The organism is Planococcus koreensis (genome assembly GCF_004761975.1).
Lineage (GTDB): Bacteria > Bacillota > Bacilli > Bacillales_A > Planococcaceae > Planococcus > Planococcus koreensis.
The window spans coordinates 1-40,736 of the sequence record NZ_RQII01000008.1 but is presented as its reverse complement, the minus strand read 5'-3'; the positions used below and the strand labels follow the sequence as shown (position 1 = coordinate 40,736).

At 47.8% G+C, this 40,736-nt stretch carries 40 protein-coding genes and 1 other annotated feature; of the genes, 12 read left to right on the top strand and 28 right to left on the bottom strand.

The window, feature by feature from the left end; genetic code table 11:
- The first annotated feature begins 245 nt into the window (after positions 1-245).
- On the top strand, positions 246-872 hold the full coding sequence (locus EGV91_RS01410) for a hypothetical protein (protein ID WP_135500392.1): 627 nt from the start codon (positions 246-248) through the stop codon (positions 870-872).
- A gap of 50 nt (positions 873-922) precedes the next feature.
- Here EGV91_RS01410 and acsA read toward each other — a convergent pair whose 3' ends face one another.
- Complete coding sequence (gene acsA, locus EGV91_RS01405; protein WP_135500391.1) at positions 923-2,641, bottom strand: acetate--CoA ligase; 1,719 nt, start codon at positions 2,639-2,641, stop codon at positions 923-925.
- A gap of 168 nt (positions 2,642-2,809) precedes the next feature.
- On the opposite strand from acsA, the gene EGV91_RS01400 reads away from it, so the two are divergent.
- The 3 genes from EGV91_RS01400 to EGV91_RS01390 are packed head-to-tail and all read left to right on the top strand — an operon-like array spanning position 2,810 to position 5,257.
- On the top strand, positions 2,810-3,442 hold the full coding sequence (locus tag EGV91_RS01400; RefSeq protein ID WP_135500390.1) for a GNAT family N-acetyltransferase: 633 nt from the start codon (positions 2,810-2,812) through the stop codon (positions 3,440-3,442).
- 22 nt (positions 3,443-3,464) lie between these two features.
- Complete coding sequence (locus EGV91_RS01395) at positions 3,465-4,109, top strand: acetoin utilization AcuB family protein (RefSeq protein ID WP_135500389.1); 645 nt, start codon at positions 3,465-3,467, stop codon at positions 4,107-4,109.
- Entirely contained in the window at positions 4,079-5,257 is a 1,179-nt protein-coding gene (locus EGV91_RS01390) for an acetoin utilization protein AcuC (protein WP_277751527.1), read from the top strand. Before EGV91_RS01395 ends, EGV91_RS01390 begins: the two co-directional genes overlap by 31 nt.
- Before the next feature lie 35 nt (positions 5,258-5,292).
- On the opposite strand, the gene ccpA is transcribed toward EGV91_RS01390, so the two are convergent.
- The 13 genes from ccpA to EGV91_RS01325 form a co-directional block, all read right to left on the bottom strand.
- The gene (gene ccpA / locus EGV91_RS01385; RefSeq protein WP_135500388.1) at positions 5,293-6,291 is read right to left on the bottom strand and encodes a catabolite control protein A; all 999 of its coding nucleotides are present in this window, start codon (positions 6,289-6,291) and stop codon (positions 5,293-5,295) included.
- A gap of 347 nt (positions 6,292-6,638) precedes the next feature.
- Positions 6,639-7,724 (bottom strand): bifunctional 3-deoxy-7-phosphoheptulonate synthase/chorismate mutase, encoded by a 1,086-nt coding sequence (locus EGV91_RS01380; protein WP_135500387.1) that lies wholly within the window; start codon positions 7,722-7,724, stop codon positions 6,639-6,641.
- 166 nt (positions 7,725-7,890) lie between these two features.
- Positions 7,891-8,220 (bottom strand): bacillithiol system redox-active protein YtxJ, encoded by a 330-nt coding sequence (gene ytxJ, locus EGV91_RS01375; protein ID WP_135500386.1) that lies wholly within the window; start codon positions 8,218-8,220, stop codon positions 7,891-7,893.
- A 16-nt stretch (positions 8,221-8,236) separates the two neighbouring features.
- Complete coding sequence (locus EGV91_RS01370) at positions 8,237-9,067, bottom strand: YtxH domain-containing protein (protein WP_135500385.1); 831 nt, start codon at positions 9,065-9,067, stop codon at positions 8,237-8,239.
- A gap of 26 nt (positions 9,068-9,093) precedes the next feature.
- Positions 9,094-9,588 (bottom strand): DUF948 domain-containing protein, encoded by a 495-nt coding sequence (locus EGV91_RS01365; RefSeq protein WP_135500384.1) that lies wholly within the window; start codon positions 9,586-9,588, stop codon positions 9,094-9,096.
- Positions 9,589-9,812: 224 nt separating this feature from the next.
- Positions 9,813-11,126: a UDP-N-acetylmuramate--L-alanine ligase gene (murC, locus tag EGV91_RS01360; protein WP_135500383.1), complete on the bottom strand. Its 1,314-nt coding sequence runs from the start codon at positions 11,124-11,126 to the stop codon at positions 9,813-9,815.
- 155 nt (positions 11,127-11,281) lie between these two features.
- Positions 11,282-14,110 (bottom strand): DNA translocase FtsK, encoded by a 2,829-nt coding sequence (locus EGV91_RS01355; RefSeq protein WP_135500382.1) that lies wholly within the window; start codon positions 14,108-14,110, stop codon positions 11,282-11,284.
- Between the two features lie 6 nt (positions 14,111-14,116).
- Positions 14,117-14,725 (bottom strand): YtpR family tRNA-binding protein, encoded by a 609-nt coding sequence (gene ytpR, locus EGV91_RS01350; RefSeq protein WP_135500381.1) that lies wholly within the window; start codon positions 14,723-14,725, stop codon positions 14,117-14,119.
- The gene (locus tag EGV91_RS01345; RefSeq protein WP_135500394.1) at positions 14,722-15,537 is read right to left on the bottom strand and encodes a DUF1444 family protein; all 816 of its coding nucleotides are present in this window, start codon (positions 15,535-15,537) and stop codon (positions 14,722-14,724) included. Before EGV91_RS01345 ends, ytpR begins: the two co-directional genes overlap by 4 nt.
- 70 nt (positions 15,538-15,607) lie before the next feature.
- Positions 15,608-15,925 carry a thioredoxin family protein gene (locus EGV91_RS01340; protein WP_135500380.1) on the bottom strand — a complete coding sequence of 106 codons (318 nt, stop codon included), beginning with the start codon at positions 15,923-15,925 and terminating at the stop codon, positions 15,608-15,610.
- A gap of 4 nt (positions 15,926-15,929) precedes the next feature.
- Entirely contained in the window at positions 15,930-16,451 is a 522-nt protein-coding gene (locus EGV91_RS01335; protein WP_135500379.1) for a hypothetical protein, read from the bottom strand.
- A gap of 60 nt (positions 16,452-16,511) precedes the next feature.
- The gene (locus EGV91_RS01330; protein ID WP_135500378.1) at positions 16,512-17,033 is read right to left on the bottom strand and encodes a DUF84 family protein; all 522 of its coding nucleotides are present in this window, start codon (positions 17,031-17,033) and stop codon (positions 16,512-16,514) included.
- Between the two features lie 41 nt (positions 17,034-17,074).
- Complete coding sequence (locus EGV91_RS01325; RefSeq protein WP_135500377.1) at positions 17,075-18,148, bottom strand: M42 family metallopeptidase; 1,074 nt, start codon at positions 18,146-18,148, stop codon at positions 17,075-17,077.
- A gap of 457 nt (positions 18,149-18,605) precedes the next feature.
- Here EGV91_RS01325 and EGV91_RS01320 point away from each other — a divergent pair, with 457 nt between their 5' ends.
- A complete protein-coding gene (locus tag EGV91_RS01320) occupies positions 18,606-18,920 on the top strand; it encodes a PepSY domain-containing protein (protein WP_135500376.1) in 315 nt (104 codons plus the stop codon).
- 75 nt (positions 18,921-18,995) lie between these two features.
- Here EGV91_RS01320 and EGV91_RS01315 read toward each other — a convergent pair whose 3' ends face one another.
- From EGV91_RS01315 to pepV, 6 genes are all read right to left on the bottom strand, one after another.
- The gene (locus EGV91_RS01315) at positions 18,996-19,850 is read right to left on the bottom strand and encodes a YtnP family quorum-quenching lactonase (RefSeq protein WP_135500375.1); all 855 of its coding nucleotides are present in this window, start codon (positions 19,848-19,850) and stop codon (positions 18,996-18,998) included.
- 12 nt (positions 19,851-19,862) lie between these two features.
- Positions 19,863-20,519 carry a tRNA (guanosine(46)-N7)-methyltransferase TrmB gene (gene trmB, locus EGV91_RS01310; protein ID WP_135500374.1) on the bottom strand — a complete coding sequence of 219 codons (657 nt, stop codon included), beginning with the start codon at positions 20,517-20,519 and terminating at the stop codon, positions 19,863-19,865.
- Positions 20,516-21,448 (bottom strand): diacylglycerol/lipid kinase family protein, encoded by a 933-nt coding sequence (locus EGV91_RS01305; protein WP_135500373.1) that lies wholly within the window; start codon positions 21,446-21,448, stop codon positions 20,516-20,518. The genes trmB and EGV91_RS01305 overlap by 4 nt, the downstream gene beginning before the upstream one ends.
- 18 nt (positions 21,449-21,466) lie before the next feature.
- The gene (gene thpR / locus EGV91_RS01300; RefSeq protein WP_135500372.1) at positions 21,467-22,012 is read right to left on the bottom strand and encodes an RNA 2',3'-cyclic phosphodiesterase; all 546 of its coding nucleotides are present in this window, start codon (positions 22,010-22,012) and stop codon (positions 21,467-21,469) included.
- A 72-nt stretch (positions 22,013-22,084) separates the two neighbouring features.
- A complete protein-coding gene (gene dat, locus EGV91_RS01295; RefSeq protein WP_135500371.1) occupies positions 22,085-22,933 on the bottom strand; it encodes a D-amino-acid transaminase in 849 nt (282 codons plus the stop codon).
- A 17-nt stretch (positions 22,934-22,950) separates the two neighbouring features.
- Entirely contained in the window at positions 22,951-24,324 is a 1,374-nt protein-coding gene (gene pepV, locus EGV91_RS01290) for a dipeptidase PepV (RefSeq protein ID WP_135500370.1), read from the bottom strand.
- A 330-nt stretch (positions 24,325-24,654) separates the two neighbouring features.
- Between pepV and EGV91_RS01285 the strand changes: the two genes are divergently transcribed.
- On the top strand, positions 24,655-24,876 hold the full coding sequence (locus EGV91_RS01285) for a DeoR family transcriptional regulator (protein WP_135500369.1): 222 nt from the start codon (positions 24,655-24,657) through the stop codon (positions 24,874-24,876).
- A gap of 41 nt (positions 24,877-24,917) precedes the next feature.
- Here EGV91_RS01285 and EGV91_RS01280 read toward each other — a convergent pair whose 3' ends face one another.
- Together EGV91_RS01280 and EGV91_RS01275 are read right to left on the bottom strand one after the other, a co-directional pair.
- A complete protein-coding gene (locus EGV91_RS01280) occupies positions 24,918-25,631 on the bottom strand; it encodes a pseudouridine synthase (protein ID WP_135500368.1) in 714 nt (237 codons plus the stop codon).
- 9 nt (positions 25,632-25,640) lie between these two features.
- Positions 25,641-27,248 (bottom strand): putative polysaccharide biosynthesis protein, encoded by a 1,608-nt coding sequence (locus EGV91_RS01275; protein WP_135500367.1) that lies wholly within the window; start codon positions 27,246-27,248, stop codon positions 25,641-25,643.
- Positions 27,249-27,429: 181 nt separating this feature from the next.
- Here EGV91_RS01275 and EGV91_RS01270 point away from each other — a divergent pair, with 181 nt between their 5' ends.
- Positions 27,430-28,695, top strand: coding sequence for a BaiN/RdsA family NAD(P)/FAD-dependent oxidoreductase (locus EGV91_RS01270; RefSeq protein ID WP_135500366.1), 1,266 nt, complete (start codon positions 27,430-27,432; stop codon positions 28,693-28,695).
- Positions 28,696-29,031: 336 nt separating this feature from the next.
- Here the strand turns inward: EGV91_RS01270 and leuS are convergent, their stop codons facing one another.
- The 3 genes from leuS to EGV91_RS01255 all read right to left on the bottom strand — a co-directional run bounded on the left by leuS (position 29,032) and on the right by EGV91_RS01255 (position 33,135).
- On the bottom strand, positions 29,032-31,443 hold the full coding sequence (gene leuS / locus EGV91_RS01265) for a leucine--tRNA ligase (protein ID WP_135500365.1): 2,412 nt from the start codon (positions 31,441-31,443) through the stop codon (positions 29,032-29,034).
- A 77-nt stretch (positions 31,444-31,520) separates the two neighbouring features.
- Positions 31,521-31,727, bottom strand: a binding site (T-box leader).
- A 45-nt stretch (positions 31,728-31,772) separates the two neighbouring features.
- Positions 31,773-32,426 (bottom strand): 3-oxoacid CoA-transferase subunit B, encoded by a 654-nt coding sequence (locus tag EGV91_RS01260; protein ID WP_135500364.1) that lies wholly within the window; start codon positions 32,424-32,426, stop codon positions 31,773-31,775.
- A 22-nt stretch (positions 32,427-32,448) separates the two neighbouring features.
- Positions 32,449-33,135 (bottom strand): CoA transferase subunit A, encoded by a 687-nt coding sequence (locus EGV91_RS01255; protein ID WP_135500363.1) that lies wholly within the window; start codon positions 33,133-33,135, stop codon positions 32,449-32,451.
- A gap of 181 nt (positions 33,136-33,316) precedes the next feature.
- Here EGV91_RS01255 and mnmL point away from each other — a divergent pair, with 181 nt between their 5' ends.
- The 3 genes from mnmL (at position 33,317) to EGV91_RS01240 (ending at position 35,337) form a co-directional block, all read left to right on the top strand.
- On the top strand, positions 33,317-34,270 hold the full coding sequence (gene mnmL, locus EGV91_RS01250; protein WP_135500362.1) for a tRNA modification radical SAM protein MnmL/YtqA: 954 nt from the start codon (positions 33,317-33,319) through the stop codon (positions 34,268-34,270).
- Positions 34,267-34,833, top strand: a complete 567-nt coding sequence (gene mnmM / locus EGV91_RS01245) for a tRNA 5-(aminomethyl)-2-thiouridylate-methyltransferase MnmM (protein WP_135500361.1) — start codon at positions 34,267-34,269, stop codon at positions 34,831-34,833. The genes mnmL and mnmM overlap by 4 nt, the downstream gene beginning before the upstream one ends.
- 81 nt (positions 34,834-34,914) lie before the next feature.
- Positions 34,915-35,337: a DUF948 domain-containing protein gene (locus EGV91_RS01240; protein WP_135500360.1), complete on the top strand. Its 423-nt coding sequence runs from the start codon at positions 34,915-34,917 to the stop codon at positions 35,335-35,337.
- Positions 35,338-35,922: 585 nt separating this feature from the next.
- Here the strand turns inward: EGV91_RS01240 and EGV91_RS01235 are convergent.
- On the bottom strand, positions 35,923-36,702 hold the full coding sequence (locus EGV91_RS01235; RefSeq protein ID WP_135500393.1) for an SDR family oxidoreductase: 780 nt from the start codon (positions 36,700-36,702) through the stop codon (positions 35,923-35,925).
- Between the two features lie 209 nt (positions 36,703-36,911).
- Here EGV91_RS01235 and EGV91_RS01230 point away from each other — a divergent pair, with 209 nt between their 5' ends.
- Positions 36,912-37,958: a hemolysin family protein gene (locus tag EGV91_RS01230; RefSeq protein WP_135500359.1), complete on the top strand. Its 1,047-nt coding sequence runs from the start codon at positions 36,912-36,914 to the stop codon at positions 37,956-37,958.
- Positions 37,959-38,050: 92 nt separating this feature from the next.
- On the opposite strand, the gene EGV91_RS01225 is transcribed toward EGV91_RS01230, so the two are convergent.
- Positions 38,051-39,064 (bottom strand): LLM class flavin-dependent oxidoreductase, encoded by a 1,014-nt coding sequence (locus tag EGV91_RS01225; protein ID WP_135500358.1) that lies wholly within the window; start codon positions 39,062-39,064, stop codon positions 38,051-38,053.
- A gap of 21 nt (positions 39,065-39,085) precedes the next feature.
- Positions 39,086-39,886, bottom strand: coding sequence for an alpha/beta hydrolase (locus EGV91_RS01220; protein WP_158290555.1), 801 nt, complete (start codon positions 39,884-39,886; stop codon positions 39,086-39,088).
- 92 nt (positions 39,887-39,978) lie between these two features.
- Here EGV91_RS01220 and EGV91_RS01215 point away from each other — a divergent pair, with 92 nt between their 5' ends.
- Positions 39,979-40,494: a gamma carbonic anhydrase gene (locus EGV91_RS01215; protein WP_135500356.1), complete on the top strand. Its 516-nt coding sequence runs from the start codon at positions 39,979-39,981 to the stop codon at positions 40,492-40,494.
- Positions 40,495-40,736: the final 242 nt, after the last annotated feature.

The window sequence follows — 40,736 nt, the reverse complement described above, 5'->3', positions numbered from 1 at the left end:
TATCGAAGCTGCTGATACACAACGAACGAATGTAACTTAATTCCTAATAAGTTACATTCAAAACTGGTCAAGGCATTAATATTCCCTAAAAGTATCGTCGATATTTCTTGCTTTTCCATTCCTTTTTAAAGCGTCTGTAATTCCATGATTCAAACAGAAGAAACCCTGTTAATGAACCAATAGGGGCTGAATATGTCACAGGACCACCAATCAAAATTGGCGTCAACCAAGCATTTGTAGACCGTATGCTTGCTCCATTCGGAGGAGATGCCGGAAAATTATTCCCTAGCAATTCCAAGTTCTCGAATGTCGTATCCGGCGCTACGCTTGAGCATGACGGTGTAGCACCTGCTGGAGTCGGAGCCAAACTCAGCGGATCCACGATTTCCTGGAGCGATTCACCATCGAATGATATCGTCGGATACCGCATCTATCGCAGCGGCGGATCCACAATAGCTTCTATTTCTGAATCCAAAGGCAACTCTTATAGTCTGCCGGGTCCAGGAAGCTACACAGTCGTAGCGGTAGACATTACTGGTAAACAGTCTTCTCCTTCCAACGCAGTAACGATTGAAGAACCGAAGCCGGAACCGAAAGAAGAACCAAAAGAAGAGCCTAAAGAAGAACCAAAAGAAGAACCTAAAGAAGAACCGAAAGATGAAGAAGTGAAAGAAGAAGAGAAACCAGAAGAAACACCTGAAGAAAAACCAGAGGAACCTGTAGAACCGGAAGAACCTGAAGAGCCGGCTGAACCTGAGCCGGAACCAGAAGAGCCGGAAGAGCCAGAGGAACCGGAAGAACCGGCCGATCCAGAAGCGGAAGCTAAACCCGCTTCTGAACCATCAGATGCAGAAAGCGTCGATGAAGAATAAAAAAAAGAAGCCGCAGCTGAATTTCAGCTGCGGCTTTTTTCTATGCTCGATCAGTCTTCCATTGTGGATAGATCGCCTGTCGGCAAATCGAGTTCCCAAGCTTTCAACACGCGGCGCATGATTTTGCCGCTGCGCGTTTTCGGAAGCTTATCCTTGAATTCAATTTCTTTAGGCGCAGCATGTGCTGCCAAGCCTTTTTTCACGAATTGCTGGATATCCTGGATCAATTCCTCGGAAGGCTCAAAGCCCTCATTCAATGCTACGAACGCTTTGATAACTTCCCCTCTAACAGGATCCGGTTTTCCGATAACGCCCGCTTCGGCTACTGCTGGATGCTCCAGCAGCTTGCTTTCCACTTCAAACGGACCAACTCGTTCTCCAGAAGTCATGATGACATCATCAACGCGTCCCTGGAACCAGAAATAACCATCTTCATCCATATACGCGGAGTCGCCGGATACATACCATTTATCGTTCATGAAATAAGACTCATATTTCGCTGGATTGTTCCAGATCTGTCTCATCATGGACGGCCAGCCTTTTTCAATCGCCAAGTTCCCCATCTGATTCGGCGGCAATTCGTTTCCGCGGTCATCGACGATGGCAACCTTGATGCCAGGAACAGGCTTGCCCATAGATCCCGGTCTGATGTCCATTGAAGGATAATTGCAGATCGTCTGTGCACCGGTTTCCGTCATCCACCATGTATCGTGGATGCGTTTATTGAATACTTGTACACCCCAGCGCACAACTTCCGGATTCAAAGGCTCTCCGACCGACAGCACATGGCGCAGTGTTGAAAGATCATATTCTTTCACCAATGCATCCCCTGCCCCCATCAACATGCGGAAAGCGGTCGGCGCACTATACCATACGGTTACGCCAAAATCTTCAATCGCTTTATACCATGCATCAGGCGAGAAGCGCCCGCCGATTATCACGGTTGTTGTACCCGTCAGCCAAGGAGCGAACACGCCATATGCCGTCCCAGTGACCCACCCTGGATCGGCAGTGCACCAATAAACGTCCTGCTCTTTCAGATCCAATACCCATTTAGCCGTCTGGTATTGCTGCACCATTGCATATTGCGCATGCAGAACCCCTTTTGGCTTGCCTGTAGATCCGGACGTGTAATGCAACACGAGGCCGTCTTCTTTATCCAGCCATTCGATTTCAAAACGGTCCGAACACGTGTGCAGATGCTTTTTAAAGTCTACAATTTTACCATCCTCTTCTACATTCTCCCCGACGAGAAATACAGTTTTCAAATTCGGCAAGCGGTCCAGTGGGATGCGCGGCAATAATTCAGGCGTCGTAATGATCGCTTTTGCTTCACTGTCATCCAGCCTGTCGTAAATTGCACCTTCCATAAAGGCTTCGAACAAAGGGCCGACAATCAATCCCATCTTCAATGCGCCGAACATCGCAAAATACAATTCCGGTGAACGCGGCATGAAGATGAAGAAACGGTCGCCTTTTTCCAAATCGGAATGCGCTTTCAAAAGATTTGCCGCACGGTTCGTCATGCGCTTCATTTCGTAGAACGTATAGGATTCATGGCGCTTCTGGTCTTGATAGTAAAGAGCTACTTTGTTTTTCCGGTCTGACTCAGCATGGCGGTCGATCGTTTCATAAGCCATATTGATCTTCCCTGTTTTGGACCAGCTGAATTCCTTCTCAACATCAGCCCAGTTAAAATCCGATGAAACCTCTTCATAATTATGTAAGTTGTGGTCTCCTTGGACAGCTGCAATAGTTTCGACTTTCATACCCATCATCCTTTCGAATTGATTCTCTTCCATTCTACAACAATCGCTCAATCGATTGCTAATAATTTTAATTTTTTAGAATATTGAACGGACAGTCGAGGAAACTTTACAAAATTTAAGCGGTTTCATGTATAATGGACCTAATTGTACCCTATAGGCGGTGAAATGATGGAACATAAGAAAACTTACAATGCATTAGAGCTGAAAACGAAACACGGTCCAATCATTATTGAAGGACCAATTTCATCAAAAGACTTGAAAGCGCTTGAATTCCATGAAGACTTGGTCGCTTTCCGCCCCCCTGCCCAGCAGCATAAGGCGATTACGGAAATTGCCGATCTGCCGGAGGGCCGCATCCTCATTGCCCGAGACCAAAATATGATTGTCGGCTATGTCACTTTCTTGTATCCGGACCCGCTCGAACGCTGGTCGGAAGGTAAAATGGAAAACTTGATTGAACTCGGCGCTATTGAAGTCATACCGAAATTCCGCGGCACGGGCGTTGGAAAATCCCTGCTTAAAGTGTCTATGATGGATGATGCCTTTGAAGATTTCATCGTCATCACGACCGAGTACTATTGGCATTGGGATTTGAAAGGAACCGGCTTGAACGTCTGGGAATATCGTAAAATCATGGAAAAAATGATGCAGGCTGGCGGTTTGGAATATTATGCGACCGATGACCCTGAAATCAGTTCCCATCCCGCCAATTGCCTTATGGCGAAAATCGGCAGCCGCGTCGATCCGGAATCCGTCCAAAAATTCGATCAGCTCCGTTTCATGAACCGCTACATGTACTAATCCGAATCCAAGGGGTGTTTCTATGTTACTTGAGGAAATTATGAAAACTGATGTACATACCTTAGCTCCCAGCCAAACCGTCCAGGATGTGCTGGACCTTTTTGAGGACAACCGGATCCGCCATGCTCCTGTCGTCGAAGACGGTAAAGTGGTTGGCGTCGTCACTGAGCGCGACTTAAAAGATGCATTGCCATCAAGATTTTCCGTTTCGCCAAAAATCAACGCCTATGAGATGAAAGTTTCTGAAATTATGACAAAAAATCCAATAACCGGACATCCGATGGATTTCGTTGAAGAAACTGCGCTGACTTTTTATGACCAGAAAATCGGCTGTTTGCCAGTTGTCAGCCATGAAAAGCTTGTGGGATTTCTGACTGAAACCGATCTTCTTTACAAGTACATCGAATTGACAGGCGCCCATCAGCCAGGCTCACACATTGAAATACGTGTGCCAAACCGCTCCGGAGTGCTCTATGAAGTGTCAAAAGTGTTCTACAATCATAAAGTCAATGTATTGAGTGTTCTGGTCTACCCCGACAAACAGAATAACGCCAATAAAGTTTTGGTATTCCGTATACAAACCATGAATCCGCTAGCAATTATTGACGACTTACAAAAAGAAGGTTTCGATGTTTTATGGCCAAACACACCACAAATGGACAAATGAAGCACGCAGTATTTATTTATTCGGAGGATCAACTGGGGTATAAATTCTCTGATACCCATCCATTTAATCAGAAAAGGCTGGAGTTGACTGTTGACCTTCTGCAAAAAATGAAGGCGCTTCCAGAAGAGCTGGTCGTCGCCCCTCGCATCGCGACAGACGAAGAACTGCTCCTAGCCCACGACCAGCGTTATATTGACATCGTCAAGCAGGCCAGCATCGGCAAAGTTTCTCCGGAAGCCGGTGAAAGCTACGGCATCGGCACAGAAGACACGCCGATTTTTGCTAATATGCACGAAGCAAGCGCCCGGCTTGTCGGCGGTACTTTGACAGCGGTCGATTGGGTTATGGAAGGCAAAGCGCAGCACGCATTGAATCTTGGCGGCGGTCTGCACCACGGCTTCCGCGGCAAAGCTTCCGGCTTCTGCATCTACAATGACAGCTCTGTCGCAATCAATTACATGAAGAAGAAATACGGGGCACGCGTGCTTTATATCGATACCGACGCGCACCATGGCGATGGCGTGCAATGGAGCTTTTATGACGATCCGGATGTCTGCACCGTGTCGATCCATGAGACCGGGCGCTATCTATTCCCTGGGACTGGCAACATTAACGAACGCGGCAGCGGGCAAGGCTATGGAACATCCTTCAACTTCCCTATCGATGCGTTTACGGAAGACGAATCGTTTCTGGAAATTTACCGGACGGCAATGAGAGAGATTGTGGAATTTTTCAAACCTGACGTCATCTTAAGCCAGAATGGCGCTGACGCCCATTATTTAGACCCTCTAACGCATTTGTACGGAACTATGGACATTTACCGGGAAATCCCGAAAGTGGCTCATGAGCTGGCCCACGAGTTCTGTGAGGGGCGCTGGATTGCTGTAGGCGGCGGCGGTTACGATATTTGGCGCGTCGTTCCGCGTGCATGGTCTTTGTTATGGATGGAAATGAACAATTTTCCAGCTCCAACAGGTCCACTGCCTGCTTCATGGCTGGCAAAATGGCAGCCGGAATCACCGGTCCCTTTGATTGAAGCGTGGGAAGACCCGCAAAAGATGTATGAAGCGATACCACGCAAAGAGGAAATCACGGAAAAAAACCACGAAATGCTCAATAAAGCCCTGTATATGATTAGAAACGCATAAAAGCCTCCAAGCGGAGCTTTTATGCGTTTCTGCGTTTAACCGTTTTTAGTTGATTGGCGCTCTTCAATTCGATACGGCAAAATAACTTGTTTTTCTTCAATTTCTTCTTTGTTCATGTATTTCGTCAGCAGCCTCATTGAAACTGCTCCGATGTCATAAAGCGGAAGTGCGATTGACGTCAGCATCGGCCTTGCCATGCGCGCCAATTTCGAGTTTTCGTAGCTGATGATTTCTACATCGTCCGGAATCTTCTTGCCATTCGCTTCAACAGCGTGGATGACACCGATGGACATTTCATCATTGCTGACAAAATAGGCAGTCGGATCGCTTTCTTTCAACGTTTCCACGGCTTCGATTGCCTCATCGTAAGAATTATCGCATTCGACGATCAGTTTCTCATCGTAATCCATGCCTGCATCTTTTAAAGCGGTTTGGTAAGCTTTCAATTTATAATCTTTGTTCACTTTAGATGTCAGCGGTCCAGATATGAACGCTATACGTTTATGGCCATTATCAATCAATTTTTTCACAGCTTCATATGCTGCCCCATAATAATCGATATTTACAGAAGCAATGCTCGCCGATTCATCAATCGAACCTGCCAATACGATTGGCGTTGGGGAACGCTCCATTTCAAAAAGAAGTTCACTTGAAATCACATCGCTCATGAAAACAATGCCATCCACTTGTTTGCCAAGCATCGTCTCAAGCAATTGAAGTTCTTTGTTCTGGTTTTGATCCGAGTTCGACAAGATGATGTTGTATCGGTACATTGTTGCTATGTCTTCAATTCCACGGGCAAGTTCGGCATACATGCTATTAGAGATATCCGGAATGATGACACCGACCGTGGTGGTTTTTTTGCTGGCCAGCCCTCTTGCTACTGCGTTCGGGCGGTATCCAAGCTCTTCAATCACTTTTAATACTTTCTTCCTTGTAGCAGGTTTCACATTCTGATTGCCATTGACTACACGCGAAACGGTAGCCATGGATACATTTGCTTCCCTTGCTACATCATATATTGTAACGGTCACGGTGCGCCCTCCTTCCCTTATATCTTTTATCATACGATAAAAAGTTTCCTATTTTCAACTATATAAGTAGAACTTATCATTTTCATGTGTCGATATTCCGCCTAGACGACCAATGCGGCTAATAAAAGCTATGAGATGAGTGTTCTTCTTGGCTCATAGCGAGAGCCAAGGAGTGCCAAATACTTTTGGCAACTTCTTTGCGACGAGCTTGCGCAGGAGCAATCGTCTTTGCCCTTCCCAAAGCGTCCGGAGCGGCTTAAAAGCGTTAACTTCTTTAGTTCAAGGTATGTATTTTTTTCAATTCACATAAAAAAGAAAAAGCCGGGTAGCTACCCGGCTCTTCGGATTTACATTTTGAACTCGTATTGCTTCATGAACTTCATCAAAGCATCGTAGTAATCATCGAATTGGTTCAAATCCATCTGCTGGGCAGCATCGGATAATGCGACCGCTGGGTCTGGATGAACTTCAGCCATAACTCCATCAGCACCGATTGCAATTGCAGCTTTTGCTGCAGGAAGCAACAAGTCGCGGCGCCCTGTGGAATGCGTGACATCTACGAATACTGGAAGATGCGTTTCTTGTTTAAGGATTGGCACTGCTGAAATATCGAGCGTGTTGCGCGTCGCTTTTTCGTACGTGCGAATTCCGCGTTCACAAAGAATGATTTGGCTATTCCCTGAAGCGATGATGTATTCAGCAGCGTTGATGAATTCATCGACAGTTGCAGACATTCCGCGTTTCAGCAATACAGGCTTGTTGATCTGCCCAACCGCTTTCAACAATTCGAAGTTCTGCATATTCCGTGCGCCGACTTGGACAACATCAACGAATGGCAATGCTTCTTCCAAGTGATGCGGCGTAACGATTTCTGAAACGACCGCAAGTTTGTATTGGTCTGCGGCTGCTTTCAGCATTTTCAACCCTTCAAGGCCAAGGCCCTGGAAATCATATGGGGATGTACGCGGCTTGTACGCACCGCCACGGATCAACTTAAGCCCTTTAGCGCCAATCGCTTCAGCGACTTTTGAAACCTGATCCTGGGATTCTACTGCGCAAGGACCGAAGATGAACGATGGGGTGCCGTCGCCGATGCTTTCACCGTTGATTGTGATGATCGTATCTTCGGCTTTTTTCTTGCGTGAAACAAGAAGTGCTTTGCGGTGGTCTTCTTCCTGCATATCAAGTGCAGATTTGAAAATCTCCTTGAATATATGGTCAACCGTCTTCTGGTCTAGTGGTCCGTTATTATTTTCTTTCAATAAGTTCAGCATATGGCGTTCACGCAATGGGTCGTAACGATTTACACCCTGCTTTTCTTTGATCTTACCAATTTCCTGGATTACTGTTGCGCGTTCGTTAATAAGTGTGAGGATCTCGAGGTTTACGGCATCCACTTTTTCTCTTAGCTGTTCTAAATCTAAATGGCTCATTCTTTACTGCTCCCTTCGCGTATCATCATGTTGGTGACTTATCTTAACATGTTTAGACTATTATAAGCAAAGTATTCGGTAAAGTCACGCATTATATTTTAGCGATTCAACGCGCTAAAGTATTTTGAATAAAAAAAGCCGGAGCCTCAAGGCTCCGGCATCTTTTTTAAGCGATAAATTCCTGCATCGCTTTGCTGGTGATTCTGCCATGCGACGCATTCCAATCAACTTTCTGATTAGCAAAGTGAAAGGCTTGCGGAGAAGCATGTTTAACTTCTGTCAACGATTCAATGTTTTTGGAAAGCTCACGGTCTTCCTGAACCACTAAGTATAAAAACAGCTGGTTCGGGTGCAGAGAGCAATACTCATTGTATTCGTTCCACGCGGAAGCCGATACCGGGCATGTGCTGCTGTGCTTCAGCAGCCAGTAATGCTCGGTGTGGGCAGTGGCATTTTTTAAATCGTCTAAATCATGTACACGTACTAAATTTTCCATTTAATCCGCTCCCAGATCATTTCGATGATTTATTGTTGTTGCTGTTGCTGTTGTTGCTGTTGTTCTTGTTTGTGCTGCTGCCTGAATTATTGTTCGAGCTGTTTTTATTCGAGCTGCTGCCGGCGCTGCCAGAAGTGCTGGAATTTGATGTGTTTTTGTTCGAGTTGTTCGAGTTATTAGAACTTGTCGAAGCATTAGTTGTTTTGTTGCTTGTGTTGCTTGTGTTGCTTGTGTTGCTAGTATTTGCAGATTTCTTCTCTTCTTTAACTTCTTCTACTGCTTCTTTCAAAGCGTTTGCAGTTGAAGTGAAGGCTTCGTGTCCAGCTGTTTCAGTTTGGCCGATCGAGTTTTGTACAGTGTCTAGCATTTCAATCGTCTCTTCGCCTTCAGATGACGCTGTGCCATCGTCCATAGGAGATTGGCCGGATTTCATGCCTTTTACTTTATCAACCACTTTAGTCGACTGTTCTTTTACTTGTTGCGTCAATCCGCTTGATTTCTCTTTAGCAGTATCTGTATAGCCTGAAGTTTTTTCTTTCAACGTGCTAGCTTGAGTATTCAAGTCCGTGCGCAATTCTTTGCCGGATTTCGGTGCTAGCATCAATGCAGCTGCAGCTCCGATGATTCCGCCTACGATTGCCCCTAATAGGAAGCCTGATGAACCTGACTCATCTTCGTAATCATAAAGATCATCGTAACGGTTGCCCATGCCATATGATTGTGGCACGAAAGCGCTTTGCTGGCCATTGTAATCGTTTTGTGCGTAATAGTTCTGGTTCTTGTATTCAGATTCATTGTAATTTGGTTTCTGGTAATTATTATTATTGTTATTGTTATTGTTTGTCATATTAAATTCCTCCATTTGGTTTAAGTTTATAGCGTTTGGTCGTTATGCGGCAATTGTTTTTGCCCTGGTACTGGAGCGTAAGACTGTGAAGCGCGTGCTTCATAGATTTTGCGCTCTTTCCATTTGTCGCGGATGCCCATTGCAACATTTCCCCATTGGACAACCTGAGCGATTTTATCTTCGTTTTGTTCCACATGAGTAGAAACAGTCGAAGTGATGCGGCGGACAGATGAGTTCAAATCAGTTACGGAATTTCCGACACCTCTGACTGCGTCCACCACTGTATTAAGTTTTTCTGATTTCACTTGGATATCCTCTGCCAACTCATTTGTTTTATGCAAAAGGTTCGTCGTTTCCAAGGTCACACCCTGTAATTGGTTTTCAAGTCCTGAAACAGTTCCTGAAACTTCTTTAAGTGTGTTTTTCAACGAGTTTAATGTCATAGCCAACGCTACGCATAAAACTAAAAATCCGACAGCAGCAACGATAGCCGCTATGTAAAGCAATATTTTCCAATCCATGCTGTTTCCTCCTTTTTGAATACTGGTATATCTCTTTTGTACCCCACCATCAATTGGTGTAAACACTGGCACTTTAGATTTATTCCACTTATACACCTGTTAATCCTGCTTAAAATCAATTGTTAGTCTATTCAAAATTCGGTTTATGATTGGCTTTAACAAAAAAAGGCCACAGACGCTTCCGGATTTCCGGTTGCGCCTGTGGCCTTTTGCTTGAGTTGCTATTAAACCGTTTCTTCGGTTTTAATGAGGTTTTCAAAAGCTTTCTGGAATTTCGTAACGTCTCCAGCACCCATGAACAAATAAACCGCATTTTCATGCTGCAGCAATGGCGTAACATCATCAGATTGCAGGATGCGGCTCCCTTCAATCTTCTCTTCAAGATCGTGGATTGTCAGAACGCCAGCTTCTTCACGTGCAGATCCAAAAATATCGCAAAGATACACTTGGTCAGCTCCGCTTAAGCTGTCCGCAAATTCCTGAAGGAACGTTTGCGTACGTGTAAATGTATGCGGCTGAAAGATAGCCACAATTTCACGCTCAGGAAACTTCTGGCGTGCGGATTGAAGCGTCGCGCGTATTTCTGTCGGGTGGTGTGCATAATCATCAATCAAAATACGCCCATCAAGTTCGGTTTGAGTGAAACGGCGTTTGACGCCTTCAAAGTCCGAAAATTGCTGCTGAATGATGTCAGCAGGAATGTTTTCATAATGGCAAAGTGAAATAACAGCCAGCGCGTTCATGATGGCGTGGTCGCCGAACATTGGAATCATGAACGTATGGAAGAATTCATTGCGGATCATGACGTCGAACGTCGTGCCTTCAGTCGTTTTCACAACGTTGCGGGCCTGGAAATCGTTTTCTTCGCCGAAACCATAATACACCACCGGAACCGGTGCCTGAATACGCTGAAGGTATTCATCGTCGCCGCAGGCAATGATGCATTTCTTGACTTGCTGCGCCATCTCTTCAAACGCATTAAACACATCGTCGATTCCCGCAAAATAATCAGGATGGTCGAAATCGATATTGGTCATGATTGCATAGTCCGGATGATAAGCCAGGAAATGGCGTCGATATTCACACGCCTCCGCAACGAAGAAATGTGAATTCTCCTTGCCGAATCCCGTGCCGTCGCCGATCAAGTAAGAAACTGGTTTAAAACCGTCAAGCACATGCGCCATCAAACCCGTCGTAGAAGTCTTGCCATGGGCACCTGTAATGGCAACCGAAACATACTGTTTCATCAAGTCTCCAAGAAACTCGTGGTAACGGATGATCGTCGCCCCAAGTTCACGCGCTTTGACAAGTTCCGGGTGGTTGTCGTTGAACGCGTTGCCAGCGATAATTGTCATATCCGCCGATATATTGTCAGCTTCAAAAGGCAGAATGGTGATGCCTCTTTCACGAAGACGGTCTTCTGTAAAGAAATACTGTTCGATATCGGAACCTTGCACTGTCTTGCCCATATCATGCATTATCTGCGCGAGCGGACTCATGCCGGATCCTTTGATGCCGGTAAAATGTAACACTGTCATAAATGAACCTCCTGTGGAAGTTGAAAAGAGTCTATAGAAATCGCCGAGCGAAATTCATAGCTAGTCAACAAAACATAATCACTCGATTATATCACTTTTAAAACATTATCGATATACCCGATATTTCCTGTCCTTAAAGAATTTTTGGGCATATCTTACTGAAAGACGTTTTCGATATCATCTTCCGTTATCAATACCGCTCGTGCCTTACTGCCATTCTGTTCGGAAATAAAGCCGTGCTGCTCGATCAAATCCATGAGCCTCGCTGCACGGTTATAGCCGATATGGAACTTGCGCTGCAGCAACGATGTCGAAGCACTGCCTTGGGACATGATGAACCGGCAAGCCTCTTCGAATAAATCATCTTGCACTCCTGACACACCGCTCCGTTTGATGAGTTCTTCTTCATTGAAGAAATACTCCGGCTCGCCTTGCGCACGGACATGGGCGATTACGTCTTCGATCTCATTGTCTGTGACGAACGTTCCTTGGATCCGCACAGGTGCAGACATGCCGTTTCCGAGATACAGCATATCCCCTCTTCCGAGCAGCCGCTCCGCTCCTTGCGAATCCAGGATGGTGCGGCTGTCCACTTGGGAGGATACGGAAAACGCGATGCGCGTCGGGATATTCGACTTGATGAGGCCCGTAATCACATCTACCGACGGACGCTGTGTCGCAATGACCAAATGGATTCCGCAAGCCCGCGCTTTTTGCGCAATGCGGCAAATGGCGTCTTCTACATCGGATGGCGACATCATCATCAAATCTGCCAGCTCATCGATGACAATCAGAATATAAGGGAGATGCTGGGCATGATTCCCTTTTTCTTTTACTAATTTATTGTAGCGGCTCAAATCGCGGACGCCGGAATGCGCGAATAATTGATAACGGCGCTCCATTTCTTCGACTGCCCATTTCAAGGAAGCTGTCGCCGCTTTGACATCGGTAATGACCGGGCTGACAAGATGCGGAATGTGGTTGTATGGCGCAAGTTCAACCATTTTCGGATCAATGAGCAGCATTTTCAGATCGCGCGGTGATGATTTATAAAGAAGGCTCACCAATATTGAATTGATGCAGACACTCTTGCCGGAACCTGTCGCGCCAGCAATCAAGCCATGCGGCATTTTGCGCAAATCCAGCGTCACCGGCTTTCCAGTCAAATCGAGGCCGAGCGCGGCTTCAAGCGGCGAATCCGATTCTTGGAACACGCGGCTTTCGATCACTTCGGATATACGGACTGCACGGGAAGTGCGGTTCGGGATCTCGATGCCGATCGAGCTTTTTCCGGGTATCGGAGCTTGGATCCGGATGTCTTTGGCTGCCAGGGCCAGTTTCAGATCGTCCGCCAGATTGCGGATTTTGCTGACTTTCACTCCTTGGGCAACGGTCACTTCAAACTGGGTCACAGCCGGTCCCTGCACGATGCTGAGAATGGATGCCTGGATCTGGAAGTGGGACAACGCTTCAATAAGGCGCTCTCCCTGCTCTTCCATCCACGCTTCATCTATCAAATCGTTTTCAGGTGCACGCAAAAAGTCGCTTCTCGGATGCTCATAGACAATCGGCTGTTCCGGTTCCGTTACTGGTTCCGGTGCCTGCTCATTAACTTTTAATGGTTCTTGTAACGGTTCTTGCTTTTTCTCAGCAAACTCAGACATCATCTGCTTTTCCACGAGTGTTTTCTGGACAGGCTCATTTGCCGGTTTTTCCTTTTCAACTGGAGCAGCGGGAACACCGGTTGCGGCCGGCTTCGTTTTTTTCAAACGATCTTTATCGGATTTCAACATCAGCACATTGAATGGCACGATTTTTTCACGCTTTTTCTCCGGTTGGCGGATTTCTTCGGCTTTAACCGCCTCTTCCAAAGCGCCATTATGTACCTTTTGTTCTACAGTTTCGAGCTCATCAATTTCTATTGGTTCTTTGCTTTGTTCCAGATCTTTGGCTGCTGCTGGTTCTTCGATAAGCACAGGTTCTCCTATCTCTATTGGTTCTTCGCTTTGTTCCAGTTCTTTGACTTCTGCCGGTTCGTCGATATGCACTGGCTCTTCTATCTCTGCTGGTTCTTCGATTGGTTCCGGTTCTTTCACTTCTGCCGGTTCTTCGATATTTACCGGCTCTTCTATCTCTGCCGGCCCTTCGATTGGTTCCGGTTCGTCGTCAAATAACAGAACAGATGCCTTTTGCTTAACCGGCGCTGGCTGTGGTTCATCAAGCTGTTGTTGTGCTGCAATCTCCGCCTGTTGAGGTTCTGCCAACATATCTTTTTCCGTGGCTGGCAGCTTCTCTTCAACAATCGCCTCTTTTTTAATTGAAGGCAATTGGTTATGGAACCCTTGCAGTTTCAACGCTTCCTTAGCCGAAGCCAAAGAGCTCAAATTCGGCTGTTCATTGCGCTGCTGTTCTTTTTTCTCGAGCAAATTCATGATCGGCTCGGGGCGCGACTCGTTATAGCCATGGATTGGAGACGGCACCCGGCTCGGTTCAAACGGCCGTGTACTTTTGCTTTGCGGCTCGTATGCACGGGTTGCCGGGCGCTTCGTAGCTGGAACCTCCCGTACTTTGGTCTTCGGCTGGCTGTTTTGGCTCGGCCTTGGCAAAGTTTTCGGTTCTGCCGCACGCGGAACTCTAGGAGCCGGTTTTTCATACACACGAACTTCCCGTGGCTCACGCCGTTCCCGCGGCTCGCGCACCGGCGGGCTATGGTATGCTTCGCCTACTTGCGGTGCCGGTGGTCCAAAACCTCTCGCTTTGTTCAAAGCAGGGCTTGATGGACGGCGTTTAGGCACGGGCTGCTCCGCTGCAGGGTCTATTTCTTTGAAACGGTCTTTTTCGTTATCTGAAATAACTGGAAAGCGGAACGGCGCCTTTTTCGGCCGCTCAGTTACGGGCTTGTCTTGTTTAAGGACGTTTTCCGCAGTTTCCTCTTCCTCGGCTTCAGTGAATAAACGATTCCAGATATTTTTAACCCAACTCATAACGCGTCACGCCTTTACTTCGAATGAAGATCCGATTTCTGCATCTTCCGGCAAGACCAATATCCCTTTTTCTTCAGGAGCATCCGGCAAAGCCAGTTCTTTCGCCGAGCAGATCATCCCGCTAGATGGAACACCGCGAAGTTCCGCGTCTTTGATCAGCATTCCAGAAGGCATGATTGCCCCTACCTTTGCCACAACTACTTTTTGTCCTTGTTCAACGTTTGCAGCACCGCAGACAATCTGCAATTCTTCGCTGCCGACATTGACACGGCAAATATTCAGCTTGTCCGCGTTCGGATGCTTTTCTTTCGCTTCTACAAAGCCCACGACAAATTTCGGAGACAAATCGACTTCAAGAACATAATCTACACCATTTTTAGCCAAAGCATTCTGAAGCTCTGTAACCAATGCTTCCGAAAGTTCCACTTTCTCTCCGTCAGCCAGTTCCACGTAAGTAGAGGCATTGAAAAGATTGAATCCGGCAATGTTTCCTTCGCCATCTTTGATCAGCGTAACATCGCCGAATTGTTCAGGGTGGATTTTCTCCGGTGTTTCCGTTTGTAATTGGACCAATAGGACATCGCCTATTCCGTGTTTATTGTAAAATGCATTCATTTCTTATCCTGCTCCTCGGTCGGTTTATTCTTGGCCATGATGAAAATCGGCTCAAGTTCGTCATTTTCATAGATGAACGACAATGACGTAATCGGCACTTTGCCGTTAGTGAAAAAGTGCATCGCCATTTGCGCCAATACATCGTATCCGGTCTCGTTGCGGATATCTCCGATGATCAGCACATCCTGATGCGGCACTGATACAGTCATGTCGCCTGTGATTTTCGTTTTCATGTCTTTTAGGAAGTTTTCATTCAGCAGACGGGAAGCATCGTACCCATCATTTTCGTTCAAAAAGTAAAATACATTGCCTGCGACGCGGTCTTCTTTTACAGCGGTTTTCAGTTTTTTCACTTGGAACCGTGCAATTTCTTTGACCTGCTCTTCACTCAGACTTAATGAATTTAACATATTTTCGTCAATTAAGCGATAGGTAGTGCCAGCATCCAACGCGTAAAAAACCCGTGTTTCAGCTGTATGGTCCGAAGTGATGAAGCGATGGCCTTCCTTCGATTCCAATGGGAACGACGTCGAGCGGACGACTGGATAGATGTGCTCCGACGATTTCAATTCGCCTTTCGCCTCTTTTTCCATCGCACCGAAAGTTTCCAGGATGGTATAGACGATTTCATCCAACGCGCTCTCCCCTTTTGCTTCATACCGGTTTAATGCCTGCGGCAGGGAAAGCGTCATGCCATTACCCAAAGTTTTATGCCGGATGTCCAACACATCTTTTTCGCGGTCAAAATGCCAGATCAATTCCGGATTCGTCATTCGCTGTTTCAATATATTTACTAATTCGGATGATTTCATCATGTCGGTTCCTCCTCAAAAATAAACGGCTCAGCCACAGTATGGCGAACCGTCATTTTTTTATATTTTCTCATCTAGCGAGAGCGGCCAGGAAATTTTCGATTTCCTGCTTTGTTTTGCGGTCCTTGCTGACAAAACGGCCAGCTTCAGTGCCATTCGTATAAGCCAGGAAACTCGGAATTCCATAAATGTTCTTTTCAATGCACAAATCGATAAATTCGTCCCGGTCCACGGATACGAAAGTGAATTCCGTGTGAGCTTCTTCAATTTCAGGCAGTATTGGTTCAATAACACGGCAATCCGGACACCAGTCGGCCGTAAACATAAAGACAACCGGTTCGCTTTCCGCCAGTTCATTGAATTGCTCAATAGAAGTTAACGTTCTCATTCAGTCAATCTCCCTTCTCATTATCGATGGAACGTGCAGTCTGCATCATCCATTCCATATTTTCCTCAATTTTGCCTGCTTCCGATACGGCTGTCAATTTGGCGCCGCCAGCGCTGGCCACCACTTCAAACCGGTCGTCCGCGATTTTTCGTACAGCGGCAAAACCGAATCGTCCATTTTCCTCGAAAGTTTCATCAGCCGCCCATTCCTGCTGCGGCTCGGATTTTAAAAGGTCATAGAATAATGTGCTGTCGCCCGCCTCGTTCGGGTTGGCGGTCAGCATATACGAATCGCTGCCTTTTGTGATATTGATGCTGCGTTCATCAGACGGCTCTTCCACCGTATAGCCTCCCGGCAGATAGAACGCTGTGCCGTCGGAAGATTCGTTAGCTTCCCGCGGTTCTGCAGAAAATGCCTTGTGGGCATTCTCCAAGGCGCCGGCAATCTTTTCTTCCGGAGTTGCTGTACAGCCAGCCAACCCAATGGCCGCTGCTGTGAATAAAACCAATAACCCTTTACGAGGCACGCCTATTCCTCCCTAACTTTGCTTGTTCTTATTTTAAAGATGTTTCTTTGCACATGCAACTTAATCGCTGCCGCGGACGTATTGTCCTAGCAGCAATTTAACAATATGGCTGAACATTTCATCCCGGTTGACCAAGCCTGCAGTCAACACGCCGACAGCTCCTTTGTGATGCCTCACACCGATTTCATTGGCATAAGCGTCCATCACCGGACCAAGCTCGCCGCCCGCCCGCAGTTTTTCTGCAATTTCTTCAGGAAGCGGCAGTTGGGCTCCTGCGGCTGTATAAATTTTGCCGTCATTCGTTGCGAGCGCCCCCCAATTGCATAAATACATTTCGCCTTCAAGTTCATAGACGCCGCCCTCCAAGCCGATTGCAATGTCCACGGACTCAGCTGAAAGTGTTTTAGCGCGGTTTATTGCACCTAGGCGTGTCTCTTCCAGTGACCTCGGCTGCTCGGATACCCCTGAAGCCGCTTCCGCTGAAGCCAGGTCAAACGCATAGCCCAGAGTTTCCATTGCTGTCGCAACTGCGTTAATTTTGGCTGGATTTTTCGAGGCGATGCTTGCTTGGATTTTTTTCATTTCCTCATCCCTTTCAAAAAAAAGAGCCCGAAGGCCCTCTTTTAGCTGTTTTGTTTAATTGTCTCCAACGTCGTTTTGTCAGCAGTTCTGACAAGCTTCGTCAGCAATTCTTTTGCTGCCGCGTAATCATCGGTGTGGATGATCGATGCGGACGTATGGATATAGCGTGAGCAGATGCCGATGACGGAACTCGGGATGCCTTCGTTTGCCGTATGGACTTTGCCTGCGTCCGTCCCACCTTGGGAAATGAAATATTGGTATGGGATGTTATTCGACTCGGCTGTATCCAAGATGAATTCGCGCATGCCGCGGTGAGTCACCATGCTTTTATCGAAAATACGCAAGAGCGTACCTTTGCCCAATTGGCCGAATTCGGTTTTATTGCCGGTTGCGTCATTCGCCGGGCTTGCGTCAAGCGCAAAAAACAGATCTGGCTGTATCAAGTTTGCCGCAGTCTGTGCGCCACGAAGTCCCACTTCTTCCATTACTGTTGCGCCGGAGAACAATTGGTTCGGCAATTTTTCGTCTTTCAATTCTTTCAACAACTCAATTGCCAGTCCGCAGCCGTAGCGGTTATCCCACGCTTTCGCCATGATTTTCTTGCTGTTCGCCATTTCCGTAAACGGGCTGAACGGCACAACCTGCTGGCCTGGGCGGATGCCCATTGCGAGTGCGTCCGCTTTGTCATCAGCACCGATATCAATCAGCATATTCTTGATGTCCATCGGCTTGCTGCGCAATTCTTCACTCAATAAATGAGGCGGGATCGATCCGACCACACCTGGAATCACTCGATCTCCCGCGATAATCTCAACACGCATTGCTAGCATAACTTGGTTCCACCAACCGCCAAGCGGCTGGAAACGCAGCATGCCGTTTTCTGTAATTTGGGATACCATAAAACCGACTTCATCCATATGCCCCGCTACCATGATGCGCGGACCAGCCTCGTCGCCATCTTTCACGCCGAAAACGCTGCCCAAATTATCCTGGATCAATCGATCTGAATACTTTTCAAGTTCTTGGCGCATGAATTTACGGACTGCATGCTCATTGCCCGGTGCTCCTGGCAACTCGGTCAAAGTCTTGAATAATTCTCTCGTTTCACTGTTCATATGTATAACTCCTCCTAAAATGCATTGCTTCCCTTTAGTGTAGAGCTTTTTTCTGATTATTTCCAGTTTTATATTTCGACATGCGAAAGAAACAACTAGAGTATTTATGTATAGGCCGCTTCGGACGCTTTGGGCATGGCTCTCGCAAAAAGCCAGGCAAAGAACGCCCGTCTTTCTGCTTCGCCTAGCCCTTGGCCGCGCCTTCGCTAAATATTCACTTTAAAAAGTATATTCATATTTGTCTTTATTGAATTGTAGATACGGAGCAAAACTGCCGAGACGCCTGCGGGATAGCGAGACAGCTGAGACCCTGCAGGAGCGCAGCGACGAAGCGGCTCAGCGCTCGCCCGCGGCAAGCAAGGCAGTTTTGCGGAGTATCCATATCAAACAAAGCTTATATTTTTCCCTGTACATCATTTATGGTACAATTTGTCCAGAAAGCTTAGGAGGGATTTTAGTGAAAAATCGTGATTTATTAATCGGATTTGCAACAGGTGTGGCAGCGACTTATATTGTCAAAGAAGTGTATGACCGCAAGGAAAAGCTTTATCCCGCAGATGATGTCCTGAAAAGTGTCAAAGAAGCTTTTAAAGAAGAAGGCCCGATTGACGGTTCGTGGATTTACATGAAAACAGAGCCGTATAAACAGCACGCAATTGAAACAGAAGTTTATAAAGGCGGCATCACTCGCCACCGCGATGATGAATTGGAGCAATTCGAATTCATGGCAGATGCCTATTCAGGCGCTATCGTCGAAGTGAATAAAGTTTAATAACGTAAAGAAAGAATGCCGCGCAATTTCGCGCGGCATTCTTTCTTTTTTTTCTTGAATTTATTTTAGCGGTTCTTAGAATTGTTTTTCTTTGTATTGCACGGATTCGGTAATTTCTTTGCCGTCTTCGCTCCATTTGAGGATGCGGTAATAGGCATCGTGATAGAACGTGAAATAATAGCCATTCGCCAAAGCTTCTTTCATCAGCTTTTCTTTGGCATAGATGGAATCCATCGGGTAATCGTCAAAAGCGAGCACCCACAGCGGGTTTTGGTGGGAATGCGTTGGCATGATGTCGCCCATATGCAAGATCGTTTCGCCGCCGCTTTCCAATTTAATGACGCTGTGGCCGTTCGAATGGCCGCCCGTGTGGATCATCGTAATGCCTTCCACTGGGCTTGCCTGCTTATCGAAGGTTTCTACTTGGCCTGCAACCGGCTCCCAGTTCTCTTTCCAATACGTGTTGCGCGAGCGGATATTCGGATGCTGCATTTCTTCCCACTCAACAGCAGATACGTATATTTTCGCGTTCGGAAAAACGGAAACATAGCCATCGCCTTGCGGTTTCGTCAAACCGGCTGCGTGGTCGCCGTGCAGATGTGTCATAAGAACCAAATCAATGTCTGCTGCAGACAAACCAAGCTCCGCCAAATTCTCTTCGACTTGCGATTCCGATGACACCCCAAGGTTGCGTTTTTGGCGATCGGTCAATTTGCCATCGCCAAGCCCGCTGTCGATGATGATGTTGTGGCCATTGTATTGCACCAATATCGGGTGCGTCGGCAATTCAATCTGGTTTTGTTCGTTGGCCGGATAACGCTTTGACCAGATCACTTTCGGCACCACCCCAAACATAGTGCCTCCGTCCAGCCAAGTCGTTCCCCCATCCAGCCAAGTCAATGCCATGTCGTGAAATTGAAATTTATCCACCCTGAATCCCCCTTATGCTTTATTCGTTTGATATTGCGCTTCAAGCCGGTAAATCGGCTGTCCTTTTTTCGAGAATTTTTCTTCGTACTCTGTCATGATGTTCCATTCCGGATCGCCGGCGTGCAAATCCAATGACACGTATTTCAACAGCATGCCGTATTCCGAAACGCTGGTCAGCGAATATTCGAACAGGCCGCGGTTGTCTGTTTTGAAATGGATTTCGCCGTTTTCCGGCAGCACAGATTCATATAATTTCAAGAAAGTATCGTGTGTCAACCGGCGTTTGGCATGGCGTTTTTTCGGCCACGGATCTGAGAAATTCAAATACAAGCGGTCCACTTCACCCTTTTCAAAAAACTCGGTTAAGTCTTTGGCGTTGACGCGCAGCAATCTTAAATTCGGAATGCCGCCTTCTTCTTCCAAAATCGTTTCAAGCGCGCTGACGATGACGCTGTCGAACAATTCGATGCCAATGTAATTAATTGACGGATTCTGCTTCGCCATGCCGATGATGAAACGGCCTTTGCCAGTCCCTGCTTCGATATGAAGCGGGTTGTTGTTGCCGAATACTTCGTGCCATTTGCCTTTTTGCTGTTCCGGATTCGGAATCAGGATTTCTGGATGGGCTTTCATCAAATCTGCAGCCCATGGTTTAAAACGTGTTCTCATAATACATCCTCTTTCTTTCCATTATTTATCGCATTCCATCGGCTCTTGCTGATGCCGTAATGGATTGGCTCATTTTTAGGGCTTTTGCCGGCATAATCGCCGTCGATGTGGCGATATACTTGCCGATCTGTTGTCAAGCGGAATTGGCTTCCACTGAGCTGAATCACTTCTTTGAACCTCGTATGGGTTCCAGTAAAAACCGTACCAAACACAAGCAGTAGTTTCAAGCGTGATATGCCGCTGACGATGGTCAATTCCAGCAAGCCGTCACCGGTTTTCGAGTCCGGTGAAATTTTCATGCCGCCTCCGAAATAAGGCTGGTTGCTGACAGTTGCCAGCCAAACGTCTTTAAACTGTTGATTATTGCCGTCCGTTTCCACGGCCAAATCAAATTTCTTAAAGCGGAATAATGTGCGGATGACGTAAAGCAAGTAGACCAGTTTTCCGGCTCCGACCTTATTGAGCCCTTTTTTTGCTAGCGAGCGATTGACCAGTGCCGATATTTCAGCGTCAAAACCGATGCCTGAGCTGCTCACGAAACGGAATAGTTCAGAATCGATGAATTCCCCCAAGTCTTGCTCAAGGCTCGCTGGCTCCTGCAAAAACAGCTCAACCGCCTCAGCATCCTTAAATGAATAAAATCCCCGACTGAAATCGTTGCCTGAACCGGCAGCGACCGAACCGACGATCAAATTGGGCGATCCCGCAGCTCCAGCGACGATTTCACGCATCGTGCCGTCGCCGCCGAAGCCGATGACCATCACCGGTTCGTCGGCATCACGGAGCCGCGCAGCCACTTCTTCTGCATGCCCCGCGTATTGCGTCATAAGCAATTCATGGGGAAACGCCGCGGTGTTTTTGAATTTATTCCATTTTTTTGCTGCATTGCCGTTGCCGGCTGCCGGGTTGACGATAATGATTGTTTTCATATGACCCCTCTTTTGGCGTCAGACGCCTTCCTGCAATCGGTAAGTTGCTTGCGGCACATATTTGCGCATATTCTGCGGTTCAATGCGGAACAATGAAAATTCCTCGACGCGAAATGAAATGCTTGGCATTTTGAACACCGGTGCTTCTTCCATCTCGCTGCCGCCTGCCCATTTGGCAGCCAGTGTGATGTGCGGCACAAAAGGCTTCTGGTCCGATGACAAATTGAATTTTCGCGTGATTTCTCTGACCTTTTCCTGCAGTTCCATCAGCGGAGCGCTGTCCGCAATTGCAGCGTAGATGATGCGCGGCGTCTGCGGGTTGCCGAAGGTCTTGACGCCATTTATCGCCAAATCAAAAGGCGCTTGCGAGATTTCCTCCAGCGCTTGAGCCGCTTCCTGCAGCTGAGTTTCTTCTGCACTGCCGATGAACAGCAGCGTTATATGCATATCCTGCGGCCGCGTATATTTTTTATGGCTTTGCAGGTTCCATTGCCCTCGCGCCTCTGCCAACTCTTTTGCAGCCGCTTCCGGAATATTGATGCCGATAAAATAATGTGTTTGCATAATCATCACCTTTACCAAGTTTACCACTTGCGCGTCTACAAAAAAATAGTGATCGGCTTTCGCCGACCACTTTTACATTTTAACTGCCAGTTTCAAGTTCGCTTCAAATGCTTGCTGAAGATTTTTCGTCAACTCGCCTGGAATGCCTTGCCCTATCGGGTTGCCGTCGATTTCGGTGATCGGCATGATTTCAGCAGTTGTCGAAGACATGAAGAATTCATCCATTTCCAAAGCTTGGGCTTTGGTGAATGCCATTTCCTGCACTTCGATGCCGAGATTTTGGCTGAGCTGTAAGATCACTCTTCTCGTAATGCCATTCAGGATTAAATTTGTAGCCGGATGCGTATAAATAATGCCGTCTTTCACGCCGTACATATTCGAGGAAGAACCTTCAGTAACGACTTCGCCTCGATGCAGAATGGCTTCAAAACTGCCTTTTTCATGTGCTTCCTGTTTCGCCATGACATTGCCGAGCAAGTTCAAGCTCTTGATGTCGCAGCGCAGCCAGCGGACATCTTCGATGAACGCGCCTTTTGCACCGTTTCGCATCAACTCAAGCGGACGTTCCACCGTTTTCGTATACGCGACCACCACCGGCGAAGTAGACTCCGGGAAATGATGCTGGCGGAGTGCATGTCCACGGGTGATCTGGACATAAACCTGACCGTTGTTGATATCGTTCATTTCCACCAAATCGTACAGCATTTTGTGGAAAACGTCTTTCGTATAAGGGATGACGATCTTGATTTTTTCCGCGCTTTCGTAAAAACGGTCAATATGCTCTTCCGCAGTAAACAAATTGCCTTCGTATACGCGGACGACTTCATAAATGCCGTCTCCGAATTGATAGCCTCGGTCTTCTTTTGAAATGTTCAGTTCTTCCTCGCGAATAAATTCTTCATTGTGTAAAATCCAATCCATACAGCATCCCTCTTTCATTATTGTTTGCAAGCCAATTGATAAATCGCTTCAGCGTAAATTGCAACGGCCTTCAGCAGATTTTCGATATCCACAAATTCATCCGCCTGGTGGGCGACGTCTTTCTCACCAGGAAACAGCATTCCGAATGCCACCCCTTTATCAAGGACGCGCGCGTAAGTTCCCCCGCCGATGGCAAGCAAATCCGCTTTGTCGCCGGTCTGCTTTTCATAGGCCGTCTGCAATATCTTGATGAACGGGTCCGCCGCGTCGACGTGGTGCGGCGGGGAATTTGAATCAACCGTGAGCTCAAAGCCTTCCGGCATGTCGATGCCGATCCGTTCTTCAAACGGGAAAGAGATTGAATAACGCATGCTTACCTCGATTGCCGCTTTCTTGCCATGTTCATAACGGATGACGCCAGCGTTCAGCGTTGTATCGCCGGACACCTCATCCTTGAAATCGAGCCCAAGCTTTCGGCCCCGTGAATCGTTGTAAAAATGATCCGCCAGAAAAGCGGTAAACCTCCCGCCGTCACCTGCAAGCCGTTCTTTCAAAAACAGCGCCAGCAAGATTCCAGCATTAACGCCATCTTCCGGCTCCATGGCATGGGCCGATTTGCCGTGCACCGTTAATTTCACTCCATCATCAATGGCTTCCGCAGCTCCTGCCACACCATGCTGCGCCAGGAACGCTTCGAACGGCGGCTGCCAGTCGGTGAGTGCTCCTGTAACAACGGCTTCCGCCAAATCCGGCACCATATTGGTCCGGTTGCCGGCAGCGAAACTTTGCAGCGCGTCCGCCGATTGCCAAGAAGACATCGTCAGCGCGACCGACGCAATCCCTTTTTCCGCATTGATGATCGGGAAATCGGCATCCGGCGCAAAGCCGATCGTCGGCATTTCTTCTGTTTCGAAATAACGGTCGACACAGCGGAAGCCGCTTTCTTCATCTGTACCGATAATCAGGCGCACGCGCTTTGTAAATTCAAAGCCGGCGTCTTTCACCATATTCAACGCAGCCCAAGCTGCGATTGTCGGCCCTTTGTCATCAATCGCTCCACGTCCGTAGAGTTTGCCGTTTTCCACCATGCCGCCGAACGGATCTTTCGTCCAGCCGGCCCCAGCAGGCACGACATCAACATGGCCGAGAATTCCCAGAAGCTCTTCGCCATTACCGGTTTCGATATGGCCAGCCACGTCCGCGACGTTTTTCACTTTATAACCCCGCACGGCTCCTTGATCCAGAAACCAATCGAGCGCCCGTTTGACGTCTTTGCCGAACGGCGCACCCTCTTCCGCTTCATCGTTCAACACACTCGGAATTGAAATGAGTTCCTGCAAATCCTTGATGATGCTGTCTTTGCGCTTTTCCGCCTCTAGTTGCCAATCCATAAACCACACTCCTGTATCAAACTCGTTTGCCTTTTTATTTGTCCGTTAATTAAAGCTATTGTACACCTTTTACGAATAAATAAAAGAACTTCGGGCTAATTTGTCAGAAAATGCTTTGTAACAATTGTTGAACTTATGTTAAGTAAAAGGGAAAATCGTAGATATCTTATTGGTAATTAGCTATAATTAAATTGTCAGACAAATACATCTGGCATAATTTTTAAGAAAAGGGGATGTCGTTGGCATTAATTTCAAATCAGCTGGGGTTCGCCCGGCGCTTCGTCCGCTTGTCTTTGCCAAATGGAAAAAAGATGAAGGAGTGGTCTCTCTTTGAAACCAACTACTGATCGCATGTTAATTCGCATCAAAGATATGTATAAGTACATCCGTGATAACGGAACTGTAACTACGCAAGATCTTGTCGATGAATTCGGCATCACTCCTCGCACCATTCAAAGAGATTTGAATGTGTTAGCCTTTAACGACTTGGTGGAAAGCCCAATTCGAGGCAAATGGACTACGACGCAAAAAAAAGTCAAAATGACATCCTAGAAAAATCTTGAAAACAAAGAAAATGACCGCAGCTTATGCGGTCATTTTCTTGTTTTCAAAGAGTCGAGCTCTTCTTCAGTTAAGTGTCTGTATTCGCCAAGCTCTAATGACGGATCCAGTTCGAGCGCCCCCATCGACAGCCGCTTCAAGTAAACGACTTCTTTGCCGACACTTTGGAACATGCGCTTGACCTGATGGAACTTCCCTTCCGTGATCGTCAATTCAATTTCCGACTGCGCAGCACTGATGAGGATCTCGAGCTGTGCGGGCTTTGTTACATAACCGTCATCGAGCATGACGCCGCGCTTGAATGCTTCCCCGTCCTCAGCCGTCACCAGCCCGTCGATTTTTGCGAAATAGCGTTTGTCGACGTGTTTTTTCGGAGACAGCAATTCGTGCGCCAGCTTGCCGTCGTTCGTCAACAGCAATAAGCCTTCGGTATCCTTGTCGAGCCGGCCGACCGGAAACGGTTCGTATTGCTGTTCTTCAGGCCCCAGCAAGTCGATGACCGTCTCATCGTATTTGTCCTCGGTCGCCGATATGAAACCTGGGGGTTTATTCATCAACAGGTAGATGAACTCGGCGTATTCCACCTTTTCGCCCCCGACAGACACTTCGTCTTTTGTTTCATCAACATGGACTTTCGCATCCCGGACGGTTACGCCGTTCACTTCCACCGCTTTCGACTTCAATAAAATCTTCACTTCTTTTCGTGAGCCATAGCCCATGTTCGATAAAAATTTATCTATGCGCATGTGGACCTCCTAGAAACCGAATCTCTTCGTGTATTTCGTCAACCGTTCGCCAAGCAATTTCTGCGCAATCCCTGTCTTCAAACCAAGGAAGCCGTAAACCGCTCCGCCGACCGCGCCGACAATCAAAATACGGGCAACCGAATGCAATTTCGTGTCCATGCCGAGGAATAGATCAAGTACAGCAAGCGTGGCGTAGACAGCCACTGCCATCGCTGCGCTCATCAGAGTGATGAGGAACAAGCGGCGCAGCACCATATCTGATTTGTACTTCAGCGTCACTTTGATGACAATGAGGTTCATGCCGATTGCGACAACATAGCCGATAATCGTCGCGGCAATCGCGCCGTCTGTTTCAAAAAGCTTGATCAGCGGAATGTTCAACGCCAATTTCAGCAGCAAACCGGTCAATAAATTCAAGATGATCCATTTTTGCTGGTTGATCCCTTGCAGAATCGACGCCGTTACCGGGAACAAAGCGAAAAGAATCGCAACCGGCAAGTAATGGGCCAGGATTTCTGAACCTGCATCGCTAATTTCGTAGAAGATGTGGTAAAGCTCATCGGATAGTAATGTCATGCCGACCACTGCCGGCAATGTCAGAAACAGGAGGATTTGAAAAGCCTGGTCGAGCGTGCGGTTTACAAGGCTGAATTCCTGTTTGGTAAAATAGCGCGTGATGAGTGGAATGAGCGCCATCGAGAAGCCCGTTGCCAGCATCACCGGAATCATCACCAGTTTATGCGCAGTGAAGTTCAGGATGCTCAAGTAAATGCCGGAAGAGGCTGCATTTTCCGTCCCGCCCATCGCACGGTTGAACGTCAGCATGTCGATAAACTGGAACAGCGGATTGGCAATTCCGAGAAACACGACAGGTACAGCATAAATGGCGATTTCCTTGTACATGTCACGCAAATTGACGTCGTACGATTCAACCGAACTGGCGCGCAGCTCGTTGTACTCGCCTTTTTTCTTGTTCCAATAATAGAACAATACGAGGACGCCGCCGAGCGCGCCGACAAAAGCGGACAATACTGCGACTTCCACTGCGGTTCTTGCAGAGCCGCCGAAGATGTTCAAGACCGCATAAGCACCGGCAAGCAGGAAGATGATGCGGACGATCTGTTCGATCAGCTGCGATACCGCAGTCGGCATCATGAAGTTATAGCCCTGGAAGAATCCGCGGAACAAGCTCATGAACGGCACAACGATCAACGCGAATGAGACCCATTGGATCACTTCTTTGACGTCCTGGACCGAATGGATTTTTTCATTTTCATCTATCGTAAGTTCCGCCAGCGGTCCGGCAAAAAAGTAAAGCGCAAGGAATGATACGAAACCGGTGATCATCATGGTCAGCAAGCCGGATTTCAATAACCTGCGGCCGGTTTCGTAATCACCGAGCGAATTGTATTTTGCTACGAATTTGGAAAAAGCGATCGGCGCTCCGGATATCGCCAGCGACAGCATCAAATTATAAGGTATGTATGCGTATTGGTAGAGGCCGATATTCTCTTCCCCGACCATGCCGTAAAACGGGATGACGTAAATGATGCCAAGGACTTTGGATAAAAATAAACCCATCGTTAAGATGGCGGTTCCTTTGATTAATGTTGACATTTTGCACTTCCTGACTTGAGATGATAAAAAAACAATCTACACGATAGTTTACACCTATAAACTAAATTACTCAACGAGTTTTGACGCATCGTGTATACTTGAGAAAAGCGAAAGCGCCTGTTCAGCTCGAAGAGGTGCTGGAGTCTGGACACTAATAAAAACGAAAGCGAGTTCTTATATTATGTATGACGTAATCATCATCGGCGGCGGACCATCAGGATTGATGGCTTCGATCGCCGCGGCTTCTAACGGCCAACAGGTTTTATTGATAGAAAAAGGCAAAAAGCTCGGCAAGAAACTGATCATCTCCGGCGGCGGACGCTGCAATGTCACGAACCGCCTGCCATTGGAAGAAATCGTCAAGCACATCCCCGGAAACGGCCGATTCCTTTACAGCCCGTTTTCCGTGTTCAATAACGAAGACATCATCAACTTTTTCGAAGGGCTCGGCGTAGCGCTGAAAGAAGAAGACCACGGCCGAATGTTCCCGGTATCTGACCGGGCACAGGACGTCGCGGAGGCAATGTTCAAGGAAATGGATCGCCTCAATGTCAAAGTGATGCTCGATTCCCCAGTCAAGAAATTATTGATGACCGACGAGAAAATCACCGGCGTGCGTCTGCATTCCGGCGAAGAGTTCACGGCGAAAGCCATCGTCGTCGCAGTCGGCGGCAAAGCGGTGCCGCAGACGGGTTCGACCGGCGATGGCTATCCGTGGGCGGAAAAAGCGGGCCACACGGTGACCGATTTATATCCGACGGAAGTTCCACTGTTGTCAAAAGAGCCGTTCATCGTCAGCCGTGAATTGCAGGGTCTTGCCCTGCGCGACGCCGCTGTTTCCGTGTACAATAAAAAAGGAAAAGTGCTCGTCACCCACCAAATGGATATGCTGTTCACCCATTTCGGCCTCAGCGGCCCGGCTGTGCTGCGCTGCAGCCAGTACGTCGTCAAGGAAATGAAGAAAAACGGCGGCGAGCCGGTGGAAATGCGCATCAATACGCTGCCGGGTGAAAATGCCGAATCGGCGTTCCAAATGCTCGTGAAGATGATGAAAGACGAGCCGAAAAAAGCCGTCAAGAATGTCTGGAAAAGTATCACCCAGGAACGCTGGCTCCTATTCCTGCTCGCTCGCGCCGGAATCGATCCGCAAGCGGTCGGTGCCGAACTCGCAAGCGACAAAGTACGAGTGCTGGCCCAACAATTGACTGCGTTCTCGATGTTAGTCAACGGCAGCCAGCCGATTGAAAAAGCGTTCGTCACCGGCGGCGGCGTTTCCATCAAGGAAATCGAGCCGAAAACGATGGCTTCACGCAAAAAGCCCGGACTTTATTTCTGCGGTGAAATCCTTGATATCCACGGCTACACCGGCGGCTATAACATCACCTCCGCTTTAGTGACCGGCAACGTCGCCGGCCAAAGCGCAGCCGCGTTTGCCAAAACAACTTAATTTTTATATCTGGCCGTCCGCTTTTGCGGACGGCTTTTCTTATAGGACCGGAATGACGATGAAAAAGATGCCGGTTTTTGATTTGTTTGCGGAATAAAGCAGTTTGTTTGCAGAATACCGATTTTGTTTGCAGAATCCGCTGGTTTGTTTGCAGTATCAGCGATTTATTTGCAGAATCCCCGGTTTACTTGCAGCAAATCGAAAACACTTGCAGCATCCATTGGTTTACTTGCGCCATCTTCATTTTACTTGCACTATCCCCTGCGTTACTTGCAGCAAATACTTGCAGCCGCATAAAAAAGCCTGTCCACCATCGGACAGGCTTTTCTATATATATTATGAAATGACGACGTTGACCAATTTCCCTGGAATCGCGATCACTTTGCGGACTTGTTTGCCTTCCGCAGCTTTCACGATTGCTTCGTCAGCTAACGCTGCTGCTTCCAATTGTTCTTTGGTGCTGTCTTTAGCAACAACGATTTTCGTGCGCACTTTGCCGTTCACTTGCACAACGACTTCGACTTCGTCCTCGATCATTTTCGACTCGTCGAATTCCGGCCAAACGGCGTACGTGATGGTTTCTGCATGGCCCAATTTCTCCCATAGCTCTTCAGCTACGTGCGGCGCGATCGGCGACAGCAATTTCACAAAGCCTTCGACATATTCTTTCGGAATCGAATCGGCTTTATAGCCTTCATTGATAAAGACCATCATTTGCGAAATGGCGGTATTGAAGCGCAAGCCTTCGAAATCCTCGGTCACTTTTTTAACGGTCTGGTGATAGACTTTTTCCATCTTGCCGTCATTTGCATCGGTGACTTTCGGGCTCAATGTACCTTCTTCGATCAACAAGCGCCAGACGCGGTCCAAGAAGCGGCGCGCGCCGTCCAAACCGTTCGTCGACCAGGCGATTGATGCCTCAAGCGGCCCCATGAACATTTCGTACAAGCGCAGCGTATCCGCGCCATGGCTTTCGATGATCTGGTCCGGGTTGACGACATTGCCTTTCGATTTCGACATTTTCTCGTTGCCTTCTCCCAAAATCATCCCTTGGTTGAACAATTTCTGGAACGGCTCTTTCGTCGATACCACGCCGATGTCGTAAAGCACTTTATGCCAGAAGCGCGCATACAATAAATGCAATACCGCGTGCTCCGCTCCGCCGATGTAGACATCAACCGGCAGCCAGTGTTTCAATAATTCCGGATCCGCCAACGCTTCTTCGTTGTTCGGATCGATGTAGCGCAAATAATACCAGCAGCTTCCTGCCCATTGCGGCATCGTGTTCGTTTCGCGGCGGCCTTTCATGCCCGTTTCTGGATGCACGACATTGACCCATTCCGTGATGTTGGCAAGCGGTGATTCGCCTGTACCGCTCGGTTTGATATCTGTCGTCACCGGCAGCATCAATGGCAAGTCTTTTTCATCGACCGGCGTCATCGTGCCGTCTTCCCAGTGGATGATCGGAATCGGCTCACCCCAATAGCGCTGGCGGCTGAATAGCCAATCGCGCAAGCGGTACGTGATTTTCTTCTCGCCGGCACCGTTTTCTTCCAGCCATGAAATCGCGCGCTCAATCGCTTCTTTTTTGTTCAAGCCGTTCAAGAAATCGGAATTGACCAGCTCGCCGTCGCCCGCATAAGCTTCCGATGAAATATCACCGCCGGAGACAACTTCAACAATCGGCAAATCGAATTGCTTCGCGAATTCGTAATCGCGTTCGTCGTGTGCCGGAACTGCCATAATGGCACCAGTTCCGTAAGTTGCCAGTACGTAATCAGCGATCCAGATCGGCATTTTTTCGCCGCTGACCGGGTTGACTGCGTAAGAGCCGGTGAAAACACCCGATTTCGATTTCGCCAGATCTGTGCGCTCCAAGTCGCTCTTCGTTTTCACGTCGTCGATGTATTTTTCGACTGCTTCTTTTTGCTCAGCCGCTGTAATCGACGCCACCAATTTATGTTCCGGTGCCAAGACAGCATACGTTGCCCCGAAAATCGTATCCGGACGCGTTGTAAATGCGCGGAATGAATGCTCCGTGCCGTCGACTTTGAATTCAAGTTCTGCGCCTTCGGATTTGCCGATCCAGTTGCGCTGCATGTCTTTCAAGCTTTCAGGCCAGTCCAAGTCATTCAAGTCTTCCAGCAAACGGTCTGCGTATTCGGTGATGCGCAGCACCCATTGGCGCATCGGACGGCGCTCGACCGGATGGCCACCGCGCTCGGACAAGCCGTCGATCACTTCTTCGTTCGCAAGCACTGTGCCAAGTGCCGGGCACCAGTTCACTGCGACTTCGTCGACATACGCCAAGCCTTTATTGTACAGCTGGATGAAAATCCACTGCGTCCATTTATAGTATTTCGGGTCTGTTGTATTCACTTCTCGGTCCCAATCATACGAGAAGCCAAGCTCCTGGATCTGGCGTTTGAACGTCGCGATGTTTTTCGCCGTGAATTCGGCCGGGTCGTTGCCCGTGTCGAGTGCGTATTGTTCAGCAGGCAATCCGAACGCGTCCCAGCCCATCGGATGCAACACGTCGAAGCCTTGCATGCGTTTCTGGCGGCTTAAAATATCCGTAGCCGTGTAGCCTTCTGGATGCCCGACGTGCAAGCCGGCTCCTGATGGATAAGGGAACATATCCAACGCGTAGAATTTCGGTTTCGAAAAATCCGTTTCCATTTTGAACGTCTTATTGTCTTCCCAATGTTTCTGCCATTTCTTCTCGATTTCCTTGTGCTTGAATGTCATTTCCAGTTCCTCCTCGAATTAAAAACGAAAACAGCTCAGGCACCTGCGGCAAAAAATAAAAACTCCCGTCCCTTGGAATAAGGGACGGGAGTTTTCCCGCGGTTCCACCCAAATTAGCGGTTTCCCGCTCAACTTGACTCCTTAACGCGGAAAACGGTGCGGCCTACTTGGTTTCGGCTGCACAGACTCTAAGGCGAGTTCAATTGTTTTTGACACCGGCTCGCACCTGCCGCCGGCTCTCTGTCGACAAAAAACAATTTACTGATCCTCTTCACTGTCAAAAGCTATTAAAGTTAATTTTAGCGGACACACCGTTTTTTGGCAATAGCTTACGATACTTTCACGTTATCCGTATTCAACGGCGCATCGGTAGAGTCGATGATGTCCTGGACTGTAAAGCCTTCAAACACTTCGATCAGCACCAAGCCGTTTTCCGTCACTTCCATTACTGCACGCTCCGTGATGATTTTGTTGACGACGCCTTTGCCCGTCAACGGCAGCTCGCATTGTTTCTTGATCTTGGAAGAACCGTCTTTCGCCACATGGTCCATGATGACGATGACTTTCTTCGCGCCGTGCACCAAGTCCATCGCACCGCCCATGCCTTTGATCATTTTCCCTGGAATCATCCAGTTGGCCAAATCACCGTTCTCAGCCACTTCCATGCCACCTAAAATCGCGACATCAATATGGCCGCCGCGGATCATCGCGAACGATTCCGCGCTGGTGAAATACGCCGCGCCTGGAATTGCCGTGACCGTTTCTTTCCCTGCATTGATCAAATCAGGGTCCACCTGGTCTTCTGTCGGGTATGGTCCGATGCCAAGCAAACCGTTTTCCGATTGCAGCACGACGCTTTTATTGTCAGAAATGAAATTGGCGACCAATGTCGGCATGCCGATTCCCAGGTTGACATAGTCTCCGTCTTTGATTTCCTGCTCCGCGCGGCGGGCAATGCGTTCTCTCACTAAGTTCTTATCCACAGTCTTCCCGTCCTTTCTATATCTATCGAGTTGTCAGGCGTTCGATGCGTTTTTCCTGTTTCGCTTGCAGCAAACCTTGGACGTAAATGCTTGGCGTCTGAACGTGGTTCGGATCGATGTCGCCCGTCTCCACGATTTCTTCCACTTCCGCAATGGTGATTTTCCCTGCAGCTGCAGCGAGCGGGTTGAAGTTCTGTGCCGTTTTGTTGTAGACGAGATTCCCCATCTTATCGGCTTTATGAGCACGCACCAATGAGAAATCCGCTTTCAACGCATGTTCAAGGACATATTCCTTGCCGTCGAATTCGCGGATTTCCTTGCCTTCCGCAATCATCGTGCCAACGCCAGCTGGTGTGAAAAATGCCGGAATTCCAGCGCCGCCTGCACGCATTTTTTCAGCCAATGTGCCTTGCGGCGTCAATTCCACTTCGATTTCGCCGGATAATACCTGGCGCTCGAATTCTTTGTTTTCGCCGACATACGAGCCGATCATTTTCTTGATTTGTTTATTTTTCAATAACAGGCCTAAACCCCATTCATCGACGCCACAATTATTGGAGATTACAGTAAGTTCTTTAACCCCTTTATCTACTAACGCCAAAATCAATTGCTCGGGGATTCCTACCAATCCAAAACCGCCGACCATGATTGTCGCGCCGTCTTGAATTTGGGCAACTGCTTCTTTCGCAGATCCATATATCGGTTTCATTTCAAGTGGCCTCCATTCTTCTATGTACAGAATTTTTTAAATTAAAGCGCTTTCCTTTTTAATTTAAACAAACTCCTCTACAAAACGCAATATCTAAGAATTGCGAATAGGGCCTCTGCGGCATGCCATTGCCGCGTCTTTTCCGGCCGTGATACAATAACCGCAGAGGAGTTGTTAGACAATGGATCATCTTTTGCCTTTTTCTTCCGACGGCAAACGTTATTATACGTGGAACCGCCATTTGCGGGACCATTTTGGCTTCAAGGTCATGAAAATTGCTTTGGACGCGGGCTTTGACTGCCCGAATCGTGACGGTACCGTAGCTTTTGGCGGCTGCACATTCTGCAGCGTGGCTGGCTCCGGCGATTTTGCCGGCGACCGCGTCGACCCGATCGATGTGCAATTCGAGAAAGTCAAAACGACGATGCACCGCAAATGGAAAGATGCGAAATACATGGCTTATTTTCAAGCCTATACGAATACCCACGCGCCGCTCGCAGTCATCAAGGAAAAATTCGAAGCCGCTTTGGCACAGGAAAATGTCATCGGCCTGAGCATTGCAACCCGTCCCGACTGTTTGCCCGACGACGTGGTCGACTATTTGGCGGAGCTGAATGAACGCACATATTTATGGATCGAGCTCGGCTTGCAGACAGTCCATGAAAAGACTGCGCTATTGGTCAACCGTGCGCATGACTTTGCGCTTTATCAAGAAGGCGTCGAGAAATTGCGGAAACGCGGCATCCGCGTCTGCACGCATATCATCAACGGCTTGCCGCTTGAAGACCGTGATATGATGATGGAAACCGCGCGCGAAGTCGCGAAACTGGATGTCCAAGGCATCAAAATCCATCTGCTTCATTTATTGAAAGGCACACCAATGGTCAAGCAATACGAAAAAGGCATGCTTGAATTTCTTGGTAAAGAGGAATACATCCGCCTTGTTGCTGACCAATTGGAGATATTGCCGCCAGAGATGGTCGTCCAGCGCATCACGGGAGATGGGCCGATCGATTTGATGATCGGGCCGATGTGGAGCGTCAATAAATGGGACGTCTTGAATGGCATCGATAAGGAACTTGCTGAACGCGGCAGCTGGCAAGGAAAACATTTCAAGAAGCGTGTGAAATCATGACATTGCAGCGCGTCCTGCCTTTCACTAAAAACTTATTGCAGCAAGTGGTCTCAGCCGGCGATTCGGCAATCGACGCGACAGCCGGCAACGGCCACGACACCCTTTTCCTGGCGCAGCTCACCGGCCCCGCTGGAAAAGTGTTTGCCTTCGATATCCAACAGGAAGCAATCGACGCGACGCGCGAGCGTGTCGCAGATTACCCGAATGTCGAGCTGTTCCACGCGAGCCATGCGGAAATTTCGGCGCGTGTCCACGAGCCGATTGCTGCAGCCGTTTTCAATCTCGGCTATTTGCCGAAAGGCGACCACAGCATCATTACGAAATCCGACAGCACGCTGCAAGCGATCGAGCAATGCTTGGAATTGCTGAAGGAAAACGGCTTGGTGCTGATCGTTATTTATTCCGGCCACGAAGGTGGCAGCGAAGAGCGCGATGCCGTCATGGATTTCGTCCGCGCTTTGCCCCAGATTTCTTATGACGTCATGCGGTATGAATTTATCAACCAGCAGCATTCCCCGCCTTTTTTGGTTGCCATCGAGAAAAAACGGTCCAAGAACGCATGATTGCTCTTCTCGCATGTTAATGCGGTGTGCAAAACGGGTATAAGATATCCAATACGCCAATAATATGAAGGAGGAAACAAAATGGAACCAGCAATGTATCTGTACATAGCATTAGCACTCGTCGTAATTGGATTGATCGTCGCAGGAATCGGGGTTTTCCTTTTGATCAAAGGAATGAAGGAACCGGTGAAAGAAATGAAAGGTTCCGCCAACAACTTGAAAGAGCGGATGGATAAGCTCAACCTGGAAACGACGAGCTTGCAGCACCGGACAAACGAAATAAAAGAAGACATGAACATGAAATCCGAAAAAGTCGGTTTTACAGTTGATGCATTAAAAGGCACAAAGAATTCAGTCGTTGACTTGAACGCATCGGTTCATGCCATCACTACGAACATCGCTACTAAGGTTGACCATGACAAACGCAACGCTGCTCAAGTCGACCAGTGGAGCAGCCAAGCAGTTGGCCTGATCGATATGGTGAAAAACCGCAAAACTTCGTAACAGCAAACGGTTTTCCAAGCGAAAACTCAAAACGAATCGAAAAAGGCAGCCTCAATGGCTGCCTTTTTTGACGTTCACCTACTTTTACGCTTATCCACTTTTTCAAGAATTTTGGTAATACCAAAACCGTTTAATGATAGAAAAAACATAATTATCCCGAAAACTCCTATGTAATAATCGTACGGTTCATTCAATAAATAACTCAGTGCAAATATAGGAATAGAAGCAATAAACGTCGATAGGAATACCATTTCCCCTATATGCCGTTTTAATCTTTTCCTTTTTTGTAGAGCATGCAAAAAGTATGCCGTTATATAGGTGGCCACAAAAAAGGCCAGTATGATTAAATTCTCCATTTGTCTCTCCTTCAAACAAGATTTTTATATTTAATCTGTAACTCCGCGTTATTCTACATTTACCCTAACTTTCTTTAGATAAAAGGCATTTACATAGAAACATCTGTAGGCAAAAAATCAGCAACGCTCCGTTTTTCATTGCCCAACTTCCATATAAAAAAAGAGCGCAGGCTTTAAGTTAGCCTTGCACTCTTTAACACACAAGTTTTTTTAAAAAGCACCCAGCCCTCTATCCCCTCATAAAGCCCCCTTCGGAATGGATGATTTGACCCGTGATCCATTCCGCATCTTCGCTGGCGAGAAATTTCACAAGCTTCGCAGCATCCCGCGGCTGGCCGAGCCTGCCTGTCGGGAATTTCGTTTCCAAAAAGCGTTTTGTTTCCCCAGTTGCCCATCCGGTATCGGTCGGACCCGGGTTCACCGCATTGACCGTGATGCCGAGCGGCGCAACTTCAGCAGATAATGTAATGGTCAATGCATCAATCGCACCTTTTGTCGCCGCATAAGCCAGCTCTCCAGCCATTGGGCCTTGAAACTGGCCTGAGGTCATATTGATGATTCTGCCCCCTTCTTTTTTCTTGAAACGCTGTGCAAATCCCGCACTCAGCAAAGCCGTTGCCCGGACGTTCACCTGGTAATGGCGGTCTAATTCGGTTGCCGTCAAACTGGCATAATCGGTAGCTGTCGAATACGCAGCGTTATTGACCAAAATGTCTGGTTCTCCGAATTCAGCTGAAACCCGGTCCAATAAAAGATCCACAAAATCGATTTGAGCCAAGTCCACTTCCAGGCTCGACACCTTAACGCCTGATGCCGTGAGTTCCTCTTGCAGCTTTTGGGGTTCTTCTGCACCTACACCCCACGGCATGCTCCTGTCGTATTCTGTCCAATAGGTAAAAAAGAGATGGCAGCCGCTTTCTGCCAATTCCCGGCAAATAGCGGCTCCGATGCCATTCAACCGGCTGGCTCCCGTGACAATTGCGATTTTAGCGTTGCTTTGTTGTTTAATTTTGGCCACTTTAACGCCCCCTTCTTCTTAGCACCCTTTTCTTAAGCGCTGGGATGCAGAATGCTTTTGTTGAGAAAATCATAAATTCAACTCTTTTTTTAATAAATTACAGGAACACTCTTCTATTCTGCGCATAATGCTAAATGATTTTCAACTTGCTTAAAATCGGGAATGGAAGAAGACAATTCCAATTGCAAGGAGATGTGCGGATGGGAATCGAACTGGCTATATTAATCTTATTGGTTTTGCTGAATGCTTTTTTTGCCGCTTCCGAAATTGCTTTGATTTCATTGTATGACAATAAAGTCATTAAAATGGCTGCAGAAGGCAACCTAAAAGCTGACATGATCGCTAAATTATTATCAGAACCAAGCCGATTTCTCGCCACAATCCAACTCGGCATCACATTTGCAGGATTTATGGCGAGCGCTTTAGCCGCCGATAGTTTTTCAAGTGATATGTCGATATGGCTCTTTGGCATTGGAATCCCAGGCAGCATGCAATTGCTCGAAACGGTGTCTTTGGTCGGCATCACGATAATTCTTTCTTATTTCACTTTGGTTTTCGGTGAATTGGTGCCGAAGCGACTAGCGATGCAGCGGGCAGAAACTGTATCTATGGCTGCAATCTGGCCGCTCTATCTATTGTCCAAAACTGCTGCACCTTTCGTAAAACTATTATCTTGGTCGACCAATACGATTCTCCGGTTATTCGGCGTCGACCTCCATAAAAAAGAGGAAGAAGAGATAGAAGAAGAAATCCGCATGCTGCTGGCAGAAGGCATCGGAATGGGCAGCATCCAGGAAATGGAACAGCTTTTGATCACTAATGTATTTGAATTCAATAATAAAACTGTCGCTGAAATCATGGTTCCTTTACAAGATTTGGTTGTAATATCAAAAGATCAAAGTTTGGAAGAAATCAGCCAAATCATGAAAGAACAGCGCTTTTCACGTTTCCCTGTTTACGAAAGCGACGTCAACCACATCATCGGCACTTTGCATGTCAAAGATTTATTCCGCTATAAGGAGCAGCCGGCATTGGGGCCTTTCGATATCCAAAAAATCATCCAGCCGCCTTATTTTGCGCACGAATTTCAGAAACTCGATGCATTATTCAAGAATATGCAAAAGGCCAATGTCCACTCTGCCATCATAATCGGATCAGACGAAAAAGTTTCAGGAATGGTTACACTCGAAGATTTGCTGGAAGAATTGGTTGGCGATATCAAAAATGAATTTGAAAAAAAACAATGACCACTTCCTTCGCAGCATTCGTTTTATAAAGAGCATTTCAGCGAGGCTGTCTGCCTTTTTTCTTTCTGCTTGGCAAAAAAACGCCAGACGAATCAACCCGTCTGGCGTTTTCTCATTTCTTCTGCAATCAGTTTATAAGAAGTCAGTTTATCTTTGAAATCATAAGTAATAGTTACTAGCATCACTTCATCTGCTGCATATCCCGCAGCCAGCTCTTCCAGCGCATCCACTACCTGAACCGGATCGCCAACAATCATACGCTTGCGGTTTTCCTCGACAAGTAATTTCTCGAATTTCGAATAATTGTACGCCAACGCTTTTTCCGGCGCTGGCGTCCCTGATAGCGGTTTGCTTTGAGCGCCGAATGCCAATGCCATATCCATCGAAGAAGCAACCCGCTCCGCCTGTTCTTCAGTTTCCTGGCAGACTGCGAAAATAGCGACGCCTTGATAAGGTTTGCTTCCATTGAATGGCGCAAAGCGCTCGCGGTACGAGCGCGCGAAACTTTGTCCGCCTTCGCCATTGATGAATTGGGCGAACATATAAGGCAGCCCTTTTTCCGCTGCCAATAACGCGGAATCTTGTCCGGAACCCAATATCCAAATAGGCGGTGCGTTGTCCGTCACGGGTGTCGCTTTCATGCCGTAATACGGATGGTCTTCCGGTATCGCATCGTCCAGGTACATCCGCAATTCATCGATTTGTTCAGGGAAACGGCTCGCGTCCCGCGCTTTGCCTTCATTCAAAGCGTAGCTAGCGCGCGGCATTCCGCCCGGCGCCCGGCCCATTCCGGCATCGATCCGCTCCGGGTACAACGCCTCCAGAAGCTTGAAATTTTCTGCGACTTTAAACGCTGAATAATGCGGCAGCATGACGCCGCCAGAACCCAGCCGGATGGTTTTCGTTACCGCTCCGAGATGAGCAATCAGCACTTCCGGGCTCGAGCCTGCCAATGTAGCCGCGTCGTGATGCTCGGAAACCCAAAAGCGCGTATAGCCACATTCCTCTGCATGGCGCGCAAGTTCCGCCGTATTTTTCAACGCTTCCTGCGGCGTACTGCCTTCTGCTATAGGTGACTGATCTAAAATACTGAATTTCAATGCCACATTATTCCTCCTTGCTTAGGGTTAATTCACAACGTAGCCGACCAAACGCAATGCATCTTTGACAAATGAATGGTTTGCGGCGAATATTTCTTCCCGCTGCTGCTCCAAAAACAAGTCGTGGCTGCAGCCGGTCCATTCTTTGTAGCTGAAATGTCCAAGCTGGCGGTCATGCAGCCAGCGCTTGGCATAACTTTTATCTGCAACTCTGTCATTTCCTGCAGTCTGGACCATGACCGGGATATCCGGAAAATGCCTTTTCGCAGAAATGGATTTTTTCATATAAGCATGCAGTTCGCGGTACCAGCCCATCGTCACAACTGTGCGGTAAAAAGGGTCGCCGCTTTCGGATTCGATCGATTCCGGATTGCTCGTTAAGTCTTCGATTTTCAAAGCGTGGTCAATGCGGAGGCTGCCCAAGTTGGAAAAGGCAGACGTCAAGACAGAAGGAGTTTTCAGCAAGTGGAGCCATGGCGAACTCAATACCACTCCAGCTATAGGAAAAGCCTTGCCGCTCAAAACATTCATCGCGATTGTCGCTCCGAGGCCGTGGCCTAAAACAAAGACCGGCAGCTCATTTTCTAAAGCAACCGCAATCGCCTGCTCCACTGATTTTTCGTAATCGCTGAAAGCTTCGTTATGCGGCTTGCTGCCGGGAATTCCGCGGCCATGCCCAGGCAGGTCCCCCATGATGACATGGAATCCGGAAGCCCGCCATTGTTCAATCAGCCACGCATATTTCATGTGGTGCTCATACGCACTATGTACAAGGACCATGACCGCTTTCGCCGGTCCTTCCGCTTCCCATTTCCACAAATCCATCATCCCCTTATCTTCATATGAACGCCAATATTTTGACCTTTGCATCGAATTTGATAGGATTAAAGATAGCTACTAACTTATTTGGAGGTTTTCCCATGATTTATCCGTTCCACGGCAAACAGCCGAACATCCACCCTTCCGTCTTCATCGCGGATTTCGCGACGGTTACCGGTGACGTCACCATCGGCGCAGAATCTTCCGTATGGTTCAATACCGTCATCCGCGGCGATGTCGCACCGACCATCATTGGCAATAAAACCAATATCCAGGATCTCTGCGTTTTGCATCAAAGCCCAGACAACCCGCTGATTTTAGAGGATAATGTCACGATTGGCCACCAGGTCACCTTGCACAGCTGCAAAATCCGCAAAGGCGCGCTTGTCGGCATGGGTTCGATCATCCTTGACGGCGCAGAAGTTGGCGAAGGTGCATTTATCGGAGCGGGAAGCCTCGTACCGCCCGGAAAAGTCATCCCGCCTGGCATGCTCGCACTTGGCCGCCCAGCAAAAGTTGTCCGTGAACTAACTGTCGAAGATAAAACGGACATGGAGCGGATCGTCCGCGAATATGCGGAAAAAGGCGCTTATTACAAATCGCTGCAAGAAAAATAAAAAGATTTTCGAGCCGGCCAAAAGCCGGCTTTTTTTATGCTGAGTATTTTCATGGCATGCAAATAGATTGATACCCATTATTTTTAGAATATTTAATTATTACCATTTATTCTACCATTTATCTCCAACTATTCAATGGCTTAGTCAGGCTGTTTTTATTCAAAAAAAGACGATCGGCACATTTGCCGATCGTCTTTTCTACTATTATATTCATTTATTCTGCAGCGACGCCTGATTGTTCT

What these genes read in the sequence shown, in the direction of transcription:
- EGV91_RS01400 (WP_135500390.1), top strand. Translation starts at nt 2,810, where the DNA reads ATGGAACATAAGAAAACTTACAATGCATTAGAGCTGAAAACGAAACAC.
- EGV91_RS01305 (WP_135500373.1), bottom strand. Translation starts at nt 21,448, where the DNA reads ATGAAAACAATCATTATCGTCAACCCGGCAGCCGGCAACGGCAATGCA.
- EGV91_RS01380 (WP_135500387.1), bottom strand. Translation starts at nt 7,724, where the DNA reads ATGAGCCATTTAGATTTAGAACAGCTAAGAGAAAAAGTGGATGCCGTA.
- EGV91_RS01395 (WP_135500389.1), top strand. Translation starts at nt 3,465, where the DNA reads ATGTTACTTGAGGAAATTATGAAAACTGATGTACATACCTTAGCTCCC.
- EGV91_RS01410 (WP_135500392.1), top strand. Translation starts at nt 246, where the DNA reads ATGCTTGCTCCATTCGGAGGAGATGCCGGAAAATTATTCCCTAGCAAT.
- ytpR (WP_135500381.1), bottom strand. Translation starts at nt 14,725, where the DNA reads ATGAATGCATTTTACAATAAACACGGAATAGGCGATGTCCTATTGGTC.
- EGV91_RS01220 (WP_158290555.1), bottom strand. Translation starts at nt 39,886, where the DNA reads ATGATGGATTTGTGGAAATGGGAAGCGGAAGGACCGGCGAAAGCGGTC.
- mnmL (WP_135500362.1), top strand. Translation starts at nt 33,317, where the DNA reads ATGGATCATCTTTTGCCTTTTTCTTCCGACGGCAAACGTTATTATACG.
- EGV91_RS01240 (WP_135500360.1), top strand. Translation starts at nt 34,915, where the DNA reads ATGGAACCAGCAATGTATCTGTACATAGCATTAGCACTCGTCGTAATT.
- EGV91_RS01230 (WP_135500359.1), top strand. Translation starts at nt 36,912, where the DNA reads ATGGGAATCGAACTGGCTATATTAATCTTATTGGTTTTGCTGAATGCT.
- mnmM (WP_135500361.1), top strand. Translation starts at nt 34,267, where the DNA reads ATGACATTGCAGCGCGTCCTGCCTTTCACTAAAAACTTATTGCAGCAA.
- EGV91_RS01390 (WP_277751527.1), top strand. Translation starts at nt 4,079, where the DNA reads ATGGCCAAACACACCACAAATGGACAAATGAAGCACGCAGTATTTATT.
- EGV91_RS01340 (WP_135500380.1), bottom strand. Translation starts at nt 15,925, where the DNA reads ATGAGAACGTTAACTTCTATTGAGCAATTCAATGAACTGGCGGAAAGC.
- dat (WP_135500371.1), bottom strand. Translation starts at nt 22,933, where the DNA reads ATGGATTGGATTTTACACAATGAAGAATTTATTCGCGAGGAAGAACTG.
- EGV91_RS01255 (WP_135500363.1), bottom strand. Translation starts at nt 33,135, where the DNA reads ATGAAACCGATATATGGATCTGCGAAAGAAGCAGTTGCCCAAATTCAA.
- EGV91_RS01345 (WP_135500394.1), bottom strand. Translation starts at nt 15,537, where the DNA reads ATGAAATCATCCGAATTAGTAAATATATTGAAACAGCGAATGACGAAT.
- thpR (WP_135500372.1), bottom strand. Translation starts at nt 22,012, where the DNA reads ATGCAAACACATTATTTTATCGGCATCAATATTCCGGAAGCGGCTGCA.
- EGV91_RS01325 (WP_135500377.1), bottom strand. Translation starts at nt 18,148, where the DNA reads ATGAACAGTGAAACGAGAGAATTATTCAAGACTTTGACCGAGTTGCCA.
- leuS (WP_135500365.1), bottom strand. Translation starts at nt 31,443, where the DNA reads ATGACATTCAAGCACAAGGAAATCGAGAAGAAATGGCAGAAACATTGG.
- pepV (WP_135500370.1), bottom strand. Translation starts at nt 24,324, where the DNA reads ATGGATTGGCAACTAGAGGCGGAAAAGCGCAAAGACAGCATCATCAAG.
- EGV91_RS01280 (WP_135500368.1), bottom strand. Translation starts at nt 25,631, where the DNA reads ATGCGCATAGATAAATTTTTATCGAACATGGGCTATGGCTCACGAAAA.
- EGV91_RS01215 (WP_135500356.1), top strand. Translation starts at nt 39,979, where the DNA reads ATGATTTATCCGTTCCACGGCAAACAGCCGAACATCCACCCTTCCGTC.
- murC (WP_135500383.1), bottom strand. Translation starts at nt 11,126, where the DNA reads ATGACAGTGTTACATTTTACCGGCATCAAAGGATCCGGCATGAGTCCG.
- EGV91_RS01270 (WP_135500366.1), top strand. Translation starts at nt 27,430, where the DNA reads ATGTATGACGTAATCATCATCGGCGGCGGACCATCAGGATTGATGGCT.
- EGV91_RS01275 (WP_135500367.1), bottom strand. Translation starts at nt 27,248, where the DNA reads ATGTCAACATTAATCAAAGGAACCGCCATCTTAACGATGGGTTTATTT.
- EGV91_RS01330 (WP_135500378.1), bottom strand. Translation starts at nt 17,033, where the DNA reads ATGAAAAAAATCCAAGCAAGCATCGCCTCGAAAAATCCAGCCAAAATT.
- EGV91_RS01355 (WP_135500382.1), bottom strand. Translation starts at nt 14,110, where the DNA reads ATGAGTTGGGTTAAAAATATCTGGAATCGTTTATTCACTGAAGCCGAG.
- EGV91_RS01365 (WP_135500384.1), bottom strand. Translation starts at nt 9,588, where the DNA reads ATGGATTGGAAAATATTGCTTTACATAGCGGCTATCGTTGCTGCTGTC.
- ytxJ (WP_135500386.1), bottom strand. Translation starts at nt 8,220, where the DNA reads ATGGAAAATTTAGTACGTGTACATGATTTAGACGATTTAAAAAATGCC.
- trmB (WP_135500374.1), bottom strand. Translation starts at nt 20,519, where the DNA reads ATGAGAACACGTTTTAAACCATGGGCTGCAGATTTGATGAAAGCCCAT.
- acsA (WP_135500391.1), bottom strand. Translation starts at nt 2,641, where the DNA reads ATGAAAGTCGAAACTATTGCAGCTGTCCAAGGAGACCACAACTTACAT.
- EGV91_RS01370 (WP_135500385.1), bottom strand. Translation starts at nt 9,067, where the DNA reads ATGACAAACAATAACAATAACAATAATAATAATTACCAGAAACCAAAT.